Origin of the sequence: Pseudomonas pichavaramensis, assembly GCF_050473265.1 — a bacterium.
Taxonomy (GTDB): domain Bacteria; phylum Pseudomonadota; class Gammaproteobacteria; order Pseudomonadales; family Pseudomonadaceae; genus Aquipseudomonas.
This window is the reverse complement of the sequence record NZ_JBJKFJ010000006.1, coordinates 166292-221619: the sequence shown is the minus strand read 5'-3', so window position 1 is coordinate 221619 and position 55328 is coordinate 166292. Positions and strand designations below refer to the sequence as shown.

The 55328-nt window shown below is 64.0% G+C and carries 53 protein-coding genes (2 of these 53 running past the window's edge); 17 read left to right on the top strand and 36 right to left on the bottom strand.

Annotated elements, in window-relative coordinates:
- On the bottom strand, positions 1 to 557 hold the 5' portion of the coding sequence (locus ACJRW5_RS12295) for a sigma-E factor negative regulatory protein (protein ID WP_484570786.1). It extends 16 nt beyond the left edge of the window; only the first 557 of its 573 coding nucleotides appear in the window; the start codon lies at positions 555 to 557; the stop codon falls past the left edge of the window.
- Between the two features lie 30 nt (positions 558 to 587).
- Positions 588 to 1169, bottom strand: coding sequence for an RNA polymerase sigma factor RpoE/AlgU (gene rpoE, locus ACJRW5_RS12290; RefSeq protein ID WP_037048967.1), 582 nt, complete (start codon positions 1167 to 1169; stop codon positions 588 to 590).
- Positions 1170 to 1534: 365 nt separating this feature from the next.
- On the opposite strand from rpoE, the gene nadB reads away from it, so the two are divergent.
- Positions 1535 to 3160 carry an L-aspartate oxidase gene (nadB, locus tag ACJRW5_RS12285; RefSeq protein ID WP_484570785.1) on the top strand — a complete coding sequence of 542 codons (1626 nt, stop codon included), beginning with the start codon at positions 1535 to 1537 and terminating at the stop codon, positions 3158 to 3160.
- On the opposite strand, the gene ACJRW5_RS12280 is transcribed toward nadB, so the two are convergent.
- Positions 3120 to 3581 carry a protein YgfX gene (locus ACJRW5_RS12280; RefSeq protein WP_484570784.1) on the bottom strand — a complete coding sequence of 154 codons (462 nt, stop codon included), beginning with the start codon at positions 3579 to 3581 and terminating at the stop codon, positions 3120 to 3122. The two genes, nadB and ACJRW5_RS12280, sit on opposite strands and share 41 nt — an antisense overlap.
- The gene (locus ACJRW5_RS12275; RefSeq protein ID WP_484570783.1) at positions 3565 to 3819 is read right to left on the bottom strand and encodes an FAD assembly factor SdhE; all 255 of its coding nucleotides are present in this window, start codon (positions 3817 to 3819) and stop codon (positions 3565 to 3567) included. The genes ACJRW5_RS12280 and ACJRW5_RS12275 overlap by 17 nt, the downstream gene beginning before the upstream one ends.
- A gap of 145 nt (positions 3820 to 3964) precedes the next feature.
- On the opposite strand from ACJRW5_RS12275, the gene ygfZ reads away from it, so the two are divergent.
- The 3 genes from ygfZ (at position 3965) to ACJRW5_RS12260 (ending at position 6608) form a co-directional block, all read left to right on the top strand.
- A complete protein-coding gene (gene ygfZ / locus ACJRW5_RS12270; protein ID WP_484570782.1) occupies positions 3965 to 4906 on the top strand; it encodes a CAF17-like 4Fe-4S cluster assembly/insertion protein YgfZ in 942 nt (313 codons plus the stop codon).
- Positions 4907 to 4950: 44 nt separating this feature from the next.
- Complete coding sequence (locus ACJRW5_RS12265; RefSeq protein ID WP_484570781.1) at positions 4951 to 5787, top strand: HDOD domain-containing protein; 837 nt, start codon at positions 4951 to 4953, stop codon at positions 5785 to 5787.
- 65 nt (positions 5788 to 5852) lie between these two features.
- A complete protein-coding gene (locus tag ACJRW5_RS12260) occupies positions 5853 to 6608 on the top strand; it encodes a substrate-binding periplasmic protein (protein ID WP_484570780.1) in 756 nt (251 codons plus the stop codon).
- On the opposite strand, the gene ACJRW5_RS12255 is transcribed toward ACJRW5_RS12260, so the two are convergent.
- Both ACJRW5_RS12255 and ACJRW5_RS12250 read right to left on the bottom strand, forming a co-directional pair.
- A complete protein-coding gene (locus ACJRW5_RS12255) occupies positions 6591 to 7988 on the bottom strand; it encodes a sensor histidine kinase (protein ID WP_484570779.1) in 1398 nt (465 codons plus the stop codon). The genes ACJRW5_RS12260 and ACJRW5_RS12255 overlap by 18 nt on opposite strands.
- A complete protein-coding gene (locus ACJRW5_RS12250; protein WP_484570778.1) occupies positions 7985 to 8656 on the bottom strand; it encodes a response regulator in 672 nt (223 codons plus the stop codon). The genes ACJRW5_RS12255 and ACJRW5_RS12250 overlap by 4 nt, the downstream gene beginning before the upstream one ends.
- A 258-nt stretch (positions 8657 to 8914) precedes the next feature.
- On the opposite strand from ACJRW5_RS12250, the gene ACJRW5_RS12245 reads away from it, so the two are divergent.
- The 5 genes from ACJRW5_RS12245 to ACJRW5_RS12225 all read left to right on the top strand — a co-directional run bounded on the left by ACJRW5_RS12245 (position 8915) and on the right by ACJRW5_RS12225 (position 14263).
- A complete protein-coding gene (locus tag ACJRW5_RS12245; RefSeq protein ID WP_484570777.1) occupies positions 8915 to 10180 on the top strand; it encodes an OprD family porin in 1266 nt (421 codons plus the stop codon).
- Positions 10181 to 10209: 29 nt separating this feature from the next.
- Positions 10210 to 11187 (top strand): Bug family tripartite tricarboxylate transporter substrate binding protein, encoded by a 978-nt coding sequence (locus tag ACJRW5_RS12240; protein WP_484570776.1) that lies wholly within the window; start codon positions 10210 to 10212, stop codon positions 11185 to 11187.
- 104 nt (positions 11188 to 11291) lie between these two features.
- On the top strand, positions 11292 to 11735 hold the full coding sequence (locus ACJRW5_RS12235; protein ID WP_484570775.1) for a tripartite tricarboxylate transporter TctB family protein: 444 nt from the start codon (positions 11292 to 11294) through the stop codon (positions 11733 to 11735).
- 1 nt (position 11736) lies between these two features.
- Entirely contained in the window at positions 11737 to 13257 is a 1521-nt protein-coding gene (locus tag ACJRW5_RS12230) for a tripartite tricarboxylate transporter permease (RefSeq protein WP_484570774.1), read from the top strand.
- On the top strand, positions 13241 to 14263 hold the full coding sequence (locus ACJRW5_RS12225; RefSeq protein ID WP_484570773.1) for an AbrB family transcriptional regulator: 1023 nt from the start codon (positions 13241 to 13243) through the stop codon (positions 14261 to 14263). Before ACJRW5_RS12230 ends, ACJRW5_RS12225 begins: the two co-directional genes overlap by 17 nt.
- Positions 14264 to 14338: 75 nt before the next feature.
- Here ACJRW5_RS12225 and ACJRW5_RS12220 read toward each other — a convergent pair whose 3' ends face one another.
- Positions 14339 to 15220, bottom strand: a complete 882-nt coding sequence (locus ACJRW5_RS12220; RefSeq protein WP_484570772.1) for an RluA family pseudouridine synthase — start codon at positions 15218 to 15220, stop codon at positions 14339 to 14341.
- A 190-nt stretch (positions 15221 to 15410) separates the two neighbouring features.
- Between ACJRW5_RS12220 and ACJRW5_RS12215 the strand changes: the two genes are divergently transcribed.
- Together ACJRW5_RS12215 and ACJRW5_RS12210 are read left to right on the top strand one after the other, a co-directional pair.
- The gene (locus ACJRW5_RS12215) at positions 15411 to 16082 is read left to right on the top strand and encodes a COG3650 family protein (protein WP_484570771.1); all 672 of its coding nucleotides are present in this window, start codon (positions 15411 to 15413) and stop codon (positions 16080 to 16082) included.
- Between the two features lie 113 nt (positions 16083 to 16195).
- On the top strand, positions 16196 to 17809 hold the full coding sequence (locus tag ACJRW5_RS12210; protein WP_484570770.1) for an NAD(P)/FAD-dependent oxidoreductase: 1614 nt from the start codon (positions 16196 to 16198) through the stop codon (positions 17807 to 17809).
- A 3-nt stretch (positions 17810 to 17812) separates the two neighbouring features.
- Here ACJRW5_RS12210 and ACJRW5_RS12205 read toward each other — a convergent pair whose 3' ends face one another.
- The 15 genes from ACJRW5_RS12205 to ACJRW5_RS12135 all read right to left on the bottom strand — a co-directional run bounded on the left by ACJRW5_RS12205 (position 17813) and on the right by ACJRW5_RS12135 (position 36403).
- Positions 17813 to 18328 carry an N-acetyltransferase family protein gene (locus ACJRW5_RS12205; protein WP_484570769.1) on the bottom strand — a complete coding sequence of 172 codons (516 nt, stop codon included), beginning with the start codon at positions 18326 to 18328 and terminating at the stop codon, positions 17813 to 17815.
- A 79-nt stretch (positions 18329 to 18407) separates the two neighbouring features.
- A complete protein-coding gene (locus ACJRW5_RS12200; protein WP_484570768.1) occupies positions 18408 to 18740 on the bottom strand; it encodes a Na+/H+ antiporter subunit G in 333 nt (110 codons plus the stop codon).
- Between the two features lie 11 nt (positions 18741 to 18751).
- Positions 18752 to 19021 carry a K+/H+ antiporter subunit F gene (locus tag ACJRW5_RS12195; protein WP_484570767.1) on the bottom strand — a complete coding sequence of 90 codons (270 nt, stop codon included), beginning with the start codon at positions 19019 to 19021 and terminating at the stop codon, positions 18752 to 18754.
- Positions 19006 to 19509: a Na+/H+ antiporter subunit E gene (locus tag ACJRW5_RS12190; protein WP_484570766.1), complete on the bottom strand. Its 504-nt coding sequence runs from the start codon at positions 19507 to 19509 to the stop codon at positions 19006 to 19008. Before ACJRW5_RS12190 ends, ACJRW5_RS12195 begins: the two co-directional genes overlap by 16 nt.
- Complete coding sequence (locus ACJRW5_RS12185; RefSeq protein ID WP_484570765.1) at positions 19506 to 21011, bottom strand: monovalent cation/H+ antiporter subunit D; 1506 nt, start codon at positions 21009 to 21011, stop codon at positions 19506 to 19508. Before ACJRW5_RS12185 ends, ACJRW5_RS12190 begins: the two co-directional genes overlap by 4 nt.
- Complete coding sequence (locus tag ACJRW5_RS12180) at positions 21008 to 21337, bottom strand: Na+/H+ antiporter subunit C (protein ID WP_484570764.1); 330 nt, start codon at positions 21335 to 21337, stop codon at positions 21008 to 21010. Before ACJRW5_RS12180 ends, ACJRW5_RS12185 begins: the two co-directional genes overlap by 4 nt.
- A 1-nt stretch (position 21338) precedes the next feature.
- On the bottom strand, positions 21339 to 24131 hold the full coding sequence (locus ACJRW5_RS12175; protein ID WP_484570763.1) for a monovalent cation/H+ antiporter subunit A: 2793 nt from the start codon (positions 24129 to 24131) through the stop codon (positions 21339 to 21341).
- A gap of 363 nt (positions 24132 to 24494) precedes the next feature.
- Positions 24495 to 24956, bottom strand: a complete 462-nt coding sequence (locus ACJRW5_RS12170; protein WP_484570762.1) for an outer membrane lipoprotein — start codon at positions 24954 to 24956, stop codon at positions 24495 to 24497.
- 114 nt (positions 24957 to 25070) lie between these two features.
- Complete coding sequence (locus tag ACJRW5_RS12165) at positions 25071 to 26204, bottom strand: glycerate kinase (protein WP_484570761.1); 1134 nt, start codon at positions 26202 to 26204, stop codon at positions 25071 to 25073.
- A 54-nt stretch (positions 26205 to 26258) separates the two neighbouring features.
- A complete protein-coding gene (locus tag ACJRW5_RS12160; RefSeq protein WP_484570760.1) occupies positions 26259 to 27626 on the bottom strand; it encodes a GntP family permease in 1368 nt (455 codons plus the stop codon).
- 167 nt (positions 27627 to 27793) lie between these two features.
- Positions 27794 to 28921: a sugar diacid recognition domain-containing protein gene (locus ACJRW5_RS12155; RefSeq protein WP_484570759.1), complete on the bottom strand. Its 1128-nt coding sequence runs from the start codon at positions 28919 to 28921 to the stop codon at positions 27794 to 27796.
- A gap of 118 nt (positions 28922 to 29039) precedes the next feature.
- Positions 29040 to 29564, bottom strand: coding sequence for a helix-turn-helix domain-containing protein (locus ACJRW5_RS12150; protein ID WP_484570758.1), 525 nt, complete (start codon positions 29562 to 29564; stop codon positions 29040 to 29042).
- Positions 29565 to 29648: 84 nt separating this feature from the next.
- The gene (locus ACJRW5_RS12145; protein ID WP_484570757.1) at positions 29649 to 35015 is read right to left on the bottom strand and encodes a trifunctional serine/threonine-protein kinase/ATP-binding protein/sensor histidine kinase; all 5367 of its coding nucleotides are present in this window, start codon (positions 35013 to 35015) and stop codon (positions 29649 to 29651) included.
- On the bottom strand, positions 35012 to 35380 hold the full coding sequence (locus tag ACJRW5_RS12140) for a response regulator transcription factor (protein ID WP_484570756.1): 369 nt from the start codon (positions 35378 to 35380) through the stop codon (positions 35012 to 35014). Before ACJRW5_RS12140 ends, ACJRW5_RS12145 begins: the two co-directional genes overlap by 4 nt.
- Positions 35381 to 35428: 48 nt before the next feature.
- A complete protein-coding gene (locus ACJRW5_RS12135; protein WP_484570755.1) occupies positions 35429 to 36403 on the bottom strand; it encodes a response regulator in 975 nt (324 codons plus the stop codon).
- Between the two features lie 510 nt (positions 36404 to 36913).
- Between ACJRW5_RS12135 and ACJRW5_RS12130 the strand changes: the two genes are divergently transcribed.
- Both ACJRW5_RS12130 and ycaC read left to right on the top strand, forming a co-directional pair.
- Positions 36914 to 38521, top strand: a complete 1608-nt coding sequence (locus ACJRW5_RS12130; RefSeq protein WP_484570754.1) for an MFS transporter — start codon at positions 36914 to 36916, stop codon at positions 38519 to 38521.
- Positions 38522 to 38557: 36 nt separating this feature from the next.
- A complete protein-coding gene (gene ycaC / locus ACJRW5_RS12125; RefSeq protein WP_484570753.1) occupies positions 38558 to 39181 on the top strand; it encodes an isochorismate family cysteine hydrolase YcaC in 624 nt (207 codons plus the stop codon).
- A gap of 27 nt (positions 39182 to 39208) precedes the next feature.
- On the opposite strand, the gene ACJRW5_RS12120 is transcribed toward ycaC, so the two are convergent.
- The 8 genes from ACJRW5_RS12120 to ACJRW5_RS12085 form a co-directional block, all read right to left on the bottom strand.
- The gene (locus ACJRW5_RS12120; RefSeq protein WP_484570752.1) at positions 39209 to 39580 is read right to left on the bottom strand and encodes a helix-turn-helix domain-containing protein; all 372 of its coding nucleotides are present in this window, start codon (positions 39578 to 39580) and stop codon (positions 39209 to 39211) included.
- A 170-nt stretch (positions 39581 to 39750) separates the two neighbouring features.
- Positions 39751 to 40707 (bottom strand): GlxA family transcriptional regulator, encoded by a 957-nt coding sequence (locus tag ACJRW5_RS12115; protein WP_484570751.1) that lies wholly within the window; start codon positions 40705 to 40707, stop codon positions 39751 to 39753.
- A 105-nt stretch (positions 40708 to 40812) separates the two neighbouring features.
- A complete protein-coding gene (locus tag ACJRW5_RS12110; RefSeq protein ID WP_484570750.1) occupies positions 40813 to 41331 on the bottom strand; it encodes a ProQ/FinO family protein in 519 nt (172 codons plus the stop codon).
- 153 nt (positions 41332 to 41484) lie between these two features.
- A complete protein-coding gene (locus ACJRW5_RS12105) occupies positions 41485 to 43323 on the bottom strand; it encodes an amidohydrolase (RefSeq protein ID WP_484570881.1) in 1839 nt (612 codons plus the stop codon).
- 118 nt (positions 43324 to 43441) lie between these two features.
- Positions 43442 to 44041 (bottom strand): antibiotic biosynthesis monooxygenase, encoded by a 600-nt coding sequence (locus ACJRW5_RS12100; RefSeq protein WP_484570749.1) that lies wholly within the window; start codon positions 44039 to 44041, stop codon positions 43442 to 43444.
- A complete protein-coding gene (locus ACJRW5_RS12095; protein WP_484570748.1) occupies positions 44038 to 45051 on the bottom strand; it encodes an alpha/beta hydrolase in 1014 nt (337 codons plus the stop codon). The genes ACJRW5_RS12100 and ACJRW5_RS12095 overlap by 4 nt, the downstream gene beginning before the upstream one ends.
- Before the next feature lie 13 nt (positions 45052 to 45064).
- On the bottom strand, positions 45065 to 45493 hold the full coding sequence (locus ACJRW5_RS12090; protein WP_484570747.1) for an organic hydroperoxide resistance protein: 429 nt from the start codon (positions 45491 to 45493) through the stop codon (positions 45065 to 45067).
- A 1-nt stretch (position 45494) separates the two neighbouring features.
- On the bottom strand, positions 45495 to 46148 hold the full coding sequence (locus ACJRW5_RS12085; protein WP_484570746.1) for a hydrolase: 654 nt from the start codon (positions 46146 to 46148) through the stop codon (positions 45495 to 45497).
- A gap of 199 nt (positions 46149 to 46347) precedes the next feature.
- Between ACJRW5_RS12085 and ACJRW5_RS12080 the strand changes: the two genes are divergently transcribed.
- From ACJRW5_RS12080 to ACJRW5_RS12070, 3 genes are read left to right on the top strand one after another with little or no spacing between them, the layout of a single operon-like run.
- Positions 46348 to 47337, top strand: coding sequence for a LysR family transcriptional regulator (locus tag ACJRW5_RS12080; RefSeq protein WP_484570745.1), 990 nt, complete (start codon positions 46348 to 46350; stop codon positions 47335 to 47337).
- Positions 47338 to 47382: 45 nt separating this feature from the next.
- Entirely contained in the window at positions 47383 to 47814 is a 432-nt protein-coding gene (locus tag ACJRW5_RS12075; protein WP_484570744.1) for a DoxX family protein, read from the top strand.
- The gene (locus ACJRW5_RS12070; RefSeq protein WP_484570743.1) at positions 47811 to 49070 is read left to right on the top strand and encodes an OprD family porin; all 1260 of its coding nucleotides are present in this window, start codon (positions 47811 to 47813) and stop codon (positions 49068 to 49070) included. The genes ACJRW5_RS12075 and ACJRW5_RS12070 overlap by 4 nt, the downstream gene beginning before the upstream one ends.
- Before the next feature lie 9 nt (positions 49071 to 49079).
- On the opposite strand, the gene pdxH is transcribed toward ACJRW5_RS12070, so the two are convergent.
- From pdxH to dinG, 4 genes are all read right to left on the bottom strand, one after another.
- Positions 49080 to 49727 (bottom strand): pyridoxamine 5'-phosphate oxidase, encoded by a 648-nt coding sequence (gene pdxH / locus ACJRW5_RS12065; protein WP_484570742.1) that lies wholly within the window; start codon positions 49725 to 49727, stop codon positions 49080 to 49082.
- Between the two features lie 35 nt (positions 49728 to 49762).
- Positions 49763 to 50416 (bottom strand): OmpA family protein, encoded by a 654-nt coding sequence (locus ACJRW5_RS12060; RefSeq protein WP_484570741.1) that lies wholly within the window; start codon positions 50414 to 50416, stop codon positions 49763 to 49765.
- An 83-nt stretch (positions 50417 to 50499) separates the two neighbouring features.
- The gene (locus ACJRW5_RS12055; RefSeq protein ID WP_484570880.1) at positions 50500 to 51645 is read right to left on the bottom strand and encodes a serine hydrolase domain-containing protein; all 1146 of its coding nucleotides are present in this window, start codon (positions 51643 to 51645) and stop codon (positions 50500 to 50502) included.
- Positions 51646 to 51740: 95 nt separating this feature from the next.
- Positions 51741 to 53885 (bottom strand): ATP-dependent DNA helicase DinG, encoded by a 2145-nt coding sequence (gene dinG / locus ACJRW5_RS12050; RefSeq protein WP_484570740.1) that lies wholly within the window; start codon positions 53883 to 53885, stop codon positions 51741 to 51743.
- 138 nt (positions 53886 to 54023) lie between these two features.
- Between dinG and ACJRW5_RS12045 the strand changes: the two genes are divergently transcribed.
- Positions 54024 to 54488 (top strand): CopD family protein, encoded by a 465-nt coding sequence (locus tag ACJRW5_RS12045; protein WP_484570739.1) that lies wholly within the window; start codon positions 54024 to 54026, stop codon positions 54486 to 54488.
- Between the two features lie 39 nt (positions 54489 to 54527).
- On the opposite strand, the gene ACJRW5_RS12040 is transcribed toward ACJRW5_RS12045, so the two are convergent.
- Together ACJRW5_RS12040 and ACJRW5_RS12035 are read right to left on the bottom strand one after the other, a co-directional pair.
- Positions 54528 to 55289: a collagen-like protein gene (locus ACJRW5_RS12040; RefSeq protein WP_484570738.1), complete on the bottom strand. Its 762-nt coding sequence runs from the start codon at positions 55287 to 55289 to the stop codon at positions 54528 to 54530.
- Positions 55282 to 55328: the 3' portion of a DUF1145 domain-containing protein gene (locus ACJRW5_RS12035; protein ID WP_484570737.1), read on the bottom strand. Its footprint extends 259 nt past the window's final position; the window shows 47 of its 306 coding nt (coding positions 260–306); its start codon lies beyond the right edge, outside the window; it ends in the stop codon at positions 55282 to 55284. The genes ACJRW5_RS12040 and ACJRW5_RS12035 overlap by 8 nt, the downstream gene beginning before the upstream one ends.

The window sequence follows — 55328 nt, the reverse complement described above, 5'->3', positions numbered from 1 at the left end:
CTTGCAGCCCGAGCGTAAGGCAGAGCGGTCTCACCGGTACCCATCACGGCCTGCTGCGCATGTTGACGCAGGTAGTTCGGCAAGCGCTGTTCATGCCAGCTTACGGTGCCAGGCTCGGCCGCTTCGCCAGCTTCCTCGCTGCTGTTGTAACCAGCGAGCAGTGCAGGACCCTGAACCTGAGGTACCGAGAGTACCGGAGAAGCGTCCTGCTGAGCCAGCTCGGAGCCCGTCAGCTCATCCTGATTGTAAAAACGCACGCCTGCCAGCACTGCAACCGTAACGGACGCCGCCACCGCGACACGCCCGACGCTACGCCAGAGCGGGGTCTTTCGCGACGGAGCGGCTTCGTCAGCCAGCGCGGCGGACACCGCAGAAGCGATATCCAGCTGCGGCACCAGCAGCTCACGGTGCATGGCCGCACGCGCCAGTTGGTAGCGCGACCAGGTATCACGCGCCTCACCACCTTCGCTGGCAGCGAGCACACGCCGCAATTCCAGTTCGTCCGCTTCGTTATCCATCACCGCGGACAGCGATTCATGCAGGGTTTCACGACTCATGGCGTACCTCTCTTGGCTATCGCCGCTGCCTTAGGCTTCCTGCAACAAAGGTTGCAGGGACTTATCAATTGCCTCACGTGCACGAAAAATCCGTGAACGTACCGTACCGACCGGACATTGCATGACGCTGGCAATATCCTCGTAACTCAAGCCTTCGAACTCGCGCAGGGTCAATGCCGTACGCAAGTCGTCCGGTAGCTGGGCGATGGTCCGATGCACAGTTGCTTCGATCTCGTCGCGCAGCAATGCCCGCTCCGGTGACTCGATGTCCTTGAGGCCGTGATCGCCATCGTAGAACTCCGCGTCATCGCTACTGACATCACTATCTGGCGGCCGACGACCGCGGGACACCAGATAATTCTTCGCCGTGTTGATGGCGATGCGGTACAGCCATGTATAGAACGCGCTGTCACCGCGAAAGTTTCCAAGCGCTCTGTAGGCTTTGACGAAAGCCTCCTGAGCGACATCCTGAGCCTCGTGGGTGTCGTGCACGAATCGCACGATCAAACCGAGGATCTTGTGCTGATACTTCAGCACCAACAGATCGAAGGCGCGCTTGTCGCCGCGCTGCACTCGCTCGACCAGTTGCTGATCATCTTCCTGGGTTAGCATGCACTCTCCTCATGACGCTTGAAGGAGGCTTGCGCCCGGAAGCGAATCAGCTTGCCAAGATAGACTCGGGCCTTACGCAAAAGTTCTCCCCTCCAAGCAAGCTTCCCGCAGAGTTTTCTTTTCTCTGTCCGGAATGGCACCAGCGGATCCTGTCCGCCAGCGCAAATAATCTTATCGCCGCTCATACCTTCTCCTTAATAAACCGTGGATACAGGCACACGCGAGCGCTCTCCCTTATATGGGCGACCCTCTATGGAACCTTAACGACTAAGAAAGTTCCCGAGCACTGCGGTCAGTCATAAGCTGGCTATTGTGCCGCCGCCCCTCTCTATATACTAGGACTCGCTTTCACGCGGAACTCGGACATGAGCCTACACTTCCAGCACGACGTTCTGGTCATTGGCAGCGGTGCCGCTGGCCTGACCCTTGCCCTCACCCTTCCCGCTCATCTGCGCATCGCCGTTTTGAGCAAAGGCAATCTTGCCAATGGCTCGACCTACTGGGCGCAAGGCGGTGTCGCCGCCGTTCTGGACGATACCGATACCGTCGAATCCCATGTCGCCGACACGCTCGACGCCGGTGCAGGCCTTTGCCGCGAAGATGCTGTGCGCTTTACCGTGGAGCACAGCCGCGAGGCAATTCAGTGGCTGATCGATCAGGGGGTCCCTTTCACCCGTGACGACGAAACCGCTCGCGAAGACGGCGGCTTCGAGTTCCATCTGACTCGCGAGGGCGGGCACAGCCACCGACGGATCATCCACGCCGCCGACGCAACAGGGGCAGCGATTTTCAACACCCTGCTGGAGCAAGCCCGGCAACGGCCGAATATAGAGCTACTGGAACAACGCGTGGCCGTCGACCTGATCACCGAACGCAAGCTCGGTCTGCCCGGCGAGCGCTGCCTAGGGGCATACGTACTGGATCGCACGTGCGGCGAGGTGGACACCTTCGGCGCCCGCTTCGTCATCCTGGCCACCGGCGGCGCTGCCAAGGTCTACCTCTACACCAGCAACCCCGATGGCGCCTGCGGCGACGGCATCGCCATGGCCTGGCGCGCCGGCTGCCGTGTGGGCAACCTCGAGTTCAACCAGTTTCACCCCACCTGCCTTTACCATCCTCAGGCCAAGAGTTTTCTGGTCACCGAGGCCGTACGCGGGGAAGGAGGACTACTCAGGCTGCCCAGTGGCGAACGGTTCATGCAGCGTTTTGACGAACGCGCCGAACTGGCCCCACGCGACATCGTCGCTCGCGCCATCGACCATGAGATGAAGCGCCTGGGGATCGACTGCGTCTACCTCGATATCAGCCACAAGCCTGCCGACTTCATCAAGAGTCACTTCCCGACCGTCTACGAGCGCTGCCTGGGCTTTGGCATCGACATCACCAAGCAGCCGATTCCGGTAGTGCCCGCTGCGCACTACACCTGCGGCGGCGTGGTGGTCGATGCCCACGGCCGCACGGACGTGCCCGGCCTCTATGCCATTGGCGAAACCAGCTTCACCGGCCTGCACGGCGCCAATCGCATGGCCAGCAACTCGCTACTCGAATGTTTTGTCTACGCCCGCTCGGCGAGTGAAGACATCATCGCGCACCTCGATCAAGTCGAAATGCCAAGCGACCTGCCCTGCTGGGATGCCAGCCAGGTCACCGATTCCGACGAAGACGTGATCATTGCGCACAACTGGGATGAGCTGCGGCGCTTCATGTGGGACTACGTGGGTATCGTGCGCACCAACAAACGCCTGCAACGCGCACAGCACCGGGTGAGACTGCTACTGGATGAAATCGACGAGTTCTACAGCAACTACCGAGTGAGTCGAGACCTGATCGAACTGCGCAACCTGGCCCAGGTCGCCGAGCTGATGATCAATTCGGCCATGCAGCGTCACGAAAGTCGCGGGCTGCATTACACCCTGGATTATCCAGAGCAACTGGCCGAGGCCCGCGACACTATCCTGACCCCGACGGCTGCGCCCAGCGTCGCCGGCTGAACTTCAGACGCAGGCGCAAACGGCGATGCTGCTCTGTCGGTAGCGCGTCGCGGGCGATGCACAGGCCGCGACTGAAACGCTGCCCCGGCATGCGGTAGCGCAGCACCACCATCAGCGGCAACGCCATGCTGTCTGGGCGCAGCTGTACGGCCTGCCAGTCGCCAGCGGCGCTGCGCAAATGCCAACCGAAAGCATCACGTCGCAGCCCGACGAGCGCCTTCTGCGATGACAGTAGAACATGCCGCGGCAGCACCCAGCACGCGTGCAACAGTGCCAGCATCGACACCAGCAACTGCGCCCAGAAGGAAAGATCCGCCAACCACGGCGCCAGCACGGCCAACGCCAGGATCGACAGATACAGCCTCAGCAGCCAGCGCGATGGCCGCCAATGGCATTCGAACACATCACTTGGGTTGGACACGATCCAGGATCATGCGCACCATGCGCTTGAGATCGGCGTCTTCCGGCTCGCCGCGCTGCATGAACCAGCCGAACATGTCCTGATCTTCGCACTCCAGCAGTTTGCGATAGCGCGCCTGATCCTCAGCGTCCAGCGTGGAGTAAACCTCCTGGACGAAAGGCACCAGCAGTACGTCCAACTCCAGCATGCCTCGGCGGCTATGCCAGAACAGGCGATTAAGTTCAGTTTGCTCAACCATGCAACGGACTCCTCGAACGAGGGCGGCAGTATAACGGCGAATTGCGTTGCTGTTCACCGAGACGTGGCGCAATTGCGCTGACAAGCCCCCATCGCCCCTCTATGATGACGCCCCTGACCTTTTACCCAGTGATTCGATTTGCATCATGGCCGATAGCGCGTATTTCACCCTCCTCGACCACGAAGGCGTTCTTGCCGTGCGCGGCGCAGATACCGCCAAGTTCCTGCAAGGCCAGCTGACCTGCAATCTCAGCTACCTCGGCGCCAACCTGTCCAGCCTGGGCGCACGCTGCACGCCGAAAGGCCGCATGCTCTCGAGCTTCCGTATCGTGCCGGTCGCAGATGGCTACCTGCTTGCCATGGCGGTTGAACTGATCGATGCGCAACAGGCCGAGCTGCAGAAGTACGCCGTGTTTTCCAAATCCAAACTTGTCGATGAAAGCCCGCAATGGGTGCGCTTTGGCCTGTCTGGCGGCGAAGTTGCGCTGCAAGCACTGGGGATCGAACTCGGCGAGCAGACCGATGCCGTAGCGAGCAGTGGCGAGCTGCTCGCGGTTCGCCTTGGTGATGGCCGCGCCGAACTCTGGGCGCCGCATGCAGAATCCGAGCAACTAGTCGCTGTTCTGGCCCAGCACCTGCGCCAGGCACCGCTCAATGACTGGCTTCTGGCTCAGGTTCGTGCCGGGGTTGGCCAGGTATTCGGCGCCACTCGCGAGCTGTTCATTCCGCAGATGATCAACCTGCAGGCCCTTGGCGGCGTGAGCTTCAAGAAAGGCTGCTACACCGGCCAGGAAATCGTCGCGCGCATGCAGTACCTCGGCAAGCTCAAGCGCCGCCTGTACAGACTGCGGTTGGTTGGTGCACAACAGCCGGCCGTGGGTAGCGAACTGTTCTCTCCGGTCCACGGCTCCAGTGTTGGAGAGGTCGTACTGGCGGCTCAGGACAACGAAGCCGTTGAGCTGCTGGCCGTACTGCAGGAAGATGCAGTCAACGACGGCCGCATTCACCTTGGCAGCAACGAGGGGCCGGCGCTGGCCCTGCTCGACTTGCCCTACCAGCTGGATGCCGACAAGGAAATCCAGCGCTGATTAACTTCCCGGCGCCACACCGGTTCGCCTAAGAGAGCCTTTTGATGAGCAAGCTTGCCGAAAAAGTCCAACAGGACCTGATCCACGCCATCGAGAACGATGAGCTGGTATTGCCAACCCTGCCTGAAGTCGCACTGAAAGTCCGCGAAGCAGCAGAAGATCCCAATGTCGGCATTCCTCAGATCAGCAAGGTGATCGGTAACGACGCCGCCCTGACCGCACGCATCATCAAGGTGGTCAACAGCCCGTTGCTGCGTAGCAACAAGGAAATCACCGACCTGCAGATGGCGGTCGCCCGCCTGGGCATCAACTATACCTGCAACCTGGCTACCGGCCTGGCCATGGAGCAGATGTTCCAGGCTACCAGCGATGTGGTCGACCGCAAGATGCGCGAGGTGTGGAACAAGAGCACCGAAATTGCCGGTATCTGTCACGTACTCTGCCGTCATTACACTCGCCTGATGCCGGATCAGGCCACTCTGGCGGGCCTGGTGCATCAGATCGGCGTATTGCCGATTCTCACTTACGCCGAAGAACACAACGAGCTGCTGGCCGACTCCATCAGCCTCAACCACGTGATCGAACAGATTCACCCGATCATCGGCGACAAGATCCTGCGTACCTGGGAGTTCCCCGAGCCCATCGCCATCGTGCCAAGCCAGTATCTGGACTTCACACGCGACTCGGCCAAAGTGGATTACGTCGATATCGTCCAGGTCGCCACCCTGCAAAGCTACCTGGGCAGTGAGCATCCCTATACCCAGCTTGACTGGAGCAAGGTCCCCGCCTTCGCCAAGCTCGGCCTCGACCCACAGGTCGACATGCAGGCCGACGAGGACCTCTCTGCGGCCATGGAAGCAGCCATGAGCATGCTGCAGTAAAAGCATCTCGCCATGGATGGCATATCGCCTCTACACTCAGTCCATTCGCCTGAGGAAGTAGAGCCATGCGCTACGCATTACTCCTGCTCGTCCTGCTGTTCGGCAACGCCCTAGCCACTGATCGAGTACGCCTGACCAACGGCGAATGGCCGCCCTATCTGGGCGAGGCCCTCCCCCACCATGGCGTCGCATCACGCATCGTCGAAGAGGCTTTTGCCTTGCAGGGCGTCCAGGTGCAATGGGAGTTTCACCCTTGGGCACGCTCGCTGAAGATGGCCGAACAGGGACTGCGCAACGGCAGTGCCGTCTGGCTATACAACCCGCAACGCGAGCAGCACTTCCACATCAGCGAACCCGTGGTGGAGAGTGGCTACTACCTGTTTCACCGCAAACGTCATGCGTTCGACTGGTCCAGCATCGATGACCTGCGTGGGCTGCGTATTGCCGGCACCCGCGGCTACGACTACGGTGAGGCATTCCAGCGCGCCGAAGCGGCCGGGGATATCAAGGTCATGCGCCTGACCGGCGACGAGCAGGGCCTGCGTCAGTTACTGGCAGGACGAGTGGATCTGTTCCCGGTGGACAAGGTGGTGGGCTTCGATCTGCTCTATCAGAAGTTCAGCCCCGCAGAACGCCAGCGCCTGAGTTTTCACGCCAAGCCACTGCGTAGCGACAGCCTGCACCTGCTACTGTCGCGCGAAATTCCGGAGAATGCCGAGCTGATGGCCCGCTTCAACCGTGGATTGAGCCAGCTGCGCGAAAGCGGCAAGGTCTCCCAGTACCTGCTGGAAATTCAACAGCCGCTAAGCCTCAGCCACTGATACCGGGAATTCGACGCGCACCAGCAGCCCCTGTGAGCGGGCCTGATGCAGGCTGATCCTGGCCAGGTGTGCACGGCAGATTTCACCGACGATGGCCAACCCCAGCCCCGCGCCCTTACCCTGCGCATTACGCCTGTAGAAACGCTCGAATACCTTCTCGCGCTCAGCCTCGGGAATACCAGGGCCATCGTCTTCGACTTCCAGAACTGCCGGAGCAGCTGTCCGAATCACCAGATTGCCGCCAGCGGGTGTGTGCGCCAAGGCGTTGTCCAGCAGATTGTTCAACAACTCGTTGAGCAACGTGGGCTCACCATCGATCCATACTGGCTGCTCAGCTTCGAGCGCCAGCGCTACGCCACGGGAATGGGCCAGCGGCGCCATGGCCATGGCCAGCTCACGGGCCAGTTGGCTGAGGTCGATACGCTGCGCACCACCCTCGGTGATAGCCCGCGCGCCGCTTTCGATACGCGCCAGAGACAGTAACTGGTTGGCCAACTGAGTCAGGCGGTCCCCCTGTTGCGCCACCTGCTCCAGGGTACTGCGCCACTCTTCGGGCTGCTCGGCACGCAAACCCAGGGTAATGCGGGCTTTGAGTGCAGCCAAAGGAGTGCGCAACTCATGGGCCGCATCGGCAATGAACTGTGATTGCCGCTCGAACAACCCACGCAGACGCTCATTGAACTGGTTCAACGTCTCCACCAGCGGCAGCACCTCACGGGGCAGGCCGCTGTCTGGCAGGGGTTGCAGGTCATCACTGGTTCGCTCGGCCACTTCCCGGCGCAGTGCCTCAAGCGGTCGCAGTGCCAGGTTCACCGCCAACCACACCAACAGCAATGCGCTGACCGAGAGCAGGCCCATGCGCCAAAGCGTTCCGACCAACAGCTCACGGGCCATGCGTTCGCGCGCGCCCTGGGTTTCAGCCACGCGGATCTCGGCGATACCGTTGAGCTGTGGCTCGCTCACCGGCTGCAGCAGGCTGACCACGCGAACACCCTGATTGCGGTATTCAGCGTCATAGAAATGCGCCAGCGCCGGGTAATCATCGGTACGCGGCGTCCCCTTCGGCGCCGCCGGCAGATCCTCGTAGCCCGAGACCTGACGCCCCTGAAGATCTAGCACCTGGTAATAGATGCGCCCCGCACTGTCATAGGCGAAGGTGTCCAAGGCCACGTAGGGAATATTGGCTCTGAGGCGGCCGTCCTCGGTGTAGAGCCCCTCGGCCACGGCTCGTGCCGAGGCCAGCAGCGTGCGGTCATAAGCCTCGTCTGCCGCGCGGCGCGCACTCCAGTAGGCACTGAAGCTGCTCAGCAAGAGAATCAGCGACAACAGCAGCGCCAGACGCCGAAGCAGTCGCCCGCGCAAGCTGACGCCACGGCTCATGCTTCCAGCGCCTCCAGCAGGTAACCGAGCCCGCGGAAGGTGACGATACGCACGGCGCTGCCCTCGAGCTTCTTGCGCAGGCGATGGACGTAGATCTCGATCGCGTCGGGGCTGGCATCCTCGTCCAGGCCGAACACCTGCGCCGCCAACTGCTCCTTGCTCATCACCCTGCCCGGCCTGGCGATCATCGCTTCCAGCACCGCTTGCTCACGGGCGGTAAGACTCAGCGCCTCCCCTTTCAGGCTGAAGCGACGCGCGCCAAGGTCATAGGCCAGATCGCCACAACGTTGCACCTGCTCGCCGCCAAGCACACTGCGTCGCAGCAAGGCTTTTACCCGTGCCTCGAGCTCGGTCAGTTCAAAGGGTTTGGCCAGGTAATCATCAGCACCGAGATTGAGGCCGTGCACGCGGTCCTTGACCTCACCACGCGCGGTCAACATCAGCACCGGCAGAGTCTGGCCACGGTCTCGCAGGCGCGCCAGCACAGCGAAACCGTCCAGACGCGGCAAGCCCACGTCGAGAATCGCCAGTGCGTACTCTTCACTCGAAAGCGCCAGGTCTGCCGCCACGCCATCGTGCAGCACGTCTACCGTCCAGCCTGCGCCTTTCAAGGCCTGAGCCACGCTTTCCGCCAATTGCGGATGATCTTCGACCAGCAGGATTCGCACCGCCACCCCCAGCTGCAGCATCGTCAGAGGCGCGCAGTTTAGCGCCGTATACGCCGCTGTGAATTGCCCAATTGCCATGTTTTACCAGCGCCGGATCGCGCGCCGAGCACATGGACCTCGCCCCGGGAAAATCTTTCAAGCATGAAAGCCTGCTGAAAGCTTGCCGCCCTAGCATCGCTCCAAGGTGGCTCGATCCACCTACTCAAGCGACCTTGCAGTGGTGCCAGGTCGCGACAAGAACAAAAACGGAGACCACACATGTTCGCAGCCTCACGTCAGGCCCTGCCGCCTGTTCGCCTACTCTGCCTCGCTATCGCCGCCACCGGCACAGCACCTTTAGCCAACGCCGCCTTTATCGAAGACAGCACCGCCAGTCTGACTGCCACCAACATCTACCTCAATCGCGACTTCCGTGAAGGCGACGGCCAGAACAAACGCGACGAATGGGGTCAGGGTTTCATCCTCGATCTACAATCCGGTTACACCGAAGGCACCGTCGGCGTCGGCCTCGACGCTCTGGGTCTGCTCGGTCTGAAACTAGATTCCGGCGGTGGCAGCACCGGCACCGACCTGCTGCCGGTGCATGACGACGGCCATTCCGCCGACGAATTCTCCCGCCTCGGGCTGACCGCCAAGGTCAAGGTTTCCCAGACCGAGCTGCGTTACGGCTCGCACGTGCCGGAACTGCCAGTGGTCAAGGCCAGCACCAGCCGTCTGATGCCGCAGGTATTCGAGGGTGGTCTGCTGACCTCCTCGGAGCTCGAAGGCCTGACCTTCACCGGCGGCCGCCTGGACAAAGTGATCGACCGCGCCTCGACCAACTCCGAAGACCTGGTGCTGAACAGCAAGAACCGCCGCTTCGCCTCTGGCGTACAAGCCGATCACATGGATCTGGCCGGCCTCGACTACCAGTTCGCCAAGGGCATCACCGGGCGCTACTGGTTCGCCGATCTGGACGACGTCTATCGCCAGCACTTCTTCGGCCTGCTGACCAGCCACAAGCTCGGCGCCGGCACCCTGAGCAGTGACCTGCGCGCCATTATCAGCCGTGACAGCGGCGCGGCCAACGCAGGCAAGGTGGACAATCAGGCGTTCAACGCCATGCTGACCTACGGCATCAGTGGCCACAAGTTCGGTCTCGGCTACCAGCGCATGAGCGGCGACACCGGCTTCGCCTACCTCGACGGCAGCGACCCGTTCCTGATCAACTTCGTCCAGATCAACGACTTCGCCAACGCCGACGAGCGTTCCTGGCAGGCGCGCTACGACTACAACTTCGCCAGCGTCGGCGTGCCCGGCCTGACTTTCATGACCCGCTACATCCGTGGTGACGATGCGCGCATCGCCGGCAGCGATGAGCGTGGTGGGGAATGGGAGCGCGACATCGAGTTCAAGTACGTGGTGCAGAACGGCCCGCTCAAGGACCTCTACGTACGCGTACGCAACGCCAGCTTCCGTTCCGACTTCGCCCGCGACGCGGACGAAAACCGCGTCATCGTCGGCTATACCCTGCCGATCTGGTAAACAACAACAAGACTCCACGAGGTTTCATCATGAAAAAACTGCTGACTCGCGCTGCTCTGGCGGCGACTTGCCTGGCCCTCTCCGGGCAACTGCTGGCTGCCGAACCCAAGCGGCCCGAGTGCATCGCCCCGGCCAAGCCCGGCGGCGGCTTCGACCTGACCTGCAAACTGGCCCAGAGCGGCCTGAAAGACACCGGCCTGCTCAAGGCGCCGATGCGCGTCACCTACATGCCGGGTGGTGTCGGCGCCGTGGCCTACAACGCCGTGGTCGCCCAGCGCGCCAAGGACCCAGGCACCATCACCGCGTTCTCCTCGGGGTCCTTGCTCAACCTGGCCCAGGGCAAGTTCGGTCGCTATGACGAGAACGCCGTACGCTGGCTGGCCGCCATCGGCACCGACTATGGCGCCATCACCGTACGCGCCGATGCGCCGTGGCAGAACCTCAATGAGCTGGTCGACGCCCTGAAGAAGGACCCGACCAGCGTGGTCTTCGGCGCCGGCGCCACCATCGGCGGCCAGGACTGGATGCAGACCGCACTGATCGCCCGCGCCGCCGGCATCGATCCGAAGAACCTGCGTTACGTGGCCTTCGAAGGCGGCGGCGAAACCCTCACCGCGATGCTCGGCGGCCACGTTCAGGTCACCTCCAGCGGCCTCGGCGAAGTCACCCCGCAACTGGCGGCTGGCAAGGTACGCATCCTCGCTGTGCTGTCCGACGACCGTCTGCCGGGCAAGTTGGCCGACATCCCCACCGCCAAGGAGCAGGGTTTCGATATCAGCTGGCCGGTGATCCGTGGCTTCTACATGGGGCCGCAGGTCAGCGATGAGCAGTTCGCCTGGTGGCAAGGCCAGTTCGAGCAGATGCTGGCACGTGACGACTTCGCCACCCTGCGCGAGCAGCGCGACCTGTTCCCGCTGTCGCTGACCGGCGACGAGCTGAACGCTTTCGTGCACAAGCAAGTGCAGGACTACAAAGCGCTGGCTGGCGAGTTCGGCCTGGTTCAGTAACAACGCCTGTGCAATCTGCGCCCTGCCGAGGGCATCGCTGATCACGCCTGCGAGGCGACTTTCAGTGGTGTCCTCGGTGCCTGGCGCTACCGAGGTCAATCACCATGTACGTTCGCCTGTTCTCCGCGATCTGGCTGCTTTTGTGCGCCTGGCTCGCCGTCATTGCCTGGGGTTTCCAGGCGCCTTTCGCCTACGACCCGGTCGGTCCGCGGGCCTATCCACTGCTACTGCTGGCCCTGATGGGGCTGGGCAGCCTGTGGCTGGTTTTCAAGCCCGGCATGCTGGAACAGCGCCTGGACATTCCGACGGCGCTGCGTAGCGCATTGTGCGTGGTAGCTCTGCTGGCCTATGCATTGACCTTCGAACCGCTCGGCTTCGTCATCAGCACTGCACTTGCCACCTTCGCCCTCGGCCTGCTGTTCACTGGCCGTCCGCTTCCCTGCGCGATCAGCGCGATAGCGATGGGCGTGCTGCTGTACGTGTTGTTCGACCTGCTGCTGGACGTGCCCCTGCCGCTCGGCGTGCTTGAAGCCTTCGTGGAGAGCTGAAATGGAAACCCTTAACTTCCTGATGCAGGGCTTCGGTGTCGCCACACGCCCGGATAACCTGCTTGTCGCGCTGTTCGGCGCCTTCGTCGGCACCGTGGTCGGCCTGCTGCCGGGCCTCGGCCCGATCAACGGCGTAGCCCTGCTGCTGCCGCTGGCCTTCGCCCTCGGTCTGCCGCCGGAAACCGCACTGATTCTGCTCGCTGCCGTGTACCTGGGCTGCGAGTACGGCGGGCGTATCTCCGCCATCCTGCTCAATGTGCCGGGCGACGCCGCGGCGATCATGACCACCCTCGACGGCTACCCGCTGGCCCGCCAGGGCAAGGCTGGCATCGCCCTGTCACTGTCCGCGGTCAGTTCCTTCATCGGCAGCATCATCGCCACCTGCGGCGTGGTGCTGTTCGCGCCGCTGCTAGCGAAATGGGCCGTGGCCTTCGGCCCCGCCGAGTACTTCGTGCTGATGGTATTCGCCATCGCCTGCCTGGGCGGCATGGTCGGCGACAAGCCGGTCAAGACCCTGATGGCCGCCCTGATCGGCCTGGCCCTGGCCACGGTCGGCGTGGACTCGACCACTGGCGTGTACCGTTTCACCTTCGACAGTGTCAGCCTGTCCGACGGTATCCAGTTCGTCATCGTGGTAATCGGCTTCTTCAGTGTCAGCGAAGTGCTGTTGATGCTGGAGAAGACCCACGGCGGGCAGAAGGCGGTCAAGGCCAGCGGCCGTCTGCTGTTCAACTTCAAGGAGTTCTGCCTGACCTTCTGGACCATGATCCGCAGCGCCCTGGCGGGTTTCGTCATCGGTACCCTGCCCGGCGCCGGTGCCACCATCGCCAGCGCCATGACCTACATGACCGAGAAGCGTCTGGCCGGCAACAAAGGCCGCTTCGGTGACGGCGACCTGCGCGGCCTGGCCGCACCGGAAGCGGCCAACAACGCCTCGGCGTGCGGTTCGCTGATCCCCATGCTGACCCTCGGCGTGCCCGGCTCGGGCACCACCGCGGTGATGATCGGCGCCCTGACCCTGTACAACATCACCCCCGGCCCGCTGCTGTTCGAACAACAGCCCGACGTGGTGTGGGGCCTGATCGCCTCGCTGTTCATCGGCAACGTCATCCTGCTGGTGATGAACATCCCGCTGGTCGGCCTGTTCTCGCGCATGCTCAGCGTGCCGAACTGGGTGCTGGTGCCAGCAATCACCGTGGTCAGCATGGTCGGCGTCTACGCGGTGCACAGCACCACCTTCGACCTGGTGCTGATGATCGTCCTCGGCGTGTTCGGCTACATCCTGCGCAAGCTCGACTTCCCCCTGTCGGCACTGATCCTCGGCTTCGTCCTCGGCGAACTGATGGAAGACAACCTGCGCCGCGCCCTGTCGATCTCCGCTGGCGAGCTGTCGATTCTCTGGAGCAGCCCGATCACTCTGGTGCTGTGGGCGCTGGTGGTTCTGATGCTGGCCCTGCCCGGCATCCGCTGGATGCGTCGCCGCCAGCAGATCAAGGCACAGGCCGATGCCCCTACCGCGTGATCTGTGGGTAACCCCGCTGACCGGCGCGGTCGGCGGCTACCTGGCCAGCCTCGCCGGCTGGCCACTGCCTTGGATGGTCGGTTCCTTGTTGGCGGTGATCGCCCTGCGCTGCCTGAGCAATCGCGCCTTCAGTGAGCTCCCCGGTGGACGCAAGACCGGGCAATGGCTGGTCGCCAGCAGCATCGGCCTGCACTTCACCAGCGAAGTGCTGGAACAGGTGCTCAGCCATTTGCCGGTCATCGTCATGGGCGCAGTTGGCACCCTGCTGCTGAGCCTGATCGGCATCGCCATTCTGCGTCGTGCCGGCGTCGACCGCGCCACCGCGTTCTTCGCCAGCATGCCCGGCGGCGCCAGCGAGATGGTCAACCTGGCCTTGCGCCACGATGCCCAGCCGGCACGCGTGGCCGCCGCCCACAGCATGCGCCTGTTGCTGGTGGTGCTGTTGATTCCGGCACTGTTCACCTGGGGCCTGCCCGACGTCAGCGCTCCACCCCGCCCACCCGTGGACTGGACCTGGCTGATCGGCCTGCTTGCTGCCGGCGCGGTGTTGGCACTGGGCTGGGCACGTCTGAAACAACCCAACCCCTGGATGCTCGGCCCGCTGACTGCCTGCGCCGTGGCCAGTGCCAGCTTCGACCTGCATCTGGGCCTGCCGCAAGGCCTCGGCCAGCTCGGTCAATGGCTGATCGGCTGCGCCCTGGGCTGTCACTTCGACCGCGCCTTCTTTCGCAGTGCGCCGGGCTTTCTCGCCCGCGTACTGCTGTTCACCCTGCTGGCGATGCTGGTCGCAGCTGTACTTGGCGAAGGGCTTGGCTGGCTGGCTGGCGAGGATCACCTGTCGCTGATGCTGGGCATGATGCCCGGCGGCATCACCGAACTGTGCTTGACCGCCGAAGCCCTGCAGCTGTCGGTAGCCCTGGTCACCGCATTGCAGGTGCTGCGACTGTTTCTGGTGATGTTTCTCGCCGAGCCCTTATTCAAACTTTGGTGCAAGCGCCACGCTTAGCCCGCCTCGTGCGGGCTTTTTTATGCCGCGTCTGCGGGAAGCAAAAGCCCGCGGCTGAAGCCCCTCTCACAGCCGCTACCACTGCAACTGCAAGTTGCTCTCGAACTCACGCGGCAGCCCGCTGAGCGGATCGACGAAGCGCAGGCCGCGCGCCAGCAGCTTGAGTGGCTTGCCGTAATCATCAGGCTGGTTACGCGACTCCAGCAGCTGTGGATAGAAGTCGTCGCCCACGATTGGCGCTCCCAGCCCGGCCAGATGTACGCGCAGCTGATGCTTGCGCCCGGTGACCGGCGACAACCCATAGCGCCATAACTCACCGCGGCGCTCCAGCACCTCGATCCGTGTTTCGCTGTTCGCCTCACCCGCCACTTCCTGCATGCGAAAGAAGGGTTCGCCGCTGGTCATATGCGAACGATGCAGGTAGGGAAACTGCAAATGCAGCAATGCCGGGGCGATGGCCTCGTAACGTTTTTCCACTGTGCGCTGGCGAAACAGCGCCTGGTACTGACCGCGACTGGCAGGGTCGACCGAGAACAGCACCAGCCCCGCCGTGAGCCGATCAATACGGTGGATCGGCACCAGGTCAGGATTACCGGTACGTTTGATCAGGCGCGCCAGCAGGGTCTGCTCGACGTATTCGCCGGCCGGCATCACCGGCAGGAAATGTGGTTTGTCGGCGACCAGCAGATGCTCGTCCTGCCACAACACCTGCTCGGTGAAAGGAATCGGCGTCTCGTTCGGTACCTCGCGGAAGTAACGCACCTTGAGCCCGACCCGATAGGGATAGCTGGCATCGATCGGCGCGCCAGTGGCGTCCAGCACCCGACCGCGCTGCATGCGCTGCACCCAGGTGGCGCGGTCGATGGCAGGGAAATGCTCACACAAGCAATCGAGTACCGTCGCCCAATCGCCCTGTGGCAGATGAAGGGTACTGGGACGCATCGCGGGGCTGGGCATTGCAGAGGGTGCTCGATCGGATCTGGACGGGCGAATTAGGCCGTAGTCATAGCGCCCAGTCAAAGCGAAAGGCTTGAGCCGATATCTCGCTATCGCTGAATCCAGGCAAGTTTTTACCGCTGCTATGACAGCGCTGGTAGTTTTTCAACGGCCTGCTAGCTATGGTGACCGCTTCGATTCGGAGGCTTTCATGTCCATCACTCGCTCCCTGCTCAGCAGCATCGCCCTACTCCCGCTTCTAGCCGCCTGCCAGGTCTACACCGGCAAACCGGAAGGCCCACCGCCGGCCACCCGCCTGCAAGGGCAAGTCCAGGCCGAGAATGGTCAGCTGGTTTTCACCCCTTGCCAGGAGCAGCGCCGCTTCCTGCTCGTCGATGACGAGGGGACCGATATCGAGCGCGAAGCCGCTCAGCTCGGCAGCGACGGTCAGAGCAGTCTCTTCGCCGATCTGGCCGGACGCCTGGGTGGCAGTCAAGGCGAGGGCAGCGACGGCCGCTTCGAGGTCAGCCAGATCTATCGCCTGCAGGGCGAAGGCCATGGCTGCGACGATCTCAACTTCAAGCGCCTGGCCCTGCGCGCCAGCGGCAACGAGCCGTTCTGGCAGCTGGAAGTCGGTAACAAGGGCCTGGTACTCAATCGCCCCGACCATGAGCCACTGGCCCTGCCCTACCTGGAAGAACAGTTACCCGACGGCCGCCTCAATTTCAGTAGCGAGGCCAATGGCCAACGCCTCAATCTGTGGGTTGCACCGCAGCGCTGCGTCGATGGCATGAGCGGCGCAGTCAATCACCTCAGTGCCGAACTGCGCCTCGATGACCAGGTGCTGCGTGGCTGCGCGCATTTCGGTGCCATGCGTAACTGAGACAGCGATGTCCGTCTGGCCGAGTCACAGGCAACGGGGAGCGTCGATCCTGTACAATCGCCGCCCCTCATTACACCCTGCCGGATCACCACCGGCCTTGCTGGATGACTGCCATGATTCGCCTCACCGAACTGAAACTGCCCCTCGATCACGCCGACGACGCCCTGCGCCCGGCCATCGTCCAGCGCCTAGGTATTGACGACGCCGAACTGCTCGATTTCAGCGTGTACAAGCGCAGCTACGATGCGCGCAAACGCTTCGGCGACATGCCGTTCATCTACATCGTCGACTGCACCGTGCAGGACGAAGCCGCCCTGCTCGCCCGTCTGGATGGCGACCGCCATGTCAGCGTCGCCCCGGATATCCGCTACAAGCCGGTGGGCAAGGCCGAGACGCCGCTGGAAGAACGCCCGATCGTGGTCGGCTTCGGTCCCTGCGGCATCTTCGCCGCGCTGATTCTGGCCCAGGCCGGGCTGCGCCCGATCGTGCTCGAGCGCGGCAAGGAAGTGCGCCAGCGAACCAAGGACACCTGGGGCCTGTGGCGCAAGAACGTGCTCGACCCGACCTCCAACGTGCAGTTCGGTGAGGGCGGCGCCGGCACCTTCTCCGACGGCAAGCTGTACAGCCAGATCAAGGACCCCAATCACCACGGCCGCAAGGTGCTGGAAGAGTTCGTCAAGGCCGGCGCGCCGGACGAGATTCTCTACATCAACAAACCGCACATCGGCACCTTCCGCCTCACCGGCGTGGTCGCCACCATGCGCGAAGAGATCAAGGCACTCGGCGGTGAAGTGCGCTTCCAGCAGCGCGTCAGCGACCTGCTGATCGAAGACGAGCAGCTCACCGGCGTGGTACTGGAAAGCGGCGAACAGCTGCGCAGCCGCCATGTGGTGCTGGCACTCGGCCACAGCTCGCGTGACACCTTCCGCATGCTCCACGCCCGCGGCGTGTACCTGGAGGCCAAGCCGTTCTCGGTGGGTTTCCGCATCGAGCACCCGCAGTCGCTGATCGACAACGCCCGTCTGGGCAAGTACGCCGGCCACCCGAAACTCGGCGCCGCCGACTACAAGCTGGTGCACCACGCCAGCAACGGCCGTGCGGTGTACAGCTTCTGTATGTGTCCGGGCGGCACCGTGGTCGCCGCCACCTCCGAGCCGGAGCGGGTGGTCACCAACGGCATGAGCCAGTACTCGCGCAACGAGCGCAATGCCAACGCCGGCATCGTCGTCGGCATCACCCCGGAGCAGGATTATCCGGGCGGCCCGCTGGCCGGCGTCGAGCTGCAGGAGCAGCTGGAATCCCACGCCTACGTGCTCGGCGGGCGCAACTATGAAGCGCCGGGGCAGCTGGTCGGCGACTTCATCAAGGGCACGCCGTCCACCGCCCTCGGTGAAGTGCAGCCGTCGTACAAACCAGGCGTACGCCTGGGCGACCTGGCGCCGTCACTGCCGGACTTCGCCATCGCCGCGATCCGTGAAGCCATCCCCGCCTTCGCCAAACAGATCAAGGGCTTCGACCTGGCCGACGCGGTACTCACCGGCATCGAAACGCGCACCAGCTCGCCCGTGCGCATCACCCGCAACGCCGAAATGCAGAGCCTCAATCTCAAGGGCCTGTACCCGGCCGGAGAGGGTGCCGGTTACGCGGGCGGCATCCTCTCCGCCGGCGTCGACGGCATCCGCGTCGCCGAGGCGGTAATCAAGGATATGCTCGGTCTGAACGGCTGAGGCCTAGGCGCGGCGGTCCTCGCTGCGCAAGCAGCACAGGGTCGAGCGGCGCGAACCGTTCGGCCGTCGCTGCGGATCGGCATAAGTCAGCAATTCGACGAACCCCGCCTTGCGCATCATCCCTGCCGAGGCGGCGTTCTCCTCATGGCGGTCGATATAGATGTCGTGCAGCCCCTCTTCCAGCAAGCGCTCGACCACGGCCCGGAGCAGTCGCGAACCCAGCCCTCTGCCGGCCTGCTGGCGGTGAACCACGGCCTCGCAGATATAGGCATGCACCTGTTGTGAGCGTGAAGACGGCTGGTGCTCGGCGAAGGTATGCGTAAGGCGATAGCTGACGAATCCTTGCAGCTCACCGCCCTCCTCGGCCACCAGGGCACACGTGGCACCATCGGCGATGGCCGCCAGATGGGCACGTACCTCGGCCTCGGGCAAGTAGTTCCAGGGATTAGGGCCGTGCTCCAGCAGCAGATCGCACATCGCCTCGATATCCGCCGTTTGCGCGGCGCGCAGCTGCATCATGATCGTCACCTCGGCTGATAAAGACTCAGTCTAGGGCGTGCGCTGGGGCACCTGAAGACACAGTTGCGGGGGAAAACTGTCACTGCTCCCAGGGGCGACCACGGGTCTGTTCGCTCAGGCGGACCTTCTGTTGCAGAGCCGCCTTGGCCAGCATATGTGCGCTGACCGGGGCGGTGATGAACAGAAACATGGTGATCAGCAACTCGTGCAGACTGACGCCATTGCCACGCGTGCCGAAATAGATCAGCGATGCGATGACCATACCGCCTACGCCCATGGTGGTAGCCTTGGTCGGCCCGTGCAGACGCATGAAGAAGTCCGGCAGACGGTACAGGCCGATGGCACCGACCAGGGCGAACAGACTGCCGAGCAGGAGAAACAGGGCGACCAGGCCTTCGATCACGTCGTTCATGCTGGTTTCCTTTATTCGATGATGTCGCCGCGCAGCAGGTACTTGGCCACTGCAACGGTACCGATGAAGCCCATCACTGCGATCAGCAATGCGGCTTCGAAATACAGGTCCGACCCCTGCCAGATGCCGAACAGCACCAGCAGCGCGATCGCATTGATGTACAGGGTGTCCAGCGCCAGTATGCGGTCAGGCATGTCCGGCCCCTTGATCAGGCGGGCGAGGGTCAGGATCAATGCCAGGCCCATGATGGCCAGACAGATCGGAATCACGTACGCGAGCATGCGAACACCTCCAGCAGTGGCGCTTCATAGCGAGTCTGGACGCTGCGTACCAACTCGCCTTCGTCTTCCACGTTGAGACCATGGATCAACAAGGTGCGCTTGTCGTCACTGAGATCGGCGGACACCGTTCCCGGCGTCAACGACACGATGCTGGCGAGCATGGTCAGCGCCAGCTCGTCGTCGAGTTGCAATGGCACTTCGACGAAAGCGGGCCGCAAGCGGCTGGTGGGCCCGAGAATCAGCTTGGCCACTTCCAGGTTGGCGATCACGATGTCGCCCAGCACGCGCATCAGGAACAGGCAAAGCTTGAGCGGTTTACGCACCTGCGGCGGATTGATCCAGAACACCTGACTGACCAGGGGAATCAACCAGCCGAGAAACGCGCCAAGTATCCAGTGACCAAAGCTGAAGTTGTTCACCAGCAACAGCCAGACGCCGAGCAGACACAGGCTCAGCAGCGGATGAGGCAACCAGCGACGTGAATTCATGCGCCACCTCCGCTGTGTAGGATCATGCGATAACTCTCCAGGTCATGCAGTTGCGCCACCATGGCGGCGATGTAGTCCAGAGCGGGTGCGGCGAAGATCACCAATACCGGGCTCATCAGCAGCAGCCCGCAGGCAGCCAGCAAGCGCCCGTTATCGAGCTCCGCACTGTCGAGCTGACTCAGCCCCACGCGCCAGAACAGCGTACTGCCGGCACGGCTGAGACTGACCAGGGTCACCAGACCGCCACCCAGCACCACCGGCCAGAGCAGCGCAGCTTCCCAGCCCGGCCCAACCGCCTTGAGCAACAGCACCTTGCCGAAGAACCCGGACAACGGTGGCAAACCGGCAACGGCGATCGCGCCCGCGAAGAACAGCGCGCCCAGCAAGTGCGGATTCTGCAGTGCCGGGCCCTGGATCAACTGACCCATTTTGATACCGCGCTGGCGACTGACGAGATCGGCAATCAGGAACAACGCCCCGGCCACCCAGGTGCTGTGAATCAAATAGAACAACGCCGCCTGCAACGCTTCGGGCGTGCCCAGGGCCATACCCGCGAGCAGTGTGCCCACCGACAGCACCACCAGATAAGCGAGCATGCCCTGAATGGTCACCGAGGCGAATGCGCCGATCGCGCCCAGTACCAGGGTCAGCAGCGCCAGCGGCCACAGCCATTCCTGAGCCATATGCGACAGGTTGCCCGCCTCGTCACCGAATACCAGGGTGTAGACCCGCAGGATCGAATACAGGCCGACCTTGGTCATGATTGCGAACAACGCCGCCACGGGCGCAGTGGCCGAGGCGTAGGCGCGTGGTAGCCAGAAGTACAACGGCAGAAACGCCGCCTTGAGGCCGAAGACCACCAGCAGCAGCATGGCCGCCGCCGCAATCAGTGGCGCATGGTCGGCCCCGGCGGCCGCGACGCGTCCCGACATGTCGGCCATGTTCAGCGTACCGGTAACGCCGTACAGGGTGCCCACGGCAATCAGGAAGAACGCCGAACCGACCAGATTGAGCACCACATAATGCAACCCTGCGCGCACCCGGTCCTTACCGCCGCCGTGCAGCAGCAGCGAGTAGGAAGCGATCAGCAGGATCTCGAAGAAGACGAACAGGTTGAACAGGTCGCCCGTGAGAAAGGCGCCATTGATACCCAGCAACTGGAACTGGAACAGGGCGTGGAAGTTACGCCCGCGTTCGTCGTCGCCACGCATCGCATAGAGCACCGCAAACAGCGCGAGGACCGAGGTCACCACCAGCATCAACGCGCTGAGACGGTCGAGCACCAGCACGATGCCGAACGGCGGTTGCCAGTTGCCCAGGGCATAGACCTGGATCGTGCCCTGATCTGCCTGCGACAGCAGCCAGAAACTCAGCGGCACCAGCAGCACCGTGGTACCAACCGACACAGTACGCTTGAAAGGCATATGCTGGCGCGCAGCCACGAGCAGCAGGCTGCCGGCCAATAGCGGTAAGAGAACAGGAAGGATCAACGCGTGATTCATCGATGATGCTCCCGCCCATCGACGTGATCGGTGCTCAATTCACCCACGCTGCGCAGTGCCAGGACCACGACGAACGCGGTCATGGCGAAACCGATGACGATCGCCGTCAGTACCAGCGCCTGGGGCAAAGGATCGACGTAACGACTGCCCTGCCCGATCACGCTGGAGGCACTGCCTTGCAGGCGCCCCATGGCGAACAGGAAAAGGTTGACCGCATAGGAGATCAGGGTCAGCCCCATGACCACCGGGAAGGTGCGGGCGCGCAACAGCAGATACACGCCGCTCGAGGTCAATAAGCCGAGCGCGACGGCAAACAGCGCTTCCATATCAGAGTACCTCCTGTCCGGGCTTTTCCTGGGTCAGCTTGCCCAGGTTGGCGAGGATGAGCAGGGTCGACCCGACGACGGTCAGGTAGACGCCTAGGTCGAACAGCATGGCCGTGGCCAGCTCGATTTCACCCACCAGTGGAATGTGGAAATGGCCAAATGCCGAAGTCAGGAACGGACGCTCGAACAACCAACTGCCCAGGCCCGTGGCGGTAGCGATCAGCACCCCGCCACCGGCCATGCGGTGGTAGTTCAACGGCAGGCGCGACTGCGTCCACTGCACACCGCTGGCCACGTACTGCAGGATCAGAGCCACGGCGGTCACCAGGCCGGCGATGAAACCGCCACCCGGCAGGTTGTGGCCGCGCAGGAAGATGAACACCGAGATCAGCAGGGCCATCGGCAGCAGCACGCGGGAAAGCGTGGAGAGGATCAGCGGGTGACGATCACGCGCCCAGCTGCGCCCCTCGGCATCGGAGTTGGGCTGGAACAAGCGCAGCCCATCGAGCATTGCGTAGATGCCGACGCCAGCGATGGCCAGCACACTGATCTCGCCCAGGGTATCGAAGCCGCGGAAGTCCACCAGAATCACGTTGACCACATTGGTGCCGCCGCCTCCGGAAACGCTGTTGGCCAGGAAGTAGCCAGCGATGGTGTCGTACGGACGGGTCAGTACCGCGAAAGCCAGCATGGCCACCATCACGCCACTGCCGATCGCCAGGCTGAAGTCACGCAGGGCACGCATGCTGCTGGACTCGACGCGGGTCTGTGCAGGCAGGAAGAACAGCGCCAGCATCAGCAGGATGATCGTGACTACCTCGACCGACAGCTGGGTCAGCGCCAAGTCCGGCGCCGAATAGCGGGCGAAGGCCAGCGCGACCATCAGACCGACCACGCTGAGCATGACCAGCGCTGCCAGACGCTGGCGATGGAAGATCACCGTGGCCAGCCCCGCCAGCACCATGATTGCCAGCCCCAGCGCAGTGATGCCATCGATCGGCTGCATCGGTACCGAGCCACTCAGCTCAGGCAGCGGGCCCAGCGCCAACACCACCACGACGATGGCAGCGCCGAGCAGGTAGGCAATGTAGCGCTGCAAGGAGCCGTTCTCGAGACCACGAGTAAATGCGGATGCACTGACGTAAAGGCTCATCACCACGCGCTCGAATACCAGTTTGGCATCGACCCTGGGCATCCCGGCGTACCAGCGGAACAATGGCTTGCGCAAAGCGTAGACCAGCACGCCGCCAACCAGCGCGACCACGCTCATGATCAGTGGCAGATTGAAACCGTGCCAGATCGACAGGCTGTACTCGGGCAGCTCGCCGCCCAGCGTCGCGGAAGCCGCGGAAGCCAGCAGCGGCGCGACGGTGTAGGCCGGCACGATGCCCACCAGCAGGCAGAGGAACACGAGAACCTCCACCGGTACTTTCATATAGCGTGGCGGCTCGTGCGGCGGGTACTTGGGCAGATCGATCGGCTCGCCGTTGAAGAACACGTCATGGATGAAGCGCAGCGAATAGGCGACCGAGAACACGCCCGCCAGGGTCGCTACCGCTGGGATCACCCAGTTGAAGCTGCCGAGCAGATGCTGGTGCAAGGTTTCGGTGAAGAACATTTCCTTGCTCAGGAAACCGTTGAGCAGCGGCACCCCGGCCATCGCCGAAGCCGCCACCATCGCCAGCATCGCCGTATGCGGCATGTACTTCCACATGCCGTTGATGCGCCGCATGTCGCGACTGCCGGTCTCGTGATCGATGATGCCGGCGGCCATGAACAGCGAGGCCTTGAAGGTGGCATGGTTGATGATGTGGAACACAGCAGCCACGGCACCCAGATGCGAGTCGAGGCCGAACAGCAGAGTGATCAGGCCGAGGTGGCTGATGGTCGAATAGGCCAGCAGGCCCTTGAGATCATGCTGGAACAGCGCCAGGGTGGCGCCTATCAGCAAAGTGGCCAGGCCGGTCAGGCTGACCAGGTAGAACCACCATTCGGAACCGGCCAGCGCCGGATAGAGACGCGCCAGCAGAAACACGCCGGCCTTGACCATGGTCGCCGAGTGCAGGTACGCCGAGACCGGGGTGGGTGCCGCCATGGCATGGGGCAGCCAGAAGTGGAACGGAAACTGCGCCGACTTGGTGAACACGCCCAGCAGCACCAGAATCAGGGCTACCGGATACAGCTCATGCGCACGAATCGCATAACCGGCCGCCAGCACCTGGGACAACTCGAAGCTGCCGGCTATGTGGCCGATCAACAGAATACCCGCCAGCAAGGCCAGGCCACCGCCACCGGTGATCGCCAGGGCCATGCGTGCGCCCTTGCGCGCATCGGAGCGCGAACCCCAGAAACCGATCAGCAGAAATGAGGACAGGCTGGTCAGTTCCCAAAACACCAGCATCAGCAGCAGGTTTTCCGATAGCACCACACCGAGCATGGCGCCCATGAACAGCAGCAGAAAGCCGAAGAAACGTCCCATCGGCTCGCTTTTCGACAGGTAATACCGTGCGTAGAGGATCACCAACAGGCCGATGCCGAGAATCAGCAGGGCGAAGAGAAAGCCCAGACCATCCAGACGCAGGCTCAGATTCAGCCCCAGTTGCGGCAGCCATTCCAGCTTGACGCGCAGTACCTCGCCAGCGAATACACCCGGCTGCAGGCTGAACAGCAGCACGAGCGCCACCAGCGGCGGCAAGGCCGCAGCAACTGCACATGCCGAACGACCCAATCGCTCGGTGAGCACCGGTAAAAACAGCCCCAGAAACGGCAAGGCCACAATCAGCGCAAGCGCCATCAGCAAAACCCTTTTTTATCAGGTGTACCGGTCGGTTACGACCAGCGACGGAAACTGGAGTCACAACTCCCTGACAGTGACGACTCTCGTGCGCCAATGACTCAGCTAAGTCTTTGTCGCAACAAGAATAACCGCCGATTATCCATACCTATCGGCGCATCGTCATGCATTGAATTATTACTAAACGCACCGGCATCTGGATAACCCTCTTTCTCTATCGTCATCGACTCGAGCACCTATGAAGGATTTCCAGGCGAAATATTCAACCTTGCACATGACGCAATGGTAAGCAGTGCTTGGGCTAGCAGGGCATAAAAAAACCGGAGCAGCAGCGAGCGGCTCCGGTTTCTTGGGCAAGGCGCCTCAATGGGTGACGCGGCTGGTTCCATTGACGGTCATGATGCGCACGCGCTCGCCAACACGGAATATCTGGTTGGGTTCGACTTCCTGAACGTAGGCACGCAGTGTGCCGTCATCTTCACGGACGGTGATTTCCACGCCTTGGGTACGGGTCAGCCCTTCCTCGGCAGCAGCGCCAAGCAGACCGCCTGCTACAGCGCCGACCACGGCCAGAACAGCACTGCCTCGACCGCCGCCGAGCCCACTGCCGCCTACGCCACCAATCACCGCACCGGCGCCAGCACCGATGGGAGTTTTGGTACCTTCGATCTTCACCGGACGCAGCGACTCGATGGTGCCCATACGCACTGTTTGTACCGCGCGGGCTTCATCACGGCTGTATGTATCGCCAGTCAGACTCGATGCGCAACCACCGAGGGCCAGCACCGCGGCCAGCGAGGTAATGAGCAGAGTGGGTTTACGCATAACAATTCCTCCAGAGATGTCTCAGTCCATTAGACGCCGGGCACACGCAACTGTCACGGCCAAGTCTGAACAATACCAGTCTCGGACAGACAGAGTTCAGTTAGGTTCTCGTCGTCACCGCTGTGCAATGCGCCACAGCCTGGCAATATCCGTGGTGCGCGCTTGCAGCTCGGCAGCCGCGCCAGCCATGGCTTGCTCGAGGGACAACGGCCCCGGAGCAAGACTGAAAGCAGCCTCGATACCGGCCTCGTACAACGCCTGATAGTTGTCGCCCAGGCTACCGGACAAGGCGATGACCGGTACCCCGGCATCGCGTGCAACGCGGGCCACCCCGACCGGGGTCTTGCCATGCAGCGTCTGCGCGTCCATACGCCCTTCCCCGGTGATCACCAGGTCCGCGCCCTGCACTGCAGCAGCCAGACCGGACAGCTCGGCCACCAGCTCGATGCCCGGACGGAAACTCGCCTTGAGGAAAGCCCGCGCGGCAAAACCCAACCCACCTGCGGCTCCCACGCCCGGGAACTCGGCGTGATCCTCGCCAAGGGTCGATGCGGCAACGCGGGCGAAGCGCCCCAACGCCTGGTCGAGCTGCGTCACGTGCTCGGGTGTCGCCCCTTTCTGCGGCCCGAACACCGCGGAAGCACCGCGCGGACCACAGAGTGGATTGTCGACGTCGGCAGCCACATCGATCTGCACATTCAGCAAACGCGCGTCCAGACCACTCAGATCGAGCTGATCCAGATCAGCCAACGCAACACCGCCCGGCTTCAGCTCATGCTTGTGTGCATCCAGAAAGCGCATGCCCAGCGCCTGCAACAACCCGATGCCAGCGTCGTTGGTCGCGCTACCGCCCAAACCCAGGATGATGCGCGTCGCACCGGCATCCAGAGCCTCACGGATCAGCTCGCCAGTACCAAAGCTGCAGGCCTGGCGGGCATCGCGTTGCTCGCGCGGCACCCAGTGCAGACCACTGGCCGCCGCCATTTCGATGACCGCAGTGCCTTCGCCCAGCCAACCCCAATGAGCCACGACAGGCGCCCCCATGGGGCCTCGCACCCGGCACTCACGCCGCTCACCACCAACCGCGGCGAGGACCGCATCGACCGTCCCTTCACCACCATCGGCCATAGGCCGCAGCAGGCATTCGGCTTCGGGAAATACCTGCTGCCAACCACGGGCGATGGCCGCGGCGACATCGGGCGCACTGAGACTCTCCTTGAACGAGTCGGGAGCGATGACGATTTTCATGAATAGAACCTCGGAAGGAGGCGGGTGCCGCAGGGCCCCCGCCGGCAAAGCGGATTACAGCAGAACCAGACTGAGCAGCCACACCGCAGCCATGCCAGCCACCCCCTGGATCAGGGTTGCCATGGTTTGAGCGCGATAAGCGGTCGCCACTTTCATGCGACTGAACTGAGTCACCACCCAGAAGAAGCTGTCGTTGGCGTGCGAAACGGTCATCGCACCGGCGCCGATGGCCATCACGGTGAGCACCCGGCCCATCTCGCTGTCGAGCCCCAGGTTGCCCAACAGCGGCGCGACCATGGCCGACGTGGTGACCAGCGCCACGGTCGAGGAGCCCTGAGCGCTTTTCAACGCCGCAGACACCAGGAACGGCATGAACAGACCGATCCCCAGTGCCGACAGGGTATCGCCCAGGTAACCGGTCAGCGCCGTGGCCTTGAGCACCGCACCGAAGGCACCGCCCGCACCGGTGATCAGCAGAATCGGAGCAGCCTCTTTCAGGCCGTGGGCGACATGATCGTGAAACTGCTGACGCTTACCCTCGCCCTTGAGCAAGGTGCAAGCCAGCGCCAGCCCGACCAGCAACGCGGCAACCGGCTGACCGAGGAAACTCAAGACATCGAAGAACGCCCCAGTGCCAAAGGGCTTGCTCGGGAACGCCGCGAGCGAACCCAGGCAGATCAGCAGAATCGGCACGAAGATCGGCGAAAACGCCTGCCAGGCACTGGGCAGTTTGCCGTAACGGGCGCGCAGCGCATCGAAGTCGACATTCTCGGCGAGCAGTTCGCTCGGCGCCTCCTCCAGCAGCTCGTTGTCATTCTGCTTGAGGAAGCGGTTGGCCCACAGCATGCCAGCCACAGCGGTGACGGCAGCAACCAGCAGGCCAACCAGAATCACCAGACCGAGCGACGACTCAAGGCCGAGGTTACCGGCTGCAGCAATCGGTCCCGGGGTCGGCGGTACGAAGGTATGGGTTGCATACAGCCCGGTTGCCAGCGCCACGCTCATGGCCACCACCGAGACTTTCATGCGTGCGGCCAGAGCGTTCTTCAGCGAGTTGAGGATGACGTAGCCGGAGTCGCAGAACACCGGAATCGATACCAGGTAACCGATGATCGACATGGTCAGCGTGGGAAAACGCTGGCCCAGCAGGCGGATGACCGTCTCGGCCATGGTGATCGCCGCGCCACTGCGCTCAAGAATCACACCGATGATGGTGCCGAGCACGATGACGATGCCGATATAGCCGAGAATGCCGCCGAAGCCGGCGGTCATGGTCTTGATGATTTCGCTGCCAGGCAGCTGATAGGCGAAGCCGGCGATCAGTGCAGCAGCCAGCAATGCCAGGAAGGGGTGCAGTTTCAAACGGGTAGTGGACAGCACGATGAACGCGATCAGTGCTACCAGAATCAGGACCAGGCCCATGACCAGTCTCCTCGTTGTTGTTATGACGGGCACAGGCCCGGATGTAAGTGCCGACAGGCGCTCCATTGTGGCTCAGCCAATGCTGCACTAGCCCTGTGCGCAAGCACCAAAACGCCCAACGACACACACAGCCAGCTGTGCGGCCGCACAAAACCATCCGCCCCCTGTTAGCGAATGCTTTGAGCTGCCCCTTCAGGCTCCAGCAAACCCAACCCCAGCGAAAGCTGCAGGCGCTGATCCAACCGGTTCAAATCCAGACCACTGAGCTCGGCGATGCGTTCCAGACGATAGCGCAGGGTATTACGGTGAATGCCCAGTTCCTGGGCACAGGTCTGCACCTGACCATCATGCGCACACCAGGCTTCCAGCGTCGCCCGCAACGAGCCCTGCGGGTCTTGCGCCAGAACCTGACGCAATGGAGCCAGCCAGCCCTGCAGCAACCAGCTGTGACGTTGAGCATAGAGCAGCGTCGGCAGGCGCAATTCGTCCAGGCGCAGCAGGCGACGTTCGGGAAAGCGTGCCTGGCCATAGGCCTGCAGATCACGCAGAACCAGGCTGGCCTGGCGCAACTCAGCCAGATCCTGAAGCGGATCACTGAGCGTCAGGGATCGCACCCCCCACTCGCGCTCATCGGCCTGCTGGAGCCAGCTGCGATCATCGCGCGTGGCGCTGTAAGGCCGGCACCAGAGCAATTCGTGGCGACCGAGCGGTGCCACCAGATGTTCGCTCTTGCCACTCAGCGCGGCCAACAGACGCGCCTGGCGAGGCAGCGGGTCACCCTGAACATCGAGCTGCAGCAAACCCATCTGGCGCGGCCAGGTGAGTTGCAACCCAAGGCGTTCGGCATCGGCTTCGAGATTGGCCAGAGGCAGTTGGGGATCGAGCAACTGCCGCAGCCAGGCCTCCTGCTGGTGTCGCTGCCAATGCCGCTCAGCCTGTAGCACGCGATGCTCGACCAGCATTTCCGCCGCCATGCGCACCAGTTCGGCGTATGGCCTGACAAGCTCTGGCTCCCCCGTGATACCGAGCACGCCGATCAGCCGCTCGGCATGCAACAGCGGCAGGTTGACGCCCGGTTTGACGCCGCGCAGGCAGGCAGCCGCCTGCGCATCGATCTCCACCACGCGACGATTGGCCAGCACCAGTTGCGCGCCTTCGTGGCGGGTGTGCAAACGGCTGGGGTCGCCGCTGCCGATGATCATGCCCTGCGCATCCATCACATTGATGTTGTGCGGCAGGATGGCCATGGCGCGGTCGACGATGTGCTGCGCCAGGGTGGAATCGAGTTCGAGCATTCGTGGGCTCCACAAGACAAGGCCTTATTGTAGGAGCATCCGACTCAATCCACGATGCCGGGCGAAACAACTGTCGCCCTGGGATGAAACCTATCCTCAGGGTGATATCCCTGAAGCATCAGTCGTCTCGTTCAGAGTGGCGCCAGCGGCTGGGAGATACGCCAACAAGACGGCTGAAGGTGCGGGTGAAATGCGCCTGGTCACAAAAACCGCAGTCCTGACCTATTTCGGTCAGCGTGCGCGAGCTCGCACGCAGTAGCTGTTGCGCGGTCTCAACACGCAGCTTGAGTACCCAGTCCTGAGGGGAAAATCCAGTACTTTGCTTGAATGCGCGGGAGAAATGGCTACGTGACATCGCACACTGGCGAGCCACCTCAGCAATGAACAAACGCCCCGAGAGACTGCCGGCCAGCAACACTTTCGCCCTGCGCTCCTGCCATGGCGCCAGGCGGGCGTTCTGACGACAGAGTGCTGGCGCCGCCTGGTACTTGCGCAGAAGGTGATCGCACAAGCGTCGGGTCAGGGAAAACAGCCGCTCATCCTCGAAAGCGTTCGACGACTCCAGCATTGCCTGCAGCCCCTGAGTCAGCCGGTAGGCCTCGGCATCCAGCGCTACATTTTCAGCCAGCTCCAATCCACTCATAACGACTCTCTCCGCCATTTAGAGAAGAGTCGTCGCCCGACCGCTGAGGCGTCCTTGAGAAACCCTGAAAAACGCTGAAACGGCTTAGTGCCGATATCGCGGTAAGGTGAAGAAGAACAGGCTCTCGTCGTTACGCCCGAGAGTGACCCCCAAGAACCCCGAGTGGCTGGCAATGATAGAGCGGCAGATAGCCAAGCCCATTCCCATACCGCTCGACTTGGTACTGAACAGCGCCTGGAATACTTGCCCCTGGAGGTCCTCAGGCACACCAGGACCACTGTCTTGCACCGTTACCACCACCTCGTCGTGCACGCACTGCCCGACCAACGCCAACTGCCGCTGATTGGGGGGCAGCGCCTGCATGGAATCACTGGCGTTCTGGATCAGGTTGCGAACCACCTGCTGGAGCTGCACGGAATCGCCCGACACCGACAATCCATCCGGCAGCGCCAGGACCACCTCGATATGCTGATCGTCAAGCTCGGCCTGGATAATGGCCAATACCTGGCGAATCAATTGACCAAGATCCAGCACCTGGCACATGGCCGGCGCCTTACGCGCCAGCGAGCGGGTCGCCCGGACTATTTCAGCAGCTCGGCGACACTCTGCCAGGATGTCGTGCAGCCCCTCCAGCGCTTCATCTACCGAGGGTTCGGCACGCTCCAACCAGCGCACACTGGCACCGGCATTGGACAGAATGGCCGCCAACGGCTGATTGATTTCATGAGAAATCGATGCGGTCAGCTCTCCCAATATCGCGATCTGAGCAGTGCGCTCCAGCTCGGCCCTGGCAGTGTGCAACTCGGCCTCGGTACGGCGACGCTCACTCACATCGCTGATCACCCCGATGTAGGTCTGCTCATCCGTAGGTTCCAGCAGCAACTCCAGATAGCGGGCAGGCTCCTCGGGCAACAGGCAACGAAACTCCAGATGCAGGCCGCTCTGCTCCTCCAACGCCCTGAACAACGCCTGGGTGAACCGTGGGTAGTCATCGGCATGCACCAAAGCCTCTGGCCGCTGCAGATAGGTCGGCATGTCGGGAGCCGCGATCCCGAGCTCCGCAAGCAACTCGACAGACCAGAATGATGGCTCAGCACGCCAACGCCAGATGAACGTGCCATAACGACTGATCTCCTGACCCAGTGCCAGCAACGCCTGAGTCCGACGCAGATTGCGCTCACTCTCGCTGCGCCGCTGATTCTCGGCGAGCAGATCTGCGTACAGACGCCCGTGACTCAGCGAGATGGCCGCCTGGGCTGCCAGCAGGGTGAGCAAATCTATCCGCGCCGGGTCAATGGCACCGCTGGCGAGGCGGTTCTCCAAGTACAACGCACCGATGGTCTCACTCTGCTTGAGCAGCGGCAGACAAAGCACCGAGCCATCGTCCAGCTGGCGCAGATAGGGGTCGTCCGTGTAGCCACGCAGCGCATAACCACCGTCAACCAGAATGGGCTCACGCGCCTGCATCGCCTGGCGCACCAGCACAACAGGCAGTAGTTGCCCCAGCGGTTCGGAGGGTTGCCAGCGCACGCGCACGCCACCGCAATGCGATTCTCCACAAGCAGCCACGCGCTGCTCATTGCCATCGATCAGCAACAACGCCACGTAACTGGCACAGGCATGCGTGGCTGCATTGGCCAGCAACGCTTCGATAAGCGCCTGCGGCTCGATCTCTTGAGACAGTGCCTGGCAGACCCGGGTAATCGACAGGCGATCGAGGTGCTCGGCCATCGCCACAGGCGAATTTGCCTGGTTGCTCACCTCTGCCAGAAAACCATGAGCCCTTTCCATCTGCTCGGCCAGCCTGTGGGCACCCCAACGGCGCCAGGCCGCATGAGCCTGACGCAAGTGTTCACGGCCACTGCCGAGCAATTGCAGATCAAGATGGCAGCGGGCCGCCAGTTCATGGCCAAGCCCCTTGATATGCACCGCACCCACCGCCTCGGCGCAATCGATCGCACGCTCGTATAAGCGCAGTGCTTGCAGGCTGTCTCCACCGACGCGCACGACTTCGGCCTCGGCCAGGGCCAGACGATCCTGGAAATAACGCGGGTTGAGCTGTGCCCACAGACGCAGACGACGTAGCGGCTCGGCATAGTCCTGTTGCTCACCGGACTGGCGTTGCAACGCCGCACGATTGAGCACGCTGAACATCGCCAGGTCGATCTGGTGAATATGCACCGGTACCGCCCAGGTCAGCTTCCAGGCACGCTGCAGGTACGTCTCCGCGGTGGCGAAGCTGCCTTCGAGAAACGCCAGCAGCCCTTCGAACAGCCACCACCAGAAATGCAGCTGCATCATCTCGCTGGACTCGACACGCTCCTGCAAGGTCTTCGCATCGGGAATCGACCAGACACTGGCGTTGTCACCGGCCAGATGGCGAATGTAACGCGCCTGAATATGCAGACGGCTCTGTGCATCGAGAAACTCGAGGTTATGCGCCATGGCCAGCCCGGTATCGATCTGCTGCAACATGCGCTCGATGGGCGCCCCGAGCACCAGCAGATCGGTGACGATGTGATTGCTCGCATAGCAGGCGAAACTCGGCGCACCTTTCGAGAGGCTGGCCCGAAACGCCTGCTCGGCACAATCCAACGCGTAAGGCAACGAGTGCGACCAGGCACTCACCTGATCCAGAGCCAGCAACACCGACATCCGCCCACTCGCATACTCCGGGCGCTCGACCAACTCACGCGCCACCACCGCCAGGGCAAAACCCTGCTCGTAGCATTCGAAACGCTCCGCAGCAGCAACGCCAAGCCAGGCCAGTGCTTGCACCGACGGCGCACTCAAACCGTGCTGCAAGGTCAGACGGACAATCTGACAGTTGGCCAGCAACAACAGATTGGGCTGCACGAACGAACCGGGAATCATGAGTACTGCCAGCAAACCCATGACCGACAACGCAGCATCATCTTCAGCCGCTGCCAGCGAGATAAAGTGGCACGGCGTGCGCGCCCCCATCTCATCCAGGAACGCCCGCCAGGCTGCCTCGGCCTGTTCCAGGCTGGGAGCAGGCGGAAAGTCCACGCCAAGCTCAGCCAGAGCCTGCATGGCACCGCTCATTGCCTCCTCATAGCGCCCCTGCAGACAGAGGATTTCCACGCTCAGTCGCTGCAGTTCAATACGTTGTGCGGACGCTTCGAGATTGCTCAGGCAATGCGCGATACGGTGCTCGGCAGTCGAATAGTCGGCATTGAGAATCAGCCCGCGGACCATCTGCAGATCCAGCTGACGGCGCCGCAACGGATCGACGCGCCCGTCAAGCAGCACCTCGGCCTGATGCAAGTAGGCCAGCGCCTGCCCTGCTGCTGCCGTATCGATGGCCTGTGCGGCCGCCAGCAACAGCAGATCGGCGTACTCCAGACACTGTTCAGTCGACAACACAGCAGGAACGACCCGCAACAGATGGGTTGCCACACGAGAGAGAACTAGATCGCTCGCGGTGTCCTGCAGGGCCGAGACAAGATTGGTGGCCAGGCGCGCCTGTAACATCATCACCCGCTGCGCCGACAGAGCGGCGCGCAGTGTCTCCGGTATGCTGTCGTGAGCGAAAACCAGTCTTTCCCCTTGCTCGGCCAACAAACCGGCCTGCAGTGCTGGAAGAAGGGCGTGTCGCACCCTCGCCTGCGGCAGAGCGCTGGCGACGATCAACTCACTTAGAGCAATCCGGTCTCCCAGCAGTGCCAGCATTTCCAGTAGCTCACGGGTGGCCTGGGGTAACAGATGAAGGCGTGCAGTCAGCAGGCCGCTGACGTCCAGACTGACGGACGTGGCTGGCACTACGCCGCCTTCGGCGCGAAGCGCAACGAACTGCTGCAGGTACAGCGGACTGACGCGCTGCTCAGGGGGTAGTTGTCGAATCACGTCCGCTTGCGCGGTGTCGGGCGCCAGCGACTCACTCAGACAACCCGCCTCCAGCGCCTCCAGCTCCAGCGTCTGACAATCGTCACCCAGCGTCCGGCAGGCATTCAGCAGCTTGCGGGCAGGCAATGCGTCTGCCTGCGGCCGGCTGGCGAGAATCAGCAACAGATGCTTGAAAGCCGACCTTGGCAGTTCTGCGAGCAACGCGCTGCTTTCAGCGTCGATCCACTGCACATCGTCGACGAACAGCAGCAACGGTTGCTCCGCGCTGGCCATCGTGCACAGCAATTGCTGGAGGATGCCTTGCAGATAGCGACGCGCCTCGTCGGGGCGCAAATCGCCCAGCGGCGCGCAGTTCGCCAGTAGCGGTGCCAGCGCCGGAATCAGCCGCAGTACATGGCCGCCATGTTCCGCGACCAACTCCTGCAACTGTTGGCGTCTGGCCTGCAAACGAGCGTCAGGCTCGCCGAGCAGGCGCGTGCACAAACCAGCGAAGAGTTCGCCTAGCGCCTCGTAGGGCTCGCCGCGGCGTGGCAACTGACATTTGCTGCTGGCAAACAGCAGCACCATGTCATCGTCCTGCTGGCACAGGCTGCGCACCAGCGCGGTTTTGCCGATGCCCGCCTCGCCTGATATCAGAACAACGCCGCCGTGGCCCTGCAAAAGGCGTTGGCGAGCATGCTGCAAACTGGCCAGCTCATTCTCGCGCCCGATCAGATGGGTCGCCTCATTGCCTCCTCGGTACAACACCGGCCCCTCGCGCCAGGCCAACAAGCAGCGGCGCAAGGCAATCTCCACCTCCGCGGCCTGATGCGGGCGGGAAGCGCTCTGCTTACCCAGCATCCACAGCAGCAATTCATCCAGATACGCCGGTAACCCTGGGCGCAAGGAGGACGGAGCCGGCGCCGCCACTGCAATATGGCGATGCTGCCACTCCATGGCGTCCTGCGCCTCGAACGGGTGGCATCCGGTCAGCCATTGGAAGAAACACACCCCCAACGCATACCAGTCGGCGCCACAGGTGCCGGCCTGTTCCGCGGGCAGATAAGCCGGCTGCCCTACTCCCAAGGCGTAACTCTGACTGCTCTTCTCAGTTGCCACGGCACGCGCGAAACCGGTCAGGCGCACGTTGCCATCGCTGCGCAGCATCAGTTGCTCCGGCGCCAGATTGCGATGCACCAGACCCGCAGCATGCAGGCCGCCGAGCGCGCGCGTGCAGGCCAGCGCCAGTTGCAGGAAGTGGGCGACGCCCAGCGGCGCAGGCAGCGCACTGATCGGAGCGGCACATTGATCATCCAACACCAGCAGCGTGCCTTGCGTGCAACTCAAACGCGCCACAGGCAACAGGGCCCAGGCCGGATCGAGATGCGCAGCCAGTGCGTACTCATGATCCAGGCCGGCCGACTCCCACTGCGCAGCTTGCTGACCAGCGCGCACCACCAGCCAATGCCGGGCCGCACGACTGTCGTAGACGCGCCAGCGGTTGAGGCCACCGAGCTGATCCAGCGGTTGCCAGTCGAGCGCGGCCAGCCATTGTTCATCGAAGCAGTTGAGGAGTTGCTCGGGCAGGCTGTAAGGCAGGTTCATTGAGCGCCCTCGGACAGTGCAGCCAGTTCTGACAGCAAGGATTCGGCACTGAAAGGCTTGGCCAGAAAGGCACGGGCGCCATCTTCAAGCGCCTTTTTCGCCTTCGCCGAACTGTTGTCAGCGGACATGCAGATCACTGGCAAGCAAGTGCCCATCTCCCTCAGGCAGCGCTGCACATCAATACCTTGCAGACGTCCCGTCATATGCATGTCCAGCAACAGCGCCATGGCAGTGTTGGCATGGCTTGAGGCGATGAACGCCTCACCGGAGGCGAAACACACAGGTTGGTATCCCGCTGAACGCAACAGATTGGCTAAGCTCTTGCGAACCTGAATGTCATCATCGACGATGCACACAACCTTCATGGTAGGCCCTTGGCAGATATTGGGCGGCAGGGGCGAGATGCATGCAAGTCAAGCCGGTTCGGCAACTGCATCGAGCTGAGGCAACATTCCCAGTGCACGTCCCGCCACCAACAGATGTATCAGGTTGCTGACGCCAAGTTTTGTCATCACGTGCTTTTTGTGCATTTTCACCGTCACGTCCTGCAGCCCCAGACGCTGGGCGATCTGCCGACTCTGCAGCCCTTGCAGCAACAACGCGAAGACATCTCTCTCACGCGCTGTTAGCCGAGCATAACGAGCCTCTATCGCTAGCCGCGCGTTACTCTGACGATGCTGGGTCGCCGCCCGAGCCATGGCTTCGCCAAGTGCCGCCAGCAGCTGGGTCTCTTCCACAGGCTTGGTCAGGAAGCTCTCGGCACCGGCCTTGATCGCCCGCACGGACATGTCGATGGTGCCCACCCCGCTCATGAACACGATCGGCCAGGGCGCACCGCGCTGTGCCAGTTGCGCCTGCAAGTCGAAACCGCTGCCCTCGCGCAAGCGCACATCGAGCAGCAGACACCCTGGCTGATCGGCCGGACAACGCTCGAGAAACTCGGCCGCCGAGGCGTAACCGCTGGCCTCGATACCCGTTGCGCGCAACTGACGCAGCAGCGCAGTACGTACCGCGGGCTCATCATCGATGACGTGCACCGGCACCCTGACCTCGGCGGCATCGTCGACGACCGCCTCCTGCGTCGGCGCGGGCGCGCCGGGCTCGGCCACATGCAGACGGTAGCCGCGACGCGGTACGGTCTCCAGCAACTGAGCATCGAGCTGCAACTGCCGCCGCAGAGTAGAGATCTGCACCTGCAGGTTGTTCTCCTCAACCACCACATCCGGCCAGGCAGCCTGCAGCAGTTCCGCCTTGCTCACCAATCGACCGGGAGCGGCCAACAACGCCGCCAGCACGTCGAAGGCACGCTGGCCCAAACGCAACGGAGCACCGTTGAGGAAGACTTCACGGCGCTCCAGGGAAATCCAGGCATTACCCAAGCGGATCATATCGAGCGACTCACATTCAGGTTGACTCGGTCAGGCACAGCACGTGCTTCACATGTTGCCGCGCCTACCCTGACCCTGGTTACGGCCATCAGAACAAGTGAGGGAGCACACATGGAAGATTTTGACCTATGGGGCGGCAGATTACGGTGGTAGCACCGAGAGAAACATGAACTCACGGGCAAAATACTCTTGACTAAAAATCATGAGTCTCGCCTTCTTTTGAGCATAAATATCGACTATGGCAGCAGGATTTCGAGGCTCGCCAGCTCGCTGTAACGACCAAGCTAGTTGAAACCAATTCCTATCTCAAGCTGGGAGCGGCCGCGGATAAAACTCGAACAAACGTACAAGCCAGAGCGCTGCCAAGCTGCTTGAATAACACGCCAGCTGCTGCGTGAAAGCCCCTGATCACGGGCTCTGCAACGCAATCGAGCACATCGATACAAGCCAGGCGCGCGCCGCCATCCGATAGTGACATCTGCCGATCCGTCTGCCCCAGGACCTCAGCCGATGTCATATACAGCCCCCACTACGCCCGCTACCGGCGCCTCACCCTGGCAGCCGTTACGCAGTCGACTGTTCCTGGCACTGTGGCTGGCCAGCATCGCCTCCAATATCGGCACCTGGATGCACGAGGTCGGCGCCGGCTGGCTGATGACCTCGCTGTCGGCCAGCCCGCTGGCGGTGGCCGCGGTGCAGGTGGCCGGCGCCCTGCCGATCTTCCTCCTCGCCCTGCCCGCCGGCGCCCTCGCCGATATCGTCGACAAGCGCCGTTCGCTGCTGCTGGTGCAGTGCTGGATGGCCGCCGTGGCCATGGCCCTGGCGCTGCTCAGCGCCTTTCAGATGATGAGCGTGGAGCTGCTGCTGGGCCTGACCTTCGCCATGGGCATCGGCACCGCGCTGATGATGCCGGCCTGGTCGGCGATGCTGCCGGAGGTGGTGGCGCGGGCCGAACTGCCGGCGGCGGTGGCGCTGTCCAGCCTCGGCGTCAACGTGGCGCGGGCCATCGGCCCGGCACTGGCCGGGATTCTGGTCAGCCTCAGCGGCCCCTGGCTGACCTTCGCCCTCAATGCCGTGTCGTTTCTCGCGGTGATCATCGCCCTGGCCAGCTGGAAGCGTCAGCCCAGCGCCGGCGTGCTGCCGGCCGAGCGGCTGTTCGGCGCGCTGCGCGTGGGCCTGCGTTACGCCCGCAGCAGCCGTTCGCTGCAGGCGGTGCTGGTGCGCACCGCCGCATTCTTCCTCGGCGCCTCGGCGGGCATGTCGCTGCTGCCGGTGCTGGTGCGCCAGGCCATCGGCGGCGATGCGCTGGACTACGGCATCCTGCTCGGCTGCGTGGGCATCGGCGCGGTGCTGGGCGCCACCCTGCTGCCGCGCCTACGCAGCCGCTACGGTAACGACCGCCTGCTGGCCGCCGCCAGCCTGCTCTACGCGCTGGTACTGGCCGGCCTGGCCGTGCTGCGCAGCATGCCGGCGCTGCTGCCGCTGATGCTGCTCAGCGGCATGGCCTGGATCGCCGCGCTGTCGAGCCTGCAACTCTCGGCGCAGACCGCCGTGCCGGCCTGGGTGCGGGCCCGCGCGCTGTCGCTGTACATCCTCACCTTCTTCGGCTGCTCGGCCATCGGCGGCCTGACCTGGGGCGCCGTGGCCAGCAGCCAGTCGCTGAGCGCCGCCTTTGCCGGCAGCGCCGTGCTGCTCGCCGCCGGCCTGCTGCTGGGCTGGCGCTTCAGGCTGCCGGTGAGCGAGGCCGAGGACCTGGCGCCGTCGCTGCACTGGCCGGCGCCGCTGGTGGACGACGAGCTCGACCGCGAACGCGGGCCGGTGCTGGTCACCCTCGATTACCGCATTGCCAGCGCCGACAGCGCCGCCTTCCAGGCCGCCATGCAGGACGTGCGGCACATGCGCCGGCGCAACGGCGCGTTCTCCTGGGGGCTGGTGCAGGACGCCGAGGACCCGACCCGCTGGCAGGAGTTTTTCTTCGACGAATCCTGGCTGGCGCACCTGCGCCACCACGACCGGGTCACCCGCGCCGAACAGCGCATCGAGGCCCGCGCGCGGCACTACCAGATGGCCGGCGAAGCCATTCGCATCCGCCACCTGCTGGCAGCGCCCGCTCACTGAACCATCAACCCCGCATCACCCACGAGGAGCATCACCATGTCCAAGCCTTACAACCGCCTGAACAAAGACGACGCCGCCGTTCTGCTGATCGACCACCAGTCCGGTCTGATCTCGCTGGTCCAGGACTTCACCCCCAGCGACTTCAAGAACAACGTGCTGGCCCTGGGCGATGTCGCCAAGTTCTTCAACCTGCCGACCATCCTCACCACCAGCTTCGAGCAAGGCCCCAACGGCCCGCTGGTACCGGAGCTGAAGGCGCAGTTCCCGGACGCGCCGTACATCGCCCGCCCCGGCCAGATCAACGCCTGGGACAACGAAGACTTCGTCGCTGCGGTGAAGAAGACCGGGCGCAAGCAGCTGATCATCGCCGGTGTGGTCACCGACGTGTGCGTGACCTTCCCGGCCCTGTCGGCGATTGCCGAAGGCTTTGAAGTGTTCGTCGTCACCGACGCCTCCGGCACCTTCGACAAGACCGTGCAGCAAGCCGCCTGGGCGCGCATGAACGCCGCCGGCGTGCAGCTGGTGAACTGGTTCAGCGTGGCTTGCGAGCTGCATCGCGACTGGCGCAACGACATCGAAGGGCTGGGCAGCCTGCTCTCCGAGCACATCCCCAACTACCGCAACCTGATGACCAGCTACTTCGCCCTGCAGGCCAAGTAAGCCGGCACCCCACGGCTGTACGGCACCTCAGGCGCCGTGCAGCTGCGCCTGGCGCCAGCGACTCGGCGCCACGCCTTCGTTGCGGCCGAACACCCGGGCGAAATGCGCCTGATCGCTAAAGCCGCAGGCACAGGCCACCATCGCCACACTGTGGCCTTCGAGCAACAGCCGCTGCGCCCGTTGCAGCCGCGCGCGAATCAGCCACTGCTGCGGCGACAGACCGGTGCTGCCATGAAAGGCGCAGGAAAAATGGCTGCGCGACAGGCCGCACTCACGCGCCAGCCAGGCAATGCTCAGCGGTTGATCCAGATGCGCCTCGATCAGCGCCTGGGCACGGCGCAACTGCCACTGCGCCAGGCGAATCGGCAAACGCCCGCCTGCACCTGTCGGCATCTCCATAAGCCCTCACCTCCCCTGTCATGCGCCGCGCGCCTTGCGCACGCGCCGCCGGAAACCCAGAGGAAATAATGCCGCCAAGGCGCCCCCGGCCCTACGCAGGCATGGGGGCGCATCCGGCCAAGATGGGGGGAATTACGGCCAGCCAGGGGCTGGGAGGGCTCGCCGGCGTCTCAGGCGAACTGCTGGCGATACTGCGCCGGGGTCAGCCCCAGGCGTTCGACGAACGCCGTGCGCATGGCCCGCACACTGGCAAAGCCGGCGTGGAAGGCCACAGTCTTCAGCGGCAGCTCGCTGCTCTCCAGCAACTGCCGGGCACGGTCGACCCGCGCGCGGTAGATGAAGGCCATGGGCGTCAGGCCGGTTTCGCTGGCAAACAGGCGGGCGAAATGGCGGGTGCTCATGCCCACCGCCGCCGCCAGCGCGGCCACCGTCAGCGGCTGTTCGAGATGGGCCAGGGCATGGCGCTGGGCGCAGCCCACCGGCGAATCCTCGCGCGCCACCTCGCCCAGCAGCGGGCTGAACTGGGCCTGCCCGCCCTGGCGCGTCTTGGCCACCAGCAGCACCTTGGCCACCGCCACGGCCACGGCCTTGCCGTGATCCTCGGCAATGATGCCCAGCGCCATGTCGATGCCGGCGGTAATCCCGCCGCAGGTGTAGAGGTTGCCGTCGACCAGGTAGATCTGCTCGCTGAGCACCTGCGCCTGCGGATGCCGCCTGGCCAGGCGCTCGGTGTAGTTCCAGTGGGTGGTCACCTTGCGCCCGTCGAGCAGGCCGGCCGCACCGAGAATGAAGGCGCCGGTACAGATCGAGCCGAAGCGCGGCGCCTGCGCCGTGGCCGCCAGCAGCCAGGGCAGCAGCGCCGAGTGATCGTCGTTGTAGGCGCCGGGGCCGCCGGGGATCAACAGCAGATCGCAGTCGGCCACGGCCGCCGGCTCGGCCAGCAGCGCGTCGGCCACCAGCTGCATGCCACAGGAGGCGCGCACCTGGCGCTCGCCGGGGGCCAGCGTGCGCACACGATACTGCTGCTCGGCGGGCAGGTAACGGTTGGCGATGGAAAACGCCTCGACCGGCCCGGCCACATCGAGCAGCAGCACATCGGGGAATAACAACATGACAATGGTTCTCATGGCCGCGAGTGTATCGCCGCCAGATGATCACGTCATGAATGCTGAGTAGAGAGTGGCCGCCACAGGCAAGCATCGTTGCCAAGCCGTGACGGCAGAGGCGTGAACTTACTCCAGAGCTGACTGCTCAACGCTTTCGGCGGCATTGCTCTCAGCAGGCGCGCTGGTATTCGCTTTGGTCTGGTTGCGGCGAGCCTGAGCACGATGGCGACGCGCCTGGTGCTTGGCATGCGACGCTTGCGAAGCGGTGACCGAACCTGCGGGCTGACCGTTGAGGTCCAGACGGGGTGCATTCTCGGTCATGCAGGACCAGTAGCGACCGCCCTTGCACCAGGCGGCGATGCCCAGTTTGAGCTGTTCGATGGTGATGCCCAACTGTTCCAGGTGCTGCTCTGCATCCTTGAGAATACCTTCCTTGAGCGGCACCTTGGGCGCCGGATTGACCGGGAAGGCCAACGGGAAATGCTTCTGCAGCCGCCAGATCGCCTCGACTGCCGGGTCCTGCTCACGCAGCTTGGATTTCTGCTGCGGCTTGCGCTTGGGCGGCTTTGTGCTCTCAGTCTTTACCTGCTCTTTTTTTTCAGCCCGCAGGCGGTCACGTAGCTCAGCTAGTTGTTCGAAACCCATGGTTCAGTTCACAGCGTCCTGGTTGATTCGTGGCGCAAGGGTATCCGATACGCAGGTTTCATACAGCCTTATCGGCTGCCGGAGTGCTCGACGGTAGGCAATCAAGCTGCAAAAAAGCCCCGCATCGCCCCAAAAACGATGCGGGGCTCTGCCTCAGAAGGCGAAGCAGGAGCAGCCGAAGGCGCCCCAGAAGCCCTGGAAGTCACTCACCGGCGCGTTGGACAGGCGCGCGCGTTCGTGACTGTGCGAGTGCACGGCGCAGGGGCCGACGCACTGGTGCACCTGCGCCACCAGCGGCGCGTCCTGGCGCCAGTGGCCGGGCACCAGCGCTACCGGCGACCAGTCGGGCATCACCGGCAGCGCCGGCGGGCCGAGCTTGTCGAACTCGGCGGCGGCGTAGACCACCTTGCCGTCGACTACGGTGAGCACCGATTCCAGCCACTTGATCTGCTCTTCCTCGACGGCGAAGAAGTCCGCCGACAAGGCCACCAGATCCGCCAACTGGCCGACCTTGATCTGCCCCTTCTTGCCCTGTTCGCTGGAGAACCAGGCGCTGCCGTGGGTGAACAGCTGCAGCGCGGTGTCGCGCGACAGGCCCTGCGGGTATAGCTCCAGGCCGCCCACGGTCTTGCCGCTGACCAGCCAGTACAGCGAGGTCCAGGGGTTGTAGCTGGACACGCGGGTGGCGTCGGTGCCGGCGCCGACCGGCACGCCTTCGGCCAGCATGCGCTGGATCGGCGGGGTCTGTTCGGCGGCCTTGGCGCCGTAGCGGTCGACGAAGTACTCGCCCTGGAAGGCCATGCGGTCCTGAATGGCGATGCCGCCGCCGAGCGCGCGTACCCGTTCGATGTTGCGCGGGCTGATGGTTTCGGCGTGGTCGAAGAACCACGGCAGGCCGTTGAACGGAATGTCGCGGTCGACCTTCTCGAAAACGTCGAGCATGCGCGAGATCGACTCGTCATAGGTGGCGTGCAGGCGGAACGGCCAGCGCTGTTCGACCAGATGGCGCACCACCGGCTCCAGCTCGTCCTCCATGCTCGGCGCCAGGTCCGGGCGCGGTTCGAGGAAGTCCTCGAAGTCGGCGGCGGAGAACACCAGCATCTCGCCGGCGCCGTTGTGGCGGAAGAAGTCGCTGCCGTCGCCCGGTTTGACGATCTTGCTCCAGTTCTGGAAGTCGGCCAGCTCTTCCTTGGGCTTCTGGGTGAACAGGTTGTAGGCGATGCGCACGCTGAGCTGGCCTTCCTTGGCCAGTTGCTCGATCACCTGGTAGTCGTCCGGGTAGTTCTGGAAACCGCCGCCGGCGTCGATGGCGCTGGTCACGCCGAGGCGGTTGAGCTCGCGCATGAACTGGCGGGTGGAGTTGACCTGATATTCCAGTGGCAGCTTCGGCCCCTTGGCCAGGGTGGAATACAGGATCATCGCGTTGGGCCGCGCCACCAGCATGCCGGTGGGGTTGCCGTTGGCGTCGCGGACGATCTCGCCGCCCGGCGGGTTGGGCGTGTTGCGGTCGTAGCCGACCACCTTGAGCGCGGCGCGGTTGAGCAGAGCGCGGTCGTACAGGTGGAGGATGAACACCGGGGTATCCGGCGCCGCCTGGTTGATCTCGTCCAGGGTCGGCATGCGTTTTTCCGCGAACTGGAATTCGTTCCAGCCGCCGACCACGCGCACCCACTGCGGCGCCGGGGTGCGCTCGGCCTGGGTCTTGAGCATGCGCAGGGCATCGGCCAGCGACGGCACGCCTTCCCAGCGCAGCTCCAGGTTGTAGTTGAGGCCGCCACGGATCAGGTGCAGGTGCGAGTCGTTGAGGCCGGGGATGACGGTGCGCCGCTGCAGGTCGATGACCTGGGTGGCGCTGCCGCGCAGGGGCACCACTTCGGCATCGCTGCCGACGGCGACAAAGCGCCCGTCCTTGATGGCCACGGCGGTGGCCTGCGGGTTTTCACGGTCGACCGTGTGCACACGGCCGTTGTACAGAATCAGATCGGGATGCATGGATGAACCTCCTTGCCGTTCGCCGCCGAAGATCGGCAGCGCCGGCCACAGCGCACCAGCGGCGCCGAGAATGGACGAGGCGGCGAGAAAGCGCCGCCGGCTGTTGGGGGTGTTGTCGTCAGTCATGGCCTTCTCCGTTGCGGCCTTCCAGCCAGGGCGCCAGCCAGCGGGTGACGCGCGGCATGAACAGGTAGACCACCAGCAGCACGATGCTCAGGGTGATCACCACGTTGCTCGGTAGGTAGCCGCCCAGCCAGGGCCAGGCGGCGAAGGCCGGCTGCCACAGCCAGGGCACCAGCAGGCTCAGCGGTAGAATCACCAGGAAGCTGACGCAGGCCTGCTTCCAGCGCGGTGGCTGGGCCTGCTCGGCATTGGCCGGGGCGAACCAGAACTCGCGGGCCGGGTTCAGCTCCAGGGCTTCGTCGGCCAGCAGCAGCGGGCGCACCTCCGCCACCAGCCGGCGCCGCTCGCTCGAACCGAGCCATTGCTGCAACGGCACCGCCCCGGCGAAGCGCAGCACACTGGTATACAGAGGCATGCCCTGCTCCTCGCTGCTGATCACATCCACCCCCAGGTGCCCGGCATAGCCTTGCGCCACGGCGATGATGCGGCGCAGCCAGGCCTCGTAGGCGGCCAATTGGTCGGCACGGATGCGATGGCGGATCAGCAGGGTGACCGGCTCGTCCGTGACCTGCTCTTCACCAGGGCGCGCGTTCATTGCAGGTGCCGCTGCAGCTCGACCCCGGCCTGGCGCATGGCGCTGTGCACTTCTGGCACATGGGCCAGCGGGTTGAGCAGACCGTAGTCGTGGATCATGCCGTTGTAGCGCACCGCGGTAACGGCCACGCCGGCGGCGTCGAGCTTGCGTGCATAGGCTTCGCCTTCGTCACGTAGCACGTCGAACTCGGCGGTCTGCACCATGGCCGGCGGCAGGCCCTTGAGCTGCTCGACACTGGCGCGCAGCGGCGAGGCGTGGATGTCGGCGCGCTGCTTGGGGTCGGTGGTGTAGCTGTCCCAGAACCACTTCATCATCGGCTTGGTGAGGAAGTAACCCTCGGCGAACTGGTCGTAGGATGCGCTCTCGAAGCTGGCCTCGGTCACCGGCCACAACAGCAGTTGGAAGCGCAGCTTGGGCGTGCCCTGCTCCTTGGCCTTGAGCGCCACCACCGCGGCCATGTTGCCGCCGACGCTGTTGCCGGCCACGGCCAGACGCGAGGCATCCACGCCCAGTTCCTGGCCGTGTTCGGCCACCCAGCGGGTGGCGGCATAGGCCTGATCGATGGCAGTCGGGTAATGCGCCTCGGGCGACGGCGCGTAGCCGACATACACCGCCACCGCGCCGGAGTTGACCACCAGATCCCGAATCAGCCGCGCGTGGGTCGGGTAGTCACCCAGCACCCAGCCGCCGCCGTGGAAGAACATGAACACCGGCGGCGTGCCCTTGACGCCTTCCGGGCGCACGACGGTCAGCTTGAGCGGCTGGCCGTCGGCCTGGATGCTCTTCTCTTCCACCTTGACGCCCGACAGATCGACCTTGACCGAGTTCTGCGCGCCCACCAGCACGGCGCGCGCTTCCTGTGGGCTGAGGGTTTCCAGCGGCTTGCCACCGCCGCTGGCCAGGGCTTCGAGGAAGCCGCGGGTATTGCTTTCCACGCCGCTGTAATCGGCGGCTTGCACCTGGCCGGAGGCCAGGGCGATCAGTGCACTTAGCAAGGCAATGCGAGGCATGTTGTCAGCTCCTTCAGTCGACCAGGGTCAGGGTCACGTCGATGTTGTTGCGCGTGGCGTTGGAGTACGGGCAGACGATGTGCGCACGCTCGATCAGGGTCTGCGCCGCGTCGCGGTCCAGACCCGGCAGGCTGATGCGCAGCTCGGCCTCGATGCCGAAGCCGGTGGGGATGGCGCCGATGCCGATCACGCCTTCGATCGACACGTCAGCGGGAATCGCCAGCTTGTCGCGCGCGGCGACGAACTTCATGGCGCCGAGAAAGCACGCCGAATAACCGGCGGCAAACAGCTGCTCGGGGTTGGTTCCGGCGCCGCCGGCACCACCCAGTTCGCGCGGCGTGGTCAGGGCCACGTCGAGCACGCCGTCGCTGGACACGGCACGACCATCACGGCCACCGGTAGCCTCGGCGTAGGCGCGGTAAAGAACCTTTTCGATGCTCATATCAGTGGCCTTCCGAGGCGTTGAACATGCTCTTGGCGTAGATCAGGCCCAGACCGTAGGCGCCGCCGTGGGCGATCGAGGTCTTCACGGTCTGCTCGTAGGTTTCGCCACGGGCCCAGTCACGCTGCAGTTCCAGCAGGTATTGCAGGGAAGTCATCGGGCGCGTGCCCAGTTGCAGCATGCGCTGGATGGCCATCTCGTGGGCTTCGGTGGAGACGTCGCCGCAAGCGTCGGTGATCACATACACCTCGAAGCCCTGATCCAGCGCCGACAGCGCCGGGCCAACGATGCACACCGAGGTCCACAGGCCAGCGAGGACGATCTTCGGCTTGCCGATGCGGTTCACCTCCACGGCGATGCGCGGGTCTTCCCAGGTGTTCATGGTGGTGCGGTCGATCACCTGATGATCGGGGAACACCGACTTGATCTCGTCGAAGATCGGCCCGGAGAAGCTCTTCTCGGCGACGGTGGTGAGAATGGTCGAGACCTCGAACTCCTGCGCCGCGTTGGCCACCAGCGCGGCGTTGTTGCGCAGGGTCACGGCGTCGATGGATTTGGTGGCGAAGGCCATCTGCGACTGGTGGTCGATCATCACCAGGGTGTGGTTGTGCGGGTCGAGCAGGGTCTTGCCAGGGGCGGCGGTAGCGATGGGCATGGTCGTTCTCCAGAACGGGATAAGGGAGACCAGAGCTTCGCGTAACGCCCAAGGGAAGAATTGAAGCGGCGTGCTCACATTGAAGGCATGTGTGGCTTTTGTGAGCACCCATTGCCCGCGACAAAGAAAGCACGGTGATGCAAGCGCCCAGACCCGCGCGCGGCGATGCTGGCAGCTCAGCCACCACGGAACGCACGCCATGAACCGCCATGAACTCAAGCACCTGGACCTGGGTCTGCTGGTCGTGTTCGAGGCGCTGATGAGCGACCCGCATGTGACCCGCGTGGCCGAGCGCCTGCACATGACCCAGCCGGCGGTGAGCGCCGCGCTGCGGCGCCTGCGCCGTTACTTCGGCGAGCCGCTGTTCGTCCCCGCCGGGCGCAGCCTGCAGGCCACCGCCGGTGCCAGCCGCCTGCTGGGCAAGGTGCAGCCGGCGCTGGACCAGATCACCGCGGCGGTGGCCGACAGCCGCCCGCCGCACCCGGCCGAGTCGCGCCCGCCACTGCGCATCGCCCTGCCCGAAGAACTGGAAATCGCCCTGCTGCCCCGCCTGCTGCGCCACCTCGGCGGGCAGGAAAGCGCCCTGCAGCTGCGCAGCGTGCCGCTGCAACGCCAGCGCACCTGCGCCCAGCTCACCACCGGCGAACTGGCGGCGGTGATCGACTATGACGAGTGCCTGGGCGCCGACCTGCCCGCCGGCCTGCAGCGCCTCCCGCTGGGCCACTGCGACCTGCTCGCCGTGCAGGCGGCCAGACCCGCGCAGGCGCTGGACCTGGCTCAGTTCTGTGCCCGCCCGCAGATCGACCTGAGCAGTTGCCAGGCCCTGCTGCAACGCCTCGACCACGCCCTGGCGCAACAACGCCAGCTGCGCCAGGTGCAACAGCAGGTGGCGCACTGCGGCTACCTGCTGCCGCTATTGCAGGCCAGCCCGTGCCTGGCGGTGCTGCCGGCGCCACTGGCGCAGCAGCTGGCCAGCCTCTACGCCCTGCACTGCACGCCGCTGCCCGTGGCACTGCCGGCGGCGACCCTGAGCCTGACTTGGAGCACGGCGCGCAGTCGCCTGCCCGATGAGCAGTGGCTGCGCCAGCAGATCAGCGCCGCCCTCGGCCAGGAGGTTGACGTGCCGTGGCTGCCACTCGCCCTGCCCACGCCGGCAACGAGCACAGGCGTGCAAGCGCTGGCGCCCTGAGCCGGCCATGCTCGGCGCTGACCTCACACTCAACCGGAGCCTGTCATGCCCCCCCTCGTCTCTCCATCCGCCCGGCTTGCCTGGGCCCTGCTGTTTGTTCGCGTCAGCGCCGCGCTGCTGTTACTGCAGGTGCACGGCCTACCCAAGCTGCTGCACTGGCAGGAAGCCCTGCAACAAATCGAAGACCCGTTCGGCCTCGGCGCGCCGCTAACCCTGGCCCTGGCGGTGTTCGCCGAGGTGCTCTGCCCGCTGCTGCTGATCGCCGGAGTTGCCGCGCGCCTGGCCTGCCTGCCGGTGATCGCCGTGCTACTGGTGGCCCTGGTATTCGTGCATCCGGACTGGAGCCTGGAACAGGGGCAATTCGCCTGGTGGATGCTGATTATCTTCACTGGCCTGGCCATCAGCGGCCCTGGCGCCTACAGCCTGCCCTGGCGCCGCCCGGCCGCAGAGCCGGTCAACGCCAGGCTGCAGCGATGAGCCGCGCGCGCCGCTACGGCAGCTGCCTGCTGCTCTGCGCCGCGGCCCAGAGCAGCCTCGCCGGGGGTTTTCTCGACGATGCGCAGAGCAGCCTGCTGGCGCGCAACTACCTGCTGCACAGCGACAGCCGCAACAGCCCGGGGCAGAGCCTGCGCCGCGAATGGGCGCAGGGCTTTATCGCCAGCTGGCAGTCGGGTTACAGCGCCGGCCCCGTCGGTGTCGGCCTCGAGGCGCAGGCCTTCGCCGGCTTCAAGCTCGACGGCGGCCGTGGCCATACCGGCACCGGCCTGCTGCCGCGCGACAGTGACGGCGCCAGCGCCAACCGCTACGCCACGGCCGGCGCCGCACTCAAGCTGCGCTATGCCGCCAGCACGCTGAGGTACGGGGAAATGCGCGTGCAGACGCCGGTCTTCGCCACCGGCGACAAACGCCTGCAACCCGAATACGCCCGCGGAGCGCTGCTGCAGAGTGATGACCTGCCCGGCCTGCGCCTGCAGGCCGGACGCTTCAGCGCCTTTCGCAATCAGGACGGCAGCTCCTCTCACGCCGAGTTCAGCGGCTACGGCGCCAGCACCCGCGGTGCTGGCATCAGCCTGATCGGCGTCGAACTGGGCGCCGATCAGCCCGCCGGCGCGGCGTTCTACGCCAGCCAGCTGGACGACAACTGGCGCCAGTACTATTTCAACCTGCATCAGCAGATCCACGGCCTGCGCCTGGACGCCCACTACTACCGCACCCACGACTGGGGCCAGGCCCGCGCCGGGCGCATCGACACCCAGGCCTGGAGCCTGGCCGGCGCCTATGGCCACGGCGCACAGCGGCTGACCCTGGGCTACCAGCAGATCGACGGCGACACCCCGTTCGACTTCGTCGGCGGCGACTCCATCGCCCTCGCCAACGCCATCAAGTACGCCGACTTCAACGGCCCCGGCGAGCGCTCCTGGCAACTGCGCTACGACCTCGACCTGAGCGCCTGGACCCTGCCCGGCCTTAGCCTGATGACGCGCTACGTGCGCGGCAGCCAGATCGACGGCAGCCACGCCCCGGCCACTGGCGCCTACGCCGGCCAGTACGGCCGTGGCGGACGCCACTGGGAGCGCGACAGCGAACTGCGCTACGTGGTGCCGAGCGGCCCGGCGCGCGATCTGTCGCTGAGCCTGGCCCACGTCAGCCATCGCGGTAACAGCGCACAACCGGGCACCGACCTCGATCGCCTGTACCTGGTGATCGAGTGGCCCTTTACCGGTCTTTTCTAGAAAGCGCGATCAGGGCGCCAGACGCTCACGAATCCAGGCTTCGCCCTGCAAGCGGTAATTGAGACGGTCATGCAGTCGGCTGGGACGCCCTTGCCAGAACTCGATGCGCTCGGGCAGCAAGCGATATCCACCCCAGTGTGGAGGGCAATGCGGGGCCTGATTGAGGAAACGCTGCTCGGTCTCGGCGAGCAACCCTTCCAGCTCGGCGCGATCCCGGATCACCCGGCTCTGCGGCGATGCCCAGGCGCCAATACGGCTACCCAGCGGACGCACCTGATAGTAACCGTCGGACTCGGCGGGAGTGACACGCTCGACCCTGCCCTCGATGCGTACCTGGCGTTCCAGACTCGGCCAGAAGAAGGTCATGGCTGCGAACGGGCGCGCCTCGAGTTGCCGCCCCTTGGCGCTGTCATAGTTACTGAAGAAGGTGAAGCCGTGGGCATCGAGCCCTTTGAGCAGCAACACGCGGCAATGCGGCCGTCCCTGCTCGTCTACCGTAGCCAGGGTCATGGCGTTGGGTTCGACCGGCAACTGCTCGGTTTTCACCGCGTCGTCGAACCACTGGCGAAACAGAGCGAAAGGCTCCAGCGGGGCTTGAGCCTCGCTCAAGCCATCGCGGGTGTAGTCACGGCGCATATCGGCCAGTGTCTGAGTCATGGCAGTTCCTCACTCCGGGGGAAATGCCGCCAAGCTTACTCCGACTTGCCCAGTTTTCCTTGATCTGCGGCAGCTACCTTGGGCCCATCTTTCAGCTCAGCCTTGGCCGGCTGGCTGTATTTGGCGATAAGGCCCTGCATGGTATCGCGCGAAGTCAGGACGATTTCCACACGACGATTGAGTGCGCGGCCTGCAGCACTGTCGTTGGCCGCCCGCGGCATGTCAGACCCCAGGCCCATGACCTGCAAACGGTTCTGCTTGAGGCCGCTGAGGCGGAAGATGGAGGTCACGGCGCGGGCACGCTGCTGACTGAGGTCACGGTTGAGAGTGGCATCCCCGCTGCTGTCGGCATGACCGAGTACCACCACTGCCATATCGTTATCTGCTTCGAGCAGCTTGGCGACGCGGGTGATCGGCCCCAGACTCGCGGGCAACAGCATCTGCGGACGATCCGGGTTGAACGACCCCTGCACCGGAGCGGTGACGATCAGCACGCTATCTCGGCGCTCGAACTCGAAGTTGCTGTCCTTGACCGCTTCACGCAGCTTCGGCTCGTACTCGTCGAGCCAGGCACGGGTCACCTGCGGTGGCGGCATCACCGCCGCCTTCGCGACTTCCTTGTTTTCCGAGCCGGCGCAGCCCGCCATCAGCAGGCAGCAGGTAAAGGCAAAAATCTTGTTGGCGCGCATGAAGCCCCCGAGGTCGCACAAGTTTCTAATGGTCGGTTTGTTATGGGTGGTACTGAACGAATGGCGCAAGTCTAGCCGCTCGATCAGATACAGTCCGCAATCCGTTGCGCAAGTTTCTGCGCTCGTGGGTCCATCAAGACGAACGGTCCTAGATTATTGGTGACGAAGCCGAATGCGAGGTCTCGCTCTGGGTCGGCAAAACCGCTGGAGCCGCCAGCGCCTGGGTGCCCGAAGGCTTTTGCCCCCATGCCGTAGGTCGCGTTGGCCACATCGTTCTGATCGAGCATGCAGCCCAGCCCGAAACGGGTACGGGTCAGCAACGTCTTGTCATCACCGAGGCTGTGCTCGCGCGTCATCTCGTCGAGCAGCTCACCGTCCAGCAAGCTGCCGTCGAGCAGCCCGGCATAGAAACCCGCCAGGCTGCGAGCATTGCCGTGGCCGTTGGCCGCGGGTTGCTGCATACGGCGCCATTCAGGCTTGTTGGTGCTGGTCATGATCGACGGCGGATTGGTGAACGAGCGCGTACTCATGGCACCGGCATCGCTCATCATCACCTTAAGCAGACGCTGCGCGGCAGCATCGCCCATATTGCCCTTGCCCCGAGCGATATGCGCGACGCGATCGAATTCGCTGTCGGCCAGGCCGACGTGGAAATCCAGGCTCAGCGGCTTGGTGACGCGGGCGGCGATGCTTTCACCCGGGCCACGCCCTTCCACGCGACGAATCAGCTCACCCACCAGCCAGCCATAGGTGATGGGCGCATAGCCGTGCCCCTCACCCAACGGCCACCAGGGCTGTTCAGCGGCCAGCGCGCTGGTCATGGTCTGCCAGTCGTAGAGTGCTTCGGCCGGCAAGGACTGTCGCAGCGCCGGAAGGCCGGCCTGATGACACAGTAGATGACGCACGCTGATGCGTTCCTTCCCGGCTGCGGCGAACTCTGGCCAGTAGCGTGCCACCGGCGCATCCAGATCGAGCTTGCCCTCGCCCACCAGTTGCAGTGCAACGACTGCCGCAAAGGGTTTGGTACAGGAGAACAAATTGGCGATGGTGTCGCTGTGCCAGGCCTGCTGGCCGTCCTTGTCCATCACCCCGGCCCACAGGTCGAGCACGGTTTCGCCGCCAATCTGCACGCACAGTGCTGCGCCGCGCTCCTGAGGATCTTCGAACAGGCTGGCGAAGGCATCCCTCACCGCCTCGAAACGCAAGTCGAAATAGCCCTGAACCTGCACATCTGTCTCCTTGAACGAAATTGCACGCATTGTTCCAGCCCCTGCCGCCCTGGGGAACCGCTGACAGTCTGTCAGACGCAGTTGATATGGGCGACTCAGTGAATTTCCCGACGAAAGGGGGGCAAGGCATTGAGAATCGCCTTGCCATAGCGCTGGGTCACCACGCGCCGGTCGAGCAAGGTGATAGTGCCGCGATCGGCCTCGGTCCGTAGCAGACGACCGCAGGCCTGCACTAGGCGCAGCGAGGCGTCCGGCACGGCGATTTCCATGAACGGGTTGCCACCACGCGCCTCGATCCACTCGGCCAGCGCCGCTTCCACCGGGTCATCCGGTACGGCGAAGGGAATCTTGGCGATCACCACATGCTCGCAGTAGGCGCCGGGCAGATCGACGCCCTCGGCGAAGCTGGCCAGGCCGAACAGCACGCTCTCCTCGCCAGAGTCGACCCGCGCCTTGTGCTTGTTCAGGGTTTCCTGCTTGGACAGGTTGCCCTGGATGAACACGCGCTTGCGCCAGTCGCGATCCAGACCATCGAACACGTCCTGCATCTGCTTGCGCGAGGAAAACAGCACCAGTGTGCCACGACTACCCGCCACCAGCGCCGGCAATTCGCGGACGATAGCCGCGGTGTGCGCCGCAGCTTCACGCGGGTCGGCCTTCAGATCCGGCACGCGCAGCACGCCGGCATCGGCATGATGAAAGGGGCTCGGCACGATGGCGGTGACGGCCACCTTGGGCAGCCCGGCGCGCATGCGGTAGCGGTCGAAGGTGCCCAAGGCGGTGAGCGTCGCGGACGTCACCAGGCAGCCGTGGGCAACGTTCCACAGATTGCGGCGCAGGGTCTCGGCGGCGAGGATCGGGCTGGCATTGACCTCGATGTCGAACAGCGCGCCACTTTCGGCCAGGGTCAACCAGCGCGCCATCGGCGGGCTTTCTTCCGGGTCTTCGGCGGTGAACGCTAGCCACAGTTCCCAGTTGCCCTTGGCCCGCGCCATCAGGCTGCCGAACAGCGGGTACCACTCCTCGGCCTGGTGGCTGGCGATGCCCACCGCGCCCTCGCCGTCCATCGCCTCCTTGAGCAGCTCGGTAACGCCGGTGAACAGGTCGTTGAGCTTGGAGAAGCCTTTCTTCAGCTCCAGCCCGAGCTCAGTCAGATGCTCCGGCACCACACCGCCGACGAAGCGGTGACGCGGACGCTCGCGGCCTTCCATGTCCTCGCCGGCCTTGAAGTCGGCGACCTCTTCGCAGGCGCTGAACATGAACTGCTGCTGGGTCTTCAGCTCGCGTGCCAGCTCCGGCACCTGCTCGATCAAACGACCGAGATCGCCCGGCAGCGGGTTCTGCGCCAGCAGCTTGGTCAGGTTCTTGTCGATCTGCGTGAGCCAGTCGGCGGTGGAACGCAGGCGGGTGAAATGGGCGAAATGGCCGATGGCCTTGTCCGGCAGGTGGTGGCCTTCATCGAACACGTAGATGGTTTCGCGCGGGTCGGGCAACACCGCGCCGCCGCCGAGCGCAAGGTCAGCCAGGACCATGTCGTGGTTGGTGACGATCACGTCGACCTTACCCATGCCCTCGCGCGCCTTGTAGAAGGCGCACTGCTGGAAGTTCGGGCAATGGCGGTTGGTGCACTGGGTGTGGTCGGTGGTCAGCTGAGCCCAGCGGCTGTCCTCCAGCTCCTCGGGCCAGCTGTCGCGGTCGCCGTCCCACTTGTTGCCGGCGAGCTTCTCGATCATGGCGGTGAACAGCTTCTGCCCCTGCTCGTCGACATCGATACGAAAGCCTTCCTCCTCGAACAACTGCGCGGTGGCGCTCTGCGCGGCGCCGTCCTGCAGCAGGTGATCGAGCTTGGACAGGCACAGGTAGCGACCACGCCCCTTGGCCAGGGCGAAGCTGAAGTTCAGGCCACTGTTACGCAGCAGGTCGGGCAGATCCTTGTGCACGATCTGCTCCTGCAAGGCCACGGTGGCTGTGGCGATGACCAGGCGCTTGCCAGCTGCCTTGGCCGTAGGAATGGTCGCCATGCTGTAGGCCACCGTCTTGCCGGTTCCCGTACCTGCCTCCACCGCAACCACGGCAGGGTCGCCCAGGCGTTTGCCTTCGTCATCGCTCTTGATGGTGCCGAGCACCTTGGCGATTTCGGCGATCATCAGGCGCTGGCCGTAGCGAGGCTTGAGTGATTTGGCCTCGAGGAAGCGCGAGTAGGCGCCCTGGATCTGGGACTTGAGTTCGGTACTGAGCATGGATTCTGAAACGAAAAAGGCTGGATAAATTTTCAGTATTCGCGGAGCGGCCGCTATCATAGCGCGCCTGTCGATCTGGCGCAGACTCACGTGCCAATCGGATGAAACGAGCTGCCAAACGAACCCACGGAGATTCGCATGACGCCCTACGCCCCGCTCTACGCACTACACCTGCTGGCCGCTGTCATCTGGGTCGGCGGCATGTTCTTCGCCTGGATGATCCTGCGTCCGGCGGCCGTGGAAACACTGGAGCCGCCTGCCCGCCTGCGCCTGTGGCTGAGCGTGTTCAAGCGTTTCTTCGTCTGGGTCTGGCTGGCGGTGCTGGTGCTGCCGATCAGCGGCGTGGGCATGCTGCACATGAGCTACAGCGGCTTCGATGCGGCGCCGCGCTACGTGCACATCATGATGGGGCTATATCTGGTGATGCTTGCGCTGTTCCTGCGCATTCAGGCGCTGCTATTGCCAGAGTTGCGCCGTGCGGTGGAAAGCGAGAACTGGCCGGCTGGCGGCGAGGTGTTGGGGAAGATTCGCAAGATCGTGGGCAGCAACCTGCTGGTCGGTCTGGCGCTGATGACCTTGGTCGCCATGCGCCCCTCCTTCTGACGTTGAAGGCTGCCTGCACAACGCAGGCAGCCTGCCTCATCAGAAACGGAAGACCTGCACCGCCCCGCTACGCCCCGCAGCGCCCTCATGCCCTGCCTGGCCAGGGTTGCCATCGGCAGCTCCATCGACTCCGTAGAGCAGGCAGTCCTTGGACGCGCCACCGCGCCCGGCACGTCCGGCCGTACCAGCCGCGCCACCCTCGCCGCCATCGAGCAGCACCTGCATACGCTCGACCTCGACATAGTGCGGCACTTCCAGCACCACATTGCCACCCGCTGCGCCCTCATGCCCATCGGTACCGTCCTGCCCGTCGTAGCCGGCGCTGGCCTGCCCCCAGGTGCAACCACCAGGTTTTCCGTGAGCGCCGTCGAGCCCGGCGTAACCAGGCGCACCACGACCACCACGAACGTCCAGGGTCAAGGATTCGAAAGTCAGCTTGTGCAGTTTCAGATTGATTTCCCGACCCGGCGTGGCGGGTTTGGTGTAAGTACCCGCAGCGCCCTTGGCACTGATCCAGGCGCCAGCACCAACATCGGCATCAAGAACTTCCAGACGCAACGGCTGCTCACTGGGCGCCACACCAATACGCGCCTCACGCCCCATGAGCAAAGTGCCGATACGCAGATCGGTGACGCTTGCCGGAATCATCAACGTCGCATGATCAGCGACTTCCAGTCGTTCCAACAGCAAGGTGCCGCTGGCGACAGGCAAACGCATCAGAGCATTGGAAGGCACTTTGACCTGGCTATCGGCCAGGGCCACCCCGGCGCCCAGGCACAGCAACAGGGCGAACTTATGCATGCGCGGCCTCCTTGATGGTAACCGGCCCGGCAGTAACCG

Bases quoted from the DNA above. Each gene is read 5' to 3' on its own strand.
- rpoE (WP_037048967.1), bottom strand. From the start codon at position 1,169: ATGCTAACCCAGGAAGATGATCAGCAACTGGTCGAGCGAGTGCAGCGC.
- nadB (WP_484570785.1), top strand. From the start codon at position 1,535: ATGAGCCTACACTTCCAGCACGACGTTCTGGTCATTGGCAGCGGTGCC.
- ACJRW5_RS12275 (WP_484570783.1), bottom strand. From the start codon at position 3,819: ATGGTTGAGCAAACTGAACTTAATCGCCTGTTCTGGCATAGCCGCCGA.
- ygfZ (WP_484570782.1), top strand. From the start codon at position 3,965: ATGGCCGATAGCGCGTATTTCACCCTCCTCGACCACGAAGGCGTTCTT.
- ACJRW5_RS12265 (WP_484570781.1), top strand. From the start codon at position 4,951: ATGAGCAAGCTTGCCGAAAAAGTCCAACAGGACCTGATCCACGCCATC.
- ACJRW5_RS12260 (WP_484570780.1), top strand. From the start codon at position 5,853: ATGCGCTACGCATTACTCCTGCTCGTCCTGCTGTTCGGCAACGCCCTA.
- ACJRW5_RS12255 (WP_484570779.1), bottom strand. From the start codon at position 7,988: ATGAGCCGTGGCGTCAGCTTGCGCGGGCGACTGCTTCGGCGTCTGGCG.
- ACJRW5_RS12245 (WP_484570777.1), top strand. From the start codon at position 8,915: ATGTTCGCAGCCTCACGTCAGGCCCTGCCGCCTGTTCGCCTACTCTGC.
- ACJRW5_RS12240 (WP_484570776.1), top strand. From the start codon at position 10,210: ATGAAAAAACTGCTGACTCGCGCTGCTCTGGCGGCGACTTGCCTGGCC.
- ACJRW5_RS12235 (WP_484570775.1), top strand. From the start codon at position 11,292: ATGTACGTTCGCCTGTTCTCCGCGATCTGGCTGCTTTTGTGCGCCTGG.
- ACJRW5_RS12230 (WP_484570774.1), top strand. From the start codon at position 11,737: ATGGAAACCCTTAACTTCCTGATGCAGGGCTTCGGTGTCGCCACACGC.
- ACJRW5_RS12225 (WP_484570773.1), top strand. From the start codon at position 13,241: ATGCCCCTACCGCGTGATCTGTGGGTAACCCCGCTGACCGGCGCGGTC.
- ACJRW5_RS12220 (WP_484570772.1), bottom strand. From the start codon at position 15,220: ATGCCCAGCCCCGCGATGCGTCCCAGTACCCTTCATCTGCCACAGGGC.
- ACJRW5_RS12215 (WP_484570771.1), top strand. From the start codon at position 15,411: ATGTCCATCACTCGCTCCCTGCTCAGCAGCATCGCCCTACTCCCGCTT.
- ACJRW5_RS12210 (WP_484570770.1), top strand. From the start codon at position 16,196: ATGATTCGCCTCACCGAACTGAAACTGCCCCTCGATCACGCCGACGAC.
- ACJRW5_RS12205 (WP_484570769.1), bottom strand. From the start codon at position 18,328: ATGATGCAGCTGCGCGCCGCGCAAACGGCGGATATCGAGGCGATGTGC.
- ACJRW5_RS12200 (WP_484570768.1), bottom strand. From the start codon at position 18,740: ATGAACGACGTGATCGAAGGCCTGGTCGCCCTGTTTCTCCTGCTCGGC.
- ACJRW5_RS12195 (WP_484570767.1), bottom strand. From the start codon at position 19,021: ATGCTCGCGTACGTGATTCCGATCTGTCTGGCCATCATGGGCCTGGCA.
- ACJRW5_RS12190 (WP_484570766.1), bottom strand. From the start codon at position 19,509: ATGAATTCACGTCGCTGGTTGCCTCATCCGCTGCTGAGCCTGTGTCTG.
- ACJRW5_RS12185 (WP_484570765.1), bottom strand. From the start codon at position 21,011: ATGAATCACGCGTTGATCCTTCCTGTTCTCTTACCGCTATTGGCCGGC.
- ACJRW5_RS12180 (WP_484570764.1), bottom strand. From the start codon at position 21,337: ATGGAAGCGCTGTTTGCCGTCGCGCTCGGCTTATTGACCTCGAGCGGC.
- ACJRW5_RS12175 (WP_484570763.1), bottom strand. From the start codon at position 24,131: ATGGCGCTTGCGCTGATTGTGGCCTTGCCGTTTCTGGGGCTGTTTTTA.
- ACJRW5_RS12170 (WP_484570762.1), bottom strand. From the start codon at position 24,956: ATGCGTAAACCCACTCTGCTCATTACCTCGCTGGCCGCGGTGCTGGCC.
- ACJRW5_RS12165 (WP_484570761.1), bottom strand. From the start codon at position 26,204: ATGAAAATCGTCATCGCTCCCGACTCGTTCAAGGAGAGTCTCAGTGCG.
- ACJRW5_RS12160 (WP_484570760.1), bottom strand. From the start codon at position 27,626: ATGGGCCTGGTCCTGATTCTGGTAGCACTGATCGCGTTCATCGTGCTG.
- ACJRW5_RS12155 (WP_484570759.1), bottom strand. From the start codon at position 28,921: ATGCTCGAACTCGATTCCACCCTGGCGCAGCACATCGTCGACCGCGCC.
- ACJRW5_RS12150 (WP_484570758.1), bottom strand. From the start codon at position 29,564: ATGAGTGGATTGGAGCTGGCTGAAAATGTAGCGCTGGATGCCGAGGCC.
- ACJRW5_RS12145 (WP_484570757.1), bottom strand. From the start codon at position 35,015: ATGAACCTGCCTTACAGCCTGCCCGAGCAACTCCTCAACTGCTTCGAT.
- ACJRW5_RS12140 (WP_484570756.1), bottom strand. From the start codon at position 35,380: ATGAAGGTTGTGTGCATCGTCGATGATGACATTCAGGTTCGCAAGAGC.
- ACJRW5_RS12135 (WP_484570755.1), bottom strand. From the start codon at position 36,403: ATGATCCGCTTGGGTAATGCCTGGATTTCCCTGGAGCGCCGTGAAGTC.
- ACJRW5_RS12130 (WP_484570754.1), top strand. From the start codon at position 36,914: ATGTCATATACAGCCCCCACTACGCCCGCTACCGGCGCCTCACCCTGG.
- ycaC (WP_484570753.1), top strand. From the start codon at position 38,558: ATGTCCAAGCCTTACAACCGCCTGAACAAAGACGACGCCGCCGTTCTG.
- ACJRW5_RS12120 (WP_484570752.1), bottom strand. From the start codon at position 39,580: ATGGAGATGCCGACAGGTGCAGGCGGGCGTTTGCCGATTCGCCTGGCG.
- ACJRW5_RS12115 (WP_484570751.1), bottom strand. From the start codon at position 40,707: ATGAGAACCATTGTCATGTTGTTATTCCCCGATGTGCTGCTGCTCGAT.
- ACJRW5_RS12110 (WP_484570750.1), bottom strand. From the start codon at position 41,331: ATGGGTTTCGAACAACTAGCTGAGCTACGTGACCGCCTGCGGGCTGAA.
- ACJRW5_RS12105 (WP_484570881.1), bottom strand. From the start codon at position 43,323: ATGCATCCCGATCTGATTCTGTACAACGGCCGTGTGCACACGGTCGAC.
- ACJRW5_RS12100 (WP_484570749.1), bottom strand. From the start codon at position 44,041: ATGAACGCGCGCCCTGGTGAAGAGCAGGTCACGGACGAGCCGGTCACC.
- ACJRW5_RS12095 (WP_484570748.1), bottom strand. From the start codon at position 45,051: ATGCCTCGCATTGCCTTGCTAAGTGCACTGATCGCCCTGGCCTCCGGC.
- ACJRW5_RS12090 (WP_484570747.1), bottom strand. From the start codon at position 45,493: ATGAGCATCGAAAAGGTTCTTTACCGCGCCTACGCCGAGGCTACCGGT.
- ACJRW5_RS12085 (WP_484570746.1), bottom strand. From the start codon at position 46,148: ATGCCCATCGCTACCGCCGCCCCTGGCAAGACCCTGCTCGACCCGCAC.
- ACJRW5_RS12080 (WP_484570745.1), top strand. From the start codon at position 46,348: ATGAACCGCCATGAACTCAAGCACCTGGACCTGGGTCTGCTGGTCGTG.
- ACJRW5_RS12075 (WP_484570744.1), top strand. From the start codon at position 47,383: ATGCCCCCCCTCGTCTCTCCATCCGCCCGGCTTGCCTGGGCCCTGCTG.
- ACJRW5_RS12070 (WP_484570743.1), top strand. From the start codon at position 47,811: ATGAGCCGCGCGCGCCGCTACGGCAGCTGCCTGCTGCTCTGCGCCGCG.
- pdxH (WP_484570742.1), bottom strand. From the start codon at position 49,727: ATGACTCAGACACTGGCCGATATGCGCCGTGACTACACCCGCGATGGC.
- ACJRW5_RS12060 (WP_484570741.1), bottom strand. From the start codon at position 50,416: ATGCGCGCCAACAAGATTTTTGCCTTTACCTGCTGCCTGCTGATGGCG.
- dinG (WP_484570740.1), bottom strand. From the start codon at position 53,885: ATGCTCAGTACCGAACTCAAGTCCCAGATCCAGGGCGCCTACTCGCGC.
- ACJRW5_RS12045 (WP_484570739.1), top strand. From the start codon at position 54,024: ATGACGCCCTACGCCCCGCTCTACGCACTACACCTGCTGGCCGCTGTC.
- ACJRW5_RS12040 (WP_484570738.1), bottom strand. From the start codon at position 55,289: ATGCATAAGTTCGCCCTGTTGCTGTGCCTGGGCGCCGGGGTGGCCCTG.